Annotated in this window: 49 protein-coding genes (1 of these 49 running past the window's edge); 26 read left to right on the forward strand and 23 right to left on the reverse strand. The window is 38.9% G+C overall.

The window, feature by feature from the left end; all coding sequences use genetic code 11:
• Positions 1-438: 438 nt before the first annotated feature.
• Positions 439-4,239 carry an autotransporter assembly complex protein TamB gene (gene tamB, locus GNP81_RS18415; protein WP_155674860.1) on the reverse strand — a complete coding sequence of 1,267 codons (3,801 nt, stop codon included), beginning with the start codon at positions 4,237-4,239 and terminating at the stop codon, positions 439-441.
• A complete protein-coding gene (gene tamA, locus GNP81_RS18420) occupies positions 4,236-5,957 on the reverse strand; it encodes an autotransporter assembly complex protein TamA (protein WP_155670688.1) in 1,722 nt (573 codons plus the stop codon). The genes tamB and tamA overlap by 4 nt, the downstream gene beginning before the upstream one ends.
• Positions 5,958-6,071: 114 nt before the next feature.
• Here tamA and msrA point away from each other — a divergent pair, with 114 nt between their 5' ends.
• Entirely contained in the window at positions 6,072-6,650 is a 579-nt protein-coding gene (gene msrA, locus GNP81_RS18425) for a peptide-methionine (S)-S-oxide reductase MsrA (RefSeq protein ID WP_155674862.1), read from the forward strand.
• 53 nt (positions 6,651-6,703) lie between these two features.
• Here the strand turns inward: msrA and GNP81_RS18430 are convergent, their stop codons facing one another.
• Complete coding sequence (locus GNP81_RS18430) at positions 6,704-6,919, reverse strand: DUF1107 domain-containing protein (RefSeq protein ID WP_005417417.1); 216 nt, start codon at positions 6,917-6,919, stop codon at positions 6,704-6,706.
• A gap of 207 nt (positions 6,920-7,126) precedes the next feature.
• Between GNP81_RS18430 and GNP81_RS18435 the strand changes: the two genes are divergently transcribed.
• The 6 genes from GNP81_RS18435 (at position 7,127) to GNP81_RS18465 (ending at position 12,429) form a co-directional block, all read left to right on the forward strand.
• Positions 7,127-7,678, forward strand: a complete 552-nt coding sequence (locus tag GNP81_RS18435; RefSeq protein WP_155670692.1) for a YtfJ family protein — start codon at positions 7,127-7,129, stop codon at positions 7,676-7,678.
• Positions 7,679-8,083: 405 nt separating this feature from the next.
• Positions 8,084-8,746, forward strand: a complete 663-nt coding sequence (zrgA, locus tag GNP81_RS18445; protein ID WP_155674864.1) for a zinc uptake protein ZrgA — start codon at positions 8,084-8,086, stop codon at positions 8,744-8,746.
• Between the two features lie 36 nt (positions 8,747-8,782).
• Positions 8,783-9,469 (forward strand): ABC transporter ATP-binding protein, encoded by a 687-nt coding sequence (locus GNP81_RS18450; protein ID WP_155674866.1) that lies wholly within the window; start codon positions 8,783-8,785, stop codon positions 9,467-9,469.
• The gene (locus tag GNP81_RS18455) at positions 9,466-10,725 is read left to right on the forward strand and encodes an ABC transporter permease (RefSeq protein ID WP_155674868.1); all 1,260 of its coding nucleotides are present in this window, start codon (positions 9,466-9,468) and stop codon (positions 10,723-10,725) included. The genes GNP81_RS18450 and GNP81_RS18455 overlap by 4 nt, the downstream gene beginning before the upstream one ends.
• A gap of 11 nt (positions 10,726-10,736) precedes the next feature.
• Complete coding sequence (locus tag GNP81_RS18460) at positions 10,737-11,222, forward strand: DUF3299 domain-containing protein (protein WP_005417389.1); 486 nt, start codon at positions 10,737-10,739, stop codon at positions 11,220-11,222.
• 307 nt (positions 11,223-11,529) lie between these two features.
• A complete protein-coding gene (locus tag GNP81_RS18465; RefSeq protein WP_005417387.1) occupies positions 11,530-12,429 on the forward strand; it encodes a TIGR03899 family protein in 900 nt (299 codons plus the stop codon).
• Between the two features lie 89 nt (positions 12,430-12,518).
• On the opposite strand, the gene cysC is transcribed toward GNP81_RS18465, so the two are convergent.
• Genes cysC through cysD form a run of 4 tightly spaced genes read right to left on the reverse strand, consistent with a single transcriptional unit; the run spans position 12,519 to position 17,261 of the window.
• Positions 12,519-13,133, reverse strand: coding sequence for an adenylyl-sulfate kinase (gene cysC, locus GNP81_RS18470; protein WP_155674870.1), 615 nt, complete (start codon positions 13,131-13,133; stop codon positions 12,519-12,521).
• Between the two features lie 14 nt (positions 13,134-13,147).
• A complete protein-coding gene (locus GNP81_RS18475) occupies positions 13,148-14,875 on the reverse strand; it encodes an SLC13 family permease (protein ID WP_155674872.1) in 1,728 nt (575 codons plus the stop codon).
• Between the two features lie 11 nt (positions 14,876-14,886).
• Positions 14,887-16,323: a sulfate adenylyltransferase subunit CysN gene (gene cysN, locus GNP81_RS18480; protein ID WP_155674873.1), complete on the reverse strand. Its 1,437-nt coding sequence runs from the start codon at positions 16,321-16,323 to the stop codon at positions 14,887-14,889.
• Positions 16,324-16,352: 29 nt separating this feature from the next.
• Positions 16,353-17,261 (reverse strand): sulfate adenylyltransferase subunit CysD, encoded by a 909-nt coding sequence (cysD, locus tag GNP81_RS18485; protein ID WP_005417374.1) that lies wholly within the window; start codon positions 17,259-17,261, stop codon positions 16,353-16,355.
• A gap of 408 nt (positions 17,262-17,669) precedes the next feature.
• Between cysD and GNP81_RS18490 the strand changes: the two genes are divergently transcribed.
• The 4 genes from GNP81_RS18490 to GNP81_RS18505 all read left to right on the forward strand — a co-directional run bounded on the left by GNP81_RS18490 (position 17,670) and on the right by GNP81_RS18505 (position 21,724).
• Positions 17,670-19,652: a bifunctional 2',3'-cyclic-nucleotide 2'-phosphodiesterase/3'-nucleotidase gene (locus tag GNP81_RS18490; RefSeq protein WP_155674875.1), complete on the forward strand. Its 1,983-nt coding sequence runs from the start codon at positions 17,670-17,672 to the stop codon at positions 19,650-19,652.
• Between the two features lie 116 nt (positions 19,653-19,768).
• Positions 19,769-20,338, forward strand: coding sequence for a Crp/Fnr family transcriptional regulator (locus tag GNP81_RS18495; RefSeq protein WP_155674877.1), 570 nt, complete (start codon positions 19,769-19,771; stop codon positions 20,336-20,338).
• Positions 20,339-20,403: 65 nt separating this feature from the next.
• Positions 20,404-20,856, forward strand: a complete 453-nt coding sequence (locus GNP81_RS18500) for a GNAT family N-acetyltransferase (RefSeq protein WP_155674879.1) — start codon at positions 20,404-20,406, stop codon at positions 20,854-20,856.
• Positions 20,857-20,875: 19 nt separating this feature from the next.
• Positions 20,876-21,724 carry a DMT family transporter gene (locus tag GNP81_RS18505; protein WP_186809420.1) on the forward strand — a complete coding sequence of 283 codons (849 nt, stop codon included), beginning with the start codon at positions 20,876-20,878 and terminating at the stop codon, positions 21,722-21,724.
• Positions 21,725-21,737: 13 nt separating this feature from the next.
• On the opposite strand, the gene GNP81_RS18510 is transcribed toward GNP81_RS18505, so the two are convergent.
• Entirely contained in the window at positions 21,738-22,388 is a 651-nt protein-coding gene (locus tag GNP81_RS18510; RefSeq protein ID WP_155674880.1) for a LysM-like peptidoglycan-binding domain-containing protein, read from the reverse strand.
• Positions 22,389-22,527: 139 nt separating this feature from the next.
• On the opposite strand from GNP81_RS18510, the gene GNP81_RS18515 reads away from it, so the two are divergent.
• Both GNP81_RS18515 and GNP81_RS18520 read left to right on the forward strand, forming a co-directional pair.
• Positions 22,528-23,148, forward strand: coding sequence for a BamJ family beta-barrel-assembly machinery protein (locus GNP81_RS18515; protein ID WP_005417363.1), 621 nt, complete (start codon positions 22,528-22,530; stop codon positions 23,146-23,148).
• Positions 23,149-23,271: 123 nt separating this feature from the next.
• Complete coding sequence (locus GNP81_RS18520) at positions 23,272-23,736, forward strand: DUF2780 domain-containing protein (RefSeq protein WP_005417362.1); 465 nt, start codon at positions 23,272-23,274, stop codon at positions 23,734-23,736.
• An 87-nt stretch (positions 23,737-23,823) separates the two neighbouring features.
• Here GNP81_RS18520 and GNP81_RS18525 read toward each other — a convergent pair whose 3' ends face one another.
• The 6 genes from GNP81_RS18525 to dusA form a co-directional block, all read right to left on the reverse strand.
• On the reverse strand, positions 23,824-24,585 hold the full coding sequence (locus tag GNP81_RS18525) for a phosphoadenylyl-sulfate reductase (RefSeq protein WP_146864606.1): 762 nt from the start codon (positions 24,583-24,585) through the stop codon (positions 23,824-23,826).
• Complete coding sequence (gene cysI / locus GNP81_RS18530; RefSeq protein ID WP_155674882.1) at positions 24,578-26,308, reverse strand: assimilatory sulfite reductase (NADPH) hemoprotein subunit; 1,731 nt, start codon at positions 26,306-26,308, stop codon at positions 24,578-24,580. The genes GNP81_RS18525 and cysI overlap by 8 nt, the downstream gene beginning before the upstream one ends.
• On the reverse strand, positions 26,308-28,122 hold the full coding sequence (locus GNP81_RS18535) for an assimilatory sulfite reductase (NADPH) flavoprotein subunit (RefSeq protein ID WP_155674884.1): 1,815 nt from the start codon (positions 28,120-28,122) through the stop codon (positions 26,308-26,310). The genes cysI and GNP81_RS18535 overlap by 1 nt, the downstream gene beginning before the upstream one ends.
• Positions 28,123-28,257: 135 nt before the next feature.
• The gene (locus tag GNP81_RS18540; protein ID WP_005417357.1) at positions 28,258-28,488 is read right to left on the reverse strand and encodes a hypothetical protein; all 231 of its coding nucleotides are present in this window, start codon (positions 28,486-28,488) and stop codon (positions 28,258-28,260) included.
• A 161-nt stretch (positions 28,489-28,649) separates the two neighbouring features.
• Positions 28,650-29,342, reverse strand: coding sequence for a TIGR04219 family outer membrane beta-barrel protein (locus GNP81_RS18545; RefSeq protein WP_155659979.1), 693 nt, complete (start codon positions 29,340-29,342; stop codon positions 28,650-28,652).
• A gap of 118 nt (positions 29,343-29,460) precedes the next feature.
• Entirely contained in the window at positions 29,461-30,447 is a 987-nt protein-coding gene (gene dusA / locus GNP81_RS18550) for a tRNA dihydrouridine(20/20a) synthase DusA (RefSeq protein WP_155674886.1), read from the reverse strand.
• Positions 30,448-30,626: 179 nt separating this feature from the next.
• On the opposite strand from dusA, the gene zur reads away from it, so the two are divergent.
• Positions 30,627-31,076 (forward strand): zinc uptake transcriptional repressor Zur, encoded by a 450-nt coding sequence (gene zur / locus GNP81_RS18555; RefSeq protein ID WP_011261113.1) that lies wholly within the window; start codon positions 30,627-30,629, stop codon positions 31,074-31,076.
• A gap of 27 nt (positions 31,077-31,103) precedes the next feature.
• Positions 31,104-31,565, forward strand: coding sequence for a chemotaxis protein CheX (locus GNP81_RS18560; RefSeq protein ID WP_005417353.1), 462 nt, complete (start codon positions 31,104-31,106; stop codon positions 31,563-31,565).
• A gap of 274 nt (positions 31,566-31,839) precedes the next feature.
• Here GNP81_RS18560 and pgi read toward each other — a convergent pair whose 3' ends face one another.
• The 4 genes from pgi to GNP81_RS18580 all read right to left on the reverse strand — a co-directional run bounded on the left by pgi (position 31,840) and on the right by GNP81_RS18580 (position 37,417).
• Positions 31,840-33,492, reverse strand: coding sequence for a glucose-6-phosphate isomerase (pgi, locus tag GNP81_RS18565; protein ID WP_155674888.1), 1,653 nt, complete (start codon positions 33,490-33,492; stop codon positions 31,840-31,842).
• Between the two features lie 215 nt (positions 33,493-33,707).
• Positions 33,708-34,925, reverse strand: coding sequence for a BamA/TamA family outer membrane protein (locus GNP81_RS18570; RefSeq protein WP_155674890.1), 1,218 nt, complete (start codon positions 34,923-34,925; stop codon positions 33,708-33,710).
• Positions 34,925-36,007 (reverse strand): alanine racemase, encoded by a 1,083-nt coding sequence (gene alr / locus GNP81_RS18575; protein WP_038155094.1) that lies wholly within the window; start codon positions 36,005-36,007, stop codon positions 34,925-34,927. Before alr ends, GNP81_RS18570 begins: the two co-directional genes overlap by 1 nt.
• Positions 36,008-36,019: 12 nt before the next feature.
• A complete protein-coding gene (locus tag GNP81_RS18580) occupies positions 36,020-37,417 on the reverse strand; it encodes a replicative DNA helicase (RefSeq protein ID WP_012532865.1) in 1,398 nt (465 codons plus the stop codon).
• Positions 37,418-37,670: 253 nt separating this feature from the next.
• On the opposite strand from GNP81_RS18580, the gene GNP81_RS18585 reads away from it, so the two are divergent.
• Positions 37,671-38,357, forward strand: coding sequence for a DUF481 domain-containing protein (locus GNP81_RS18585; protein WP_155652752.1), 687 nt, complete (start codon positions 37,671-37,673; stop codon positions 38,355-38,357).
• Positions 38,358-38,368: 11 nt separating this feature from the next.
• Here the strand turns inward: GNP81_RS18585 and GNP81_RS18590 are convergent, their stop codons facing one another.
• Genes GNP81_RS18590 through GNP81_RS18600 form a run of 3 tightly spaced genes read right to left on the reverse strand, consistent with a single transcriptional unit; the run spans position 38,369 to position 43,420 of the window.
• On the reverse strand, positions 38,369-41,473 hold the full coding sequence (locus tag GNP81_RS18590) for an efflux RND transporter permease subunit (protein ID WP_155674892.1): 3,105 nt from the start codon (positions 41,471-41,473) through the stop codon (positions 38,369-38,371).
• The gene (locus tag GNP81_RS18595) at positions 41,470-42,789 is read right to left on the reverse strand and encodes an efflux RND transporter periplasmic adaptor subunit (protein WP_155674894.1); all 1,320 of its coding nucleotides are present in this window, start codon (positions 42,787-42,789) and stop codon (positions 41,470-41,472) included. The genes GNP81_RS18590 and GNP81_RS18595 overlap by 4 nt, the downstream gene beginning before the upstream one ends.
• Positions 42,776-43,420, reverse strand: a complete 645-nt coding sequence (locus GNP81_RS18600; RefSeq protein ID WP_155674896.1) for a TetR/AcrR family transcriptional regulator — start codon at positions 43,418-43,420, stop codon at positions 42,776-42,778. Before GNP81_RS18600 ends, GNP81_RS18595 begins: the two co-directional genes overlap by 14 nt.
• A gap of 483 nt (positions 43,421-43,903) precedes the next feature.
• Here GNP81_RS18600 and leuA point away from each other — a divergent pair, with 483 nt between their 5' ends.
• The 5 genes from leuA (at position 43,904) to GNP81_RS18625 (ending at position 49,591) form a co-directional block, all read left to right on the forward strand.
• On the forward strand, positions 43,904-45,451 hold the full coding sequence (gene leuA, locus GNP81_RS18605) for a 2-isopropylmalate synthase (protein ID WP_155674898.1): 1,548 nt from the start codon (positions 43,904-43,906) through the stop codon (positions 45,449-45,451).
• 81 nt (positions 45,452-45,532) lie between these two features.
• Positions 45,533-46,624 carry a 3-isopropylmalate dehydrogenase gene (leuB, locus tag GNP81_RS18610; protein WP_005417339.1) on the forward strand — a complete coding sequence of 364 codons (1,092 nt, stop codon included), beginning with the start codon at positions 45,533-45,535 and terminating at the stop codon, positions 46,622-46,624.
• Between the two features lie 15 nt (positions 46,625-46,639).
• Entirely contained in the window at positions 46,640-48,055 is a 1,416-nt protein-coding gene (gene leuC / locus GNP81_RS18615) for a 3-isopropylmalate dehydratase large subunit (RefSeq protein ID WP_155670806.1), read from the forward strand.
• A 12-nt stretch (positions 48,056-48,067) separates the two neighbouring features.
• Positions 48,068-48,670, forward strand: a complete 603-nt coding sequence (gene leuD, locus GNP81_RS18620; protein WP_146864645.1) for a 3-isopropylmalate dehydratase small subunit — start codon at positions 48,068-48,070, stop codon at positions 48,668-48,670.
• Between the two features lie 141 nt (positions 48,671-48,811).
• A complete protein-coding gene (locus tag GNP81_RS18625; RefSeq protein WP_146864647.1) occupies positions 48,812-49,591 on the forward strand; it encodes a DUF547 domain-containing protein in 780 nt (259 codons plus the stop codon).
• A 66-nt stretch (positions 49,592-49,657) separates the two neighbouring features.
• Here the strand turns inward: GNP81_RS18625 and djlA are convergent, their stop codons facing one another.
• Positions 49,658-50,509 (reverse strand): co-chaperone DjlA, encoded by an 852-nt coding sequence (gene djlA / locus GNP81_RS18630; protein WP_146864649.1) that lies wholly within the window; start codon positions 50,507-50,509, stop codon positions 49,658-49,660.
• A 206-nt stretch (positions 50,510-50,715) separates the two neighbouring features.
• Between djlA and lptD the strand changes: the two genes are divergently transcribed.
• The 5 genes from lptD (at position 50,716) to GNP81_RS18655 (ending at position 57,142) form a co-directional block, all read left to right on the forward strand.
• On the forward strand, positions 50,716-53,076 hold the full coding sequence (lptD, locus tag GNP81_RS18635; protein ID WP_155670812.1) for an LPS assembly protein LptD: 2,361 nt from the start codon (positions 50,716-50,718) through the stop codon (positions 53,074-53,076).
• 67 nt (positions 53,077-53,143) lie between these two features.
• Positions 53,144-54,457 carry a peptidylprolyl isomerase SurA gene (gene surA, locus GNP81_RS18640; RefSeq protein WP_155674900.1) on the forward strand — a complete coding sequence of 438 codons (1,314 nt, stop codon included), beginning with the start codon at positions 53,144-53,146 and terminating at the stop codon, positions 54,455-54,457.
• The gene (gene pdxA, locus GNP81_RS18645; protein ID WP_196587441.1) at positions 54,450-55,439 is read left to right on the forward strand and encodes a 4-hydroxythreonine-4-phosphate dehydrogenase PdxA; all 990 of its coding nucleotides are present in this window, start codon (positions 54,450-54,452) and stop codon (positions 55,437-55,439) included. Before surA ends, pdxA begins: the two co-directional genes overlap by 8 nt.
• Entirely contained in the window at positions 55,436-56,254 is an 819-nt protein-coding gene (gene rsmA / locus GNP81_RS18650; protein ID WP_005417325.1) for a 16S rRNA (adenine(1518)-N(6)/adenine(1519)-N(6))-dimethyltransferase RsmA, read from the forward strand. The genes pdxA and rsmA overlap by 4 nt, the downstream gene beginning before the upstream one ends.
• A 72-nt stretch (positions 56,255-56,326) precedes the next feature.
• Entirely contained in the window at positions 56,327-57,142 is an 816-nt protein-coding gene (locus GNP81_RS18655; RefSeq protein WP_155674902.1) for a symmetrical bis(5'-nucleosyl)-tetraphosphatase, read from the forward strand.
• A gap of 236 nt (positions 57,143-57,378) precedes the next feature.
• On the opposite strand, the gene folA is transcribed toward GNP81_RS18655, so the two are convergent.
• Positions 57,379-57,671 carry the 3' portion of a type 3 dihydrofolate reductase gene (folA, locus tag GNP81_RS18660; RefSeq protein ID WP_196587442.1) on the reverse strand. Its footprint extends 187 nt past the window's final position, so 293 of the gene's 480 nt are visible here — the last part of the coding sequence; its start codon lies beyond the right edge, outside the window; the stop codon is at positions 57,379-57,381.

Genomic DNA, 57,671 nt, shown 5'->3' on the forward strand with positions numbered 1-57,671 from the left:
GATTAATACTGATTGTTACATAAAAGTAATTTTGTGTAGTCACTCAGTTCATTGATAATTTGTTGATTATCAATTCACAAGTGCCCACACAGATTAATAGGTTTCTAATTTTTAAAGAGCTTTTCTTCTACTTTCAAAGCGTTTCCGCTTCTCTGTGAAGAGGACGGTCATTTTAGCTAATTAAACTTTCGTGTCAAACACTTTTTTAAATTTAATTTTCAAACCGTTTTTCTTACCAACCCTTTGCAGCTCTTGGTTGAGCGCTCCGTGTCAGTGAGGTCGCATTATAGGGAGTTCGATTTCATTAGCAAGCATAAAATAGCTTTTTTTTTATATTTTATGCTTGTTTGATGGCATTTTATTCAAAAGAAAACTTATCTTTTTTTACCCTTACCATGGCAACAGCTTACCCACAAAGTTATCCACATTTGACCTATTTTAATCAAATTCAAACTGGTAAATTAAATCAACTGCATTATCTACTCCTGATACAGCTTCTATATAGAGATCACTGATAATTCGATATCTCAATGTAAATTCACCTAATGAGTTAAATATACCGACGCCATACTTCACTTGTAATCCCGGGGCTATATAACCACTAATCGTTACTTGCGAATCTTCTCCTGAACCAGCCGTATCTAATTGTAGATCTTGCACACCGAATGCTTGACCTATTTCACCGACAACCTTTCCGCTTTTTGCCAAGCTTAATCCAATTAAAGTAGTTGTCATGGCATTACCGCCCGACTCCCCATCAATATCTTGTCCTCTTAATAAATAAGAAAGCGCATTTGCTTGGGGCATACTTGGTGATGAAAAGATTTCAACCCTTGGTGTATCCGCTGGACCTGTAACTTTAATACCAGCAACAACATCATCTTTTGTATTCTCAGGATTTCGAACCGCCTTTATATCTACATAAGGCTGATCTGCTGGGCCGTTAAATAGAATTTTTCCTTTTCTAATTTGTAGATCTTGCCCAAATGAACGATATGTCCCTTCTTCTATATTTACTTCACCTGTAATAAATGGCCCTTTATTTTTTTGAGTAATATTAAGGTTACCGACTAACCCACCTTCTAAACCAAACGCTGATAGCAGTACATCATCACCAATATTGATATTAATATCGGTTTCAACCGTCATAGGTAATGGTGATGGTTTTTCTATTGGTTTTAAGTCATCCCCAAGAATAACTTCATCTTTAGATACCCCAATGGCACTCTCTGGCAATTCTTGAACAACAATCCTGCCCCACGGTATTCCAATAGATCCCGTAATCTTAGCTAGTGTCGGGTTAATTCGAATCTTCATATCAGGCTTAACTTTGAGTTTTACCATTGGTGGCACATTAACTTGTAATTCGTTACCAAAAATATCTAAGCCAGCATCCCACTGATTCAGGTCACTCCAATGCGCAGCACCATCAATATGCAAATCACCATCAGCAGTCGTAATTAATGAGCTTAGTTTTCCGCTATGGCCAGAAAAAACAATATCAACATTTCCCTCATTAATATCTACAGGAGATACCTCTCCTTTGACTTTTATCTCATCGACACTCAAATTACCTAACAATTTTGGGTGTTCTATTGGCCCAGAAATATTGATGTCAGAATTCACCATTCCCCTTAGCTGGCTGTATTCCCCTAGAATAGGCTCTAACATTGCTAATGAGACTTTCTCTATTTTTGAATTACCTGTTAATGTTTTTGCTTTTGTTAACTGGTCAATTTTCATGTTTCCTATTAGTTGACCATTATCAGTTAACGCTAACAACCAATCAGTAGTTAACTCATCGTCTTTCATTTCAGCATTAACAGTAAAATCGTCCCAGCCAATAATAAGGGGGCTTTCCATTTGCTGTTGAATATTACCCTTTGGAAGATGCAATTTAGCTTTAACATAAGGAGACTGACCAACAGACCACTTAGCTAATGCATCAAGATTAACTTCACCATTTATAACGGTTTCATCAGGTATGAATTTTTGTAGCTTACTAAACTCAAAATGTTTAATACTGATATCAGCATTACCGGACTTCCCTGCATGTAAATCTTTATTCAAACAAAGCGCCGTTTTTCCCTGACTCCAACAGTTTGCCTGAACAAATAGTTCTTCTTTTTTGATGTCGTATGCAAGATCTGCTTTTTTATCTAATTTCCATGGTCCGATTTCAGTAATCACATCAGCTTCACTTAACTCCCCTTTCCAGCCTTGAGTTCGATCAAGCGAGCCTTTAAATACAAGGTGAGAATCAATGACATTTGAACTTAAGTCTATTTGCAATTTGTGAGCTTGTTCTTTACCACTAAATCGAATGATCAAATCATTCAATACTTGTTTTTGGTATTTTCCATCTAATAACTTAATACTTAAATCCGCATCAATGGTCGGAGACGGTACTATATATCCTTCTATAGAAACTTTATTTAAGCTTGCCTTCTTAGGTAATTGTAATCCTATAGCATCGATATCAAGATCGATTCTAGGCTTAGTTAACTCTCCCGTTAGCGCAACATTACCAATCAATTTGCCATGAACATCTGGCACACTATCTGATAACTCTGGAAAATCGATATCAACATTTAGGTTCCACTCTTTATTTAACTCACCAGACACAGCTAATCCATTGTCACCATGATTGATTGTTAATTGGGAAATATTTAAATGCGGTTCACCTATACCACGAATATCATCAGCTTTTAATGTGCCTTGAACTAGCAAAGGGTAACTTCTAAACACACCATTAATATCTATGGTTGGTACATCAACAACCCACCCACCATCTTCAGTTAAATGTCCATCTGTAATCAATTGCCCACTGATATCCCCTTCCGCTTCTGGCCACTGTAATCCGGGCTGTATATTCTGCAAATTGATATCTGTTTTCCACGATACTAATGAAGCCCAATTGACTTCTGCACTTCCTGAAATGGAGCCACCTAACGTATCAATTAACAAATCAGATAAATCGACTTTCTCTAAAGTTCCTCTTCCTTCTAAACGTAAATCTGTTTGAGGAATTGATTTCCCCTCTATATATAGAGCACTTGCAAAGTTATATTGCTCAAGGTTTCCTTCTGTCTTTATATTAGGAATTTGAACCTTAATATCTTTATCGCCAGTTAATGGCCAGTACAGTTCACCTTTATAGACATGTACATCAAACGGAAGTTTTTTATCTAAAGGGTGAACATTTGCATCGACTTTAACCTTTAGGCCACCACTCAACATTAATGAAGCATTCAAATCAGCAACACTTCCATCAGCCTCTATAGCTAACTTATGACCTTTTAATTCCGTTTCTTTTAGTTCAAGCAGTCCGTCTAAAGTGAGTGGGTAATCCCCCTTTAAAACTATCTCATTATTAAGTAATAAGTTTACTTGTGGTATATCCAAGTAAAAATCATTAATACTCGCGTTATTTTCACCAGCAGTTGCTTTGAAGTTTAGTTTATTTACTTTTACGGGAGTCTCTTGCTGTAGGATAAAATCACGAAGTGCGAACTGTTCAACTTTTATATTTAAAGGGATAAATACTTCAGGTAAAACGATAGGTGCATCATCTTTTTTTGACGATGTTGTTTTTTCTTTATTTTTTACAGCAGTGCTTTCACTTGAAGCAAGCTCTAAGCGAATATGCTCCCAGTTCAAAGGAGTTAATGTTAACTCACTTTTATGGATATTCACTCCAGTAGAAAATGTTCTCCACTGAATATGATTTCCCAAAATATTCGCATCTATATTATTTAAGGTAATATTGGTTATTGCTATCGGAATAGGAATCGACAACAACTTGTTTTCAGCAGTATCAGTCTCTTCTTCTTCATTTAACGTTGGGAGTGTTGGAAAATCTAACGTCAGTCCATCCACAGAAATATCATCAATACAAACTGAAGGAATTAATAGACATTTAGGTGTTAGTGAAAAATGAAAGCGAGATATCTCCGTACTAAGCAATTGTTTATTATCATAGGTTATATTCGATAATGTAAATTCAGGAATGACACTTCCTTCTACACCTTCAATTGATAGTTCAGGAAGTGCTTTTTCTGCGCCCCAAACTATCAGCTTTAATCCAGAATTCGTAAAGACAACGGCGCCTACTATTAATAGGAGTAATAATAGAATTGATGGAAAAAAAAGAGCAAAGCAAAGACAATGACGACTGAAACGTCGTTCTTTCTTCAACTCTTGATTGTTATGCTCTTCGTTCATATTAATGGAACTCATACTTCTGGCCCCAAGGTAAAATGGACTTTAAATTCATCGCCTGGTTCAGCATCGAATCCCCATGCAAAATCAAGTCGAACGGGACCAACAGGAGAAGCCCATCGTATACCTAGACCTGCCCCCATTTTCCAATCAGGTACATCCAACCATGCATCACCATAATCAACAAACGTTGCAACCCACCAATTACCAACAACTCGATATTGGTATTCAAGGCTAGCTGTCGCCATATATTGGCCACCAGTTAAATAACCTTCACTGTCTTTTGGAGATACCTCTTCATAGCCATAACCACGAATACTATTATCACCACCTGCGAAAAAACGAATTGATGGAGGTAACTTATAGAAATCATCGGTATATATAGCACCAATATCCGCTCGAGCTACGCCTCTATGATTTTCACCAATACTTCGAACAATCGCACCTTGAGCTTGTAAACGTAATAACTTCACATCTGATGTTAATGCTTGATCCGTTGCTTCAATAGTAAATGCTTTTTTATCGCCCCACATGGGCATGGTGCCACCACGGGAACGGCTTTGAGAAAAAGAAATACCAGGTAACACTAGCCATGCAGTGCCATCTTGAACACCTTGAGTAAATTCTTCGTATAAAAAGCGAGTATAAATAGTTCTATGCCAACCAGAGTCATAAACCCAATGTCTTTCAAAAGCCAAATTCGACTCTAAACTGTCTGTATCATTATTATCTACGTTTTTAAGACCGTATTTGACGATGTAATAATCTTTTAAAACTTGCTCTAACGGGATTTTATAAGAAATAGTTGCTTCTTGTTCTGGTTTTGAAATTGAAAGAGCTGTATCTAAACTATGTCCTTCAGGGTTTAACCAAGGCTTTTTCCAGCGAATTTTCCCCCTCGCACCAACGTCTGTTGCATAACCAATACTTGTTTCTAATTGATTTTTAACTTGAGGCGAAAGATGGACTTTCATTGGCAGTTGATATGTTTTTCCAACAGCGTCGATATCTGGTTCAACATAAACAGAAGAGAACCACTCAGTATTTGAAAGGGATTGATTTAATTCACCGACTTGACTTGCAAGATAAGGGTCTCCAGCTTTAAACGGAATAATTGAGCGAACTCTTTTTTCTTCAATTTGACTACCATCAATCGATGTATCCCCAAAACTGTATCGTTTACCACTATCATAATGCAAACGAACCATTGCTTGATGTCGACCGGGAGCTATTTCCAAAAGATTTGTCGTAAAATCACCATCAAAATAGCCTTTTCTCAATGCCAGATTTTGTAACGTACTTTTTAAACTTTCATATCGACCATGATTAATCACTTGTCCAAGATTTAATCCTGAATTATCTACGGCCTTAATAAAATCCTCATCTGTAGCAGCTTCACCACTAATCACTATATCGCTGACATAGATAATAACAGGTGCGCCTGCTTCGATATTCATAATTAAAGTATGATCTGATTGCTCTCCTTCGATAGTGAAAGTAGTGACTGGTTGATAATAACCAAGAGCTTTTAAAGCATCGGTAACACTTTCTTGAAGACGAGCTTGGAAACGAAGAGAGACAGAATAGTCTTCTTCTGGAATACCTGAGATATATGCTTCGACATTACTCAGTAAAGGTCCTTCTAATCCCTCTATTTCTAGTTCTGTTTCTGCTAAGGCTTGAGATGAGATAGCAAGCAAACAAACTATAATGAATAAAGGTAACTTCTTTATCATACTTGTAATTATTCTATTGATTCATTAATGCATTATATGCAATGGTAATTTACTCGTTTTATAGAGTAGCACAAGATAAATGTCTTCTATCTTAACTCAGTTGAAGGATGCAACATGACAACTAAACAACCAACGTCACCACCACTTCATTTTATTTCTCAACGTAATTTAGAATTCATACCGCCAAATTTTGAACAAATATTTTTTGGTATGGGTTGCTTCTGGGGTGCTGAACGTCTTTTTTGGCAGTTAGAAGGCGTCTACTCTACTGCGGTTGGATACAGCGGAGGAACAACATCACACCCTACTTATAAAGAAGTCTGTACAGGAACAACCAATCATACTGAAGTTGTAAAAATCATTTTTGACCCAACAATAATTTCATTAGATACCTTATTACATTCTTTCTGGCAAAAACACGACCCAACAGAAGGAATGCGACAAGGTAACGATATTGGGCCACAATATCGTTCAGCTATTTATACAACATCTAAAGAGCAACTGAAAACAGCAAAACAAACTCAACAGCAATACCAAGCTGCTCTAGAAAAACAAGGTATCATGCGAGCTATTACAACGGAAATTGTACCAGTCCAAACCTTTTACTTTGCCGAAGAGTACCACCAACAATATTTAGCTAAAAACCCTGATGGTTATTGTGGTTTAAAAGGTACTGGAGTTTGTTTTATATAAACAAAAAAGGTGCTCATGACCACGAGCACCTTCTATTAACGATTACTATAATTTTAAGCAGGCATCATTGATAGCTGACGAATATGTTGATTCACTTCACTCATAACTAATAGCATTTTCTTAGTTCCTTGATTTGGCATTAAAATTTTACCGCCATCAAACTCAAAAGTTCCAATACCTTCAATATGCAAATTACCCTTAAATAACGTTTTTACAAAACGAGCGACTTGCAATGGTCGATAAGCCTTAAAATTTCTAAACATAGCCATTCCCCGATTATCCATATAAAGGTTTTATTAGTCCTGAAAACAAACGCCAATTCACACTGCTTTATTACAAATAAAACAAGTGATTAACATTATAGGAAGCAAAACTATTTTCAACAAGGAGAAAATCAAAACAGCAAGGACTGGTCGAATCGCTTTTTTCTTATCGCTACACTAAACTACGAAGGTTAATCATCAAGGATAATAAAAATGAAAAAAGTAAAACTACTTACACTTGCGGCTTGTCTGCTCCCTTCTCTTTCATTTGCTCACAACCTATCTCTTAACAAAGAAGTCCCATCAGTTTCGATTGAACAATATGGGGAGATCTTTTTTAAAGACTCAGCTGCAACCTATCAAAACTGGAATACTGAACAACTTAAAGGAAAAGTTCGAGTATTGCAGGCAATAGCAGGTCGAAGCAGTGCGAAAGCAATGAATGCCGATCTTATGAGTGCAATTACATTAGAAAAGTTCCCAGAAACAGAATATCAAACAACAACTATCATCAATCAAGATGATTCTATCTGGGGAACGGGTGGATTTGTGAAGTCTTCCGCTGAAGAAAGTAAAGAAGAGTTTTCATGGTCTTCAATGGTATTAGATGAGCATGGTAAAGTAGCAAAAGCTTGGGATTTACAGCCTGAAAGTTCAGCTATTATCGTTCAAGATAAAGAAGGAAAAATTCTTTTTATTAAAGAAGGAAAGTTATCAAAGGATGAAATTAAGCAAGTTATAGCACTAATTCACACTCAATTATAAATAATGCCTTGCTTATAAAATGTTATATTATTACATTTACTACTCATTCAATTAGGGTAGTACAATGCAATCGTATTTCTTTACTAAACAACGCTGGTTAAATTGGGGGTTTGCAATACTCCTAGCGTTGTTTGGTATTTTGGTTGCTAATCACCAAGTTGATACCAACTTACATCATCATGAAGATCACCATTGCCAGCAGTTTCAATCATTTAGCTCTGGTATTTGTATCAACGTTACATCACCACCAGTTATCCCCCAGCTAATTATTTGCTCTTTATTTTCTATAGTTGAAAACTCATCACCTTTAAACATAACAGTTCATTCGCGAGCACCTCCAACTCCGTCTATTCTCTAAACAATAACCACATTCAATTTATAATTCTTAGAAAATAGGAAATTATTATGTCTATCTGTAATAAAAAAACACTTCTTTGCTTAGCAGTTTCAGGTTCTTTATTCTCGGTAAGTTATGCTGCAAATGCTAATGACCACCATGATCATAATCATCATGATGGAGAGCATCATGAAAGTGAACATCGTCACCACGATGCTCATGTCCATGGTGTGGTTGAAACCAATATTGCTCAAGATGGCGATCACTTATTGTTTGAGATCACCGCTCCTGGCGCTGATGTTGTTGGTTTTGAACATGCTCCAAAAGATGACGCTCAAAAGCAAGTACTTGCTAATGCAGTAAAAACATTAAACAACCCAAACCTGATCTTTACACTTCCTGAAAATGCAAAATGTACATTTGAAGAAGCTCATGTATCTCATAACCTAGTTAATCATAACGATCATGATGACCATGAACACGACCATGACCATGACCATGACCATGACCATGACCACCATGATGGTGAACACCATAAAGAACATGGCAAGCATGGTGAGTTTAGTGCTCAATATGAATATCACTGTGAAGCAATTTCAAACCTAGACCAAATAGAAACTCAGTGGTTCACTCACTTCCCTCATACCCATAAAATGACAATTCAATACCTTGGTGATGCAGGTCAAAAAGCCGCTTCATTAACACCAAAGTCATCAATTATCACTCTATAGCTTAGGTATGGCGGTGGTAACACCGCCATTTTTACTATGAATATTATTGAATTATCGAACCTAACTTTTCACTGGCCAAATCAAACCGAACTAACAATAGACATTCCTTTTTTTACTCAAAAACAAGGAAATAAATTATTTATTAAGGGTCCTAGTGGAAGTGGTAAATCAACTCTATTAAGTCTCTTAACTGGCATTCTTTCTCCAACGTCTGGTTGTGTAAATATTAATGGCACAGATATCAATCAGCTCTCATCAAATCAAAGAGACCGATTTAGAGCAGATAATATTGGCTATATTTTTCAGCAGTTTAATTTACTTCCTTATTTATCCGTTATTGATAATGTAATTTTGCCTTATCAATTTTCTTCAAAAAAAACATTATCTATAAAAGAATTACGCTTAGAAGCAACACGCCTTTTAACGCAGCTTCAATTGCCAGCTTCTCATTTTAATAAACCCATTACTGATTTAAGTATTGGCCAACAACAACGAGTCGCGGCAGCAAGAGCTTTTATTGGAAAACCGAAATTAATTATTGCTGATGAACCAACCTCAGCACTGGATCATGAGACTCGTTTTGCTTTTATTGAGTTGTTAATGAATGAATGTGAAAACAGTAACGCGAGTTTACTTTTTGTTAGTCATGACCCAAGTTTAGAATCTTTATTTGATCAAAGCATTGATTTAAGAGAATTGAATAAAGCAGGAGAAATATCATGATAGGCATTACAAAGTTAGCTTGGAAAAGTTTAGCTAATCGTAAAACAACTGTACTGCTTACTGTTGCAACCATTGCTATTTCAGTAATGCTATTAGTTGGTGTAGAACGTATTCGTACTGAAGCAAAAAATAGCTTTGCTAATACGATTTCAAATACTGATTTGATTGTTGGTGCCCGCTCAGGTCAAGTAAACCTCCTACTTTATTCTGTTTTTAGAATAGGTAATGCGACAAATAATATCGATTGGAAAAGCTATCAAGAAATCATTCATCAACGAGCGGTAAAATGGGCGATTCCTATTTCACTAGGAGATTCTCACAAAGGTTTCCGCGTAATGGGAACCAATCAAGACTATTTCCGTTTTTATCAATATGGAAAAAAACAGCCTCTTGAGTTTAAAGAAGGCAAACCATTTAATGGATTATTTGATGTTGTGTTAGGTGCTGATGTTGCTAATAAACTCAATTATCATCTAGGGGATAAATTGGTTATTGCGCACGGGATCAGTGATAAGTCTTTTACCAGACACGATAATTTACCTTTTACTGTCGTAGGTATTTTAAAACCAACAGGAACACCTGTAGATAAGACCTTACATGTTTCACTAGAAGCAATATCTGCCATTCATGTCGGTTGGGAAAGTGGAGCACATTTAGGCAATACTCCCGATGCAAAAATCTTAGAAAAACAAAAATTTGAACCTGCAGAAATTACAGCTTTCATGCTTGGATTAAAATCAAAGATTCAAACCTTTGCCCTACAACGCTACATTAATGAATATTCAAAAGAACCACTTAGTGCCATTCTTCCCGGTATCGCATTACATGAATTATGGGGAATGATGTCTGTGGCAGAACAAGCACTCTTAGCTGTATCTGTTTTTGTCGTTGCCGCAGGATTAATGGGAATGCTAACAAGCCTATTAACTAGCTTGCAAGAACGTCGTAGAGAAATGGCTATCTTGCGTGCAATGGGGGCTCAACCTAAGCATATTTTTATCTTATTGATTAGTGAGGCTGTCGTAATAACTAGCTTTGGGATCATAGTAGGCTTAATAGGGCTTTACTTATCCCTCAGTATTCTACAACCTATAATCCAGCAATATTATGGCATTGCCATTGAGTTGACCCTACCAACACTTTATGAACTCAAGCTACTTGGCCTTGTTTTGTGTTCAGGCTTTGTGATTGGCGTTATTCCAGCAATACAAGCTTACCGACACTCTTTAAGTGATGGCATGACAATAAGGTTATAAGGACCCTTTTAATGAAAAAGAAAATAATTATCTGCCTATTAATGCTGATGCCTTTTAGTGCATTCAGTAATGAGGTACTAAAACTTGATTGGATTGATTTGATTCCTGAACAAGAAAGAAATCAATTTGACTCGATGGGAATGCCTAAAATTGATCATAATGGTGGTCAAATGCAGCAATCTTTAGTGGGTTCGGTTAGACAAGAATTAAACGGAAGTATGGTAAAAATACCCGGTTTTGTGATCCCTTTAGAGGGCGACGATAAAATGATCACAGAATTCCTGTTAGTACCTTACTTCGGGGCGTGTATTCATGTTCCACCACCACCACCAAACCAAATTATTTATGTGAAATTCGAAAAAGGTGCTCCAATACAGCAACTGTGGGATGTCATTTATATTGTTGGAAAGTTAAAAACAGAAACCATTGATAGCGAACTTGCTGAAACTGGTTATCTTATTGAAGGCGTTAGATTAGAAGAATATGACGACGAATAGTTAACAAATATTTTACACTGGTTTATTTTGTTTAGTTAAATATAATTAGATAAATAAACCAGTGTTACTGCATAAACACTAACCAATGTAACGCTAAGTAGAACTTTCTTAAAATTTGAATCTTTCATTTCCCCTCTCCAACGTTATTAATCAACCAATTTATTTTAACAAAAAATTATCATTTCAACACTAATTACCTGCTACTTTATTTGACTAACTCGCAAATATCGCTTTGAGATTAAAGTTTTTATTTTCAGCAACCGATAAGATAATGGGAAATCATGTTAAATCGAAGCTAGGCGAACTCATGAATACGCAGCAAACTATCATCACTAAAGATGAAACAACTAAAAAAGAACAACCAACTCATAAAAAAGAACATTATGTAGTTAGCAGCGCTAGACGACTAAAAGAAATTGCAATTCAGCAAGGTCTTGCGGCCAATCTTCAGCCTCCAAAACCAGAAGAAACACTACTTAAACGTGCGTTATATCGTGAGAAATTATTGCGTGAACAACAACAACAAAATTTAGAAAAAATCGTAAAACTCGCTCACGATTATTGCAATGATGAAACCGCAGGCGATCCAGATCCTGATTGGCTACATCGTTTCTTTGAAATGGCAAAAGATATCCACGACTCATCAATGCAAAAACTGTGGAGCCAAATATTCAAACAAGAAGTGATCAGCCCTGGTTCCACTTCAATGAAAGCCCTTAAAGTTCTAAAAGACATGACCCAACGCGAAGCTCAAACATTTCAAAGAGCAGCTTCACTCGCATGTAGCTTTGGACAAGACAACAGTAAAAAACTCCTATTGGGTTATAAGTGTGCTGGTACTTTTTTTAATTTCTATAAAACCGATGGGCCTCAGCTCATTCATTTAGGTAACTACAAACTACCTTATTCAAGTTTATTACTTCTTATTGAGTTAGGTTTACTACTTAGCACTGAACTAGAGTCAGGAGAGATTGAGTTTGAACCCGCCTTACCATTGCAATATCAAGGGAAGAACATCGCAATAAAACCAATGCAGAAAGGGTCTCGATTGGTATATTACCGATTTAGTCCTACTGGTGCAGAACTATGTAAACTGCTGGGTAATAAACCGAATGAAAATTATTACGATAACCTCATCAGTTTATTAAGTCAGAAGTTTATGGTTGAAACGGATGTTGCTGCAAAATCCATTTCAACGATGGCTTAGTTGTCTAAGTTAAAGATAAGCCTCAAAAATAATCAGAGCCCTAGATTGAATGATTCCAAAAAAATCACTACTAGGGCTATTTTTTTCTTCTAGATAATTGAACGTACTTTTAGCTCTTCTAAACACTGTTCAACTAATACTTCTATCGACTGAGTTCCTGCGGGCAAATCAATTTCGGGGTTTAACGGTTGTTGATATTCAGAATCAATTCCTGTGAAATGCTTTATCTCACCTGCTCGTGCTTTTTTATATAAGCCCTTTGGATCTCTTTTTTCACACTCGTCCAGTGAGGTATTCACAAAAACTTCTAAAAACTCACCTTCAGGCAGTAACTCTCGAACCATTTGACGCTCAGCTCTATGAGGTGAAATAAACGCACTTAATACAATAAGCCCAGCATCTGCCATCAACTTTGCAAGCTCACCAATACGTCTAATGTTTTCTTGCCTATCATGATCTGAAAAGCCCAAATCTTTACATAAACCATGACGAACATTATCACCATCAAGTAAATAGGTATGATACCCAAGCTCTGCCAATTTACTTTCTAATGCACCTGCAATGGTTGATTTCCCTGCCCCCGATAATCCAGTAAACCAAAGCACCGCCGGTTTTTGCTTTTTAAGATCGGAACGAATTTCCTTTGTTACGGTATGCTGATGCCAAACGACATTCTCATCTTTTATTACTGATTGTACTGTCATGTTTCATCCTTGAATTAAAATGGGAAAAAGTAAGGGATTAATGCTAATACCAGTACCGAATAAATAATCGACATGGGTAATCCCACTTTCACATAATCGAGCAGTGTGTAATTGCCCACACTAAAAACGAGTAGATTGGTTTGATAGCCATAAGGGGAAATAAAACTGGCACTCGCCCCAAAAAGCACCGCCATAATAAAAGGCATGGGATCAACGCCATACCCCAATGCCATGCTATAACCAATAGGAAAAGCCAGTGCTGCTGCTGCATTATTGGTAATAAGTTCAGTCAACACCAATGTAATAAGATATACCGCAATTAATGCCCCCATCACTCCCCAGCCATTAAACAGCTCAATAAACATTTCACCTAATTGAACAGATAGTCCTGATGACAACATTAACTGTGCGATAGAAAGCGCTGCACCAACAATAACAACAATATCAATTGGGAATCGTCTGCGAATTTCACCTAAATTAATAATACCTAGCGCTAGCATACCGAGTAGATAAGCAGAGAGTCCTTTAATAATAGGAAACACATCAAGTAAAGCAGCGGTAATCACAGCAGCAAAACCAACCAAAACTAAAGCACTCTTATCTCCATCCAGTTTTGCGGCTGAATCTAAATCACTGATAATGACGAATTCACGTTTTAGTTGTTGCTTGCTCTGTTCAAAGTCTTTGCCGGGAACCAAAATTAATGTATCCCCTGCTTGTAATTCAATTTTTCCTAATCCACCTTCAAGTCGTTCATGCCCGCGGCGAATAGCAACCACTACCGCGTCAAAGCGTTCTCTAAATTGAGCGGATTTAATGCTTTTTCCACGAATAGAGGCCGATTGGCTTACAACAACTTCAAGTAGGTTCTGTCCATTTAAATGATGCTGACCAAATAAGGTTAAACCATTAATTTCTTGTAACGTCGTAACACTTTCAATGTCTCCGCAAAACAGCAGCCTATCTCCAGCTAATAAAATCATATCTGGATCAACCGATGGTATGGTTTTTCCATTACGAATCACTTCCGCTAAAAACAGCTTACGCAATGCTCGAAGGTTATTTTCACTGATTGATTTGCCTACTAGTGGTGAGCCACCTTCTACTCTTGCTTCTAAAAAATACGGTAATTCATCTTGATGACTTTCATCGTACTGAGGCAATAAATAACTCAGTGGAATTAAAATCAATAAACCACCAAATAAAACGGCTAGACCAATCGTTGTAGGGGCAAAGAAACTTAAGCTCGGTAAACCAGTGTCTTCCACAAAACTATTAATGATAAGGTTCGTTGAAGTACCAATTAACGTTAATGTTCCACCTAAGATAGCGGCATAAGATAGAGGAATAAGTAATCGAGAAGGTGCGTGACGTTGATTACGTTTTATTGCTCCAATCAATGAAACAACAACCGCTGTATTATTGGTAAAAGAAGAAAGTAAGGCAGTAGATAGACCTAATTTGCCTACCACACTCCCTAACCTTCCTTCAGAAATATAACGCCCAACCCAACTGATAAGGCGTGTTTTTTCTAAAGCACAAGAACTTAAAATAAGCAGCACTAGCGTTAGCAAAGATGAATTAGTAAAGTTTTTTGCCAAGCTAGGTAAATCAATCATACCAAGCATAAAAGCAATAAATGCAGAACCTGCAAATATGACGCTTGGTTTTAACTTACTTGCCAATAAACTCACAATAATCAGAGTTAATAACGCCAGAACGAATCCTTGTTCCCATGCCATAGTGACAGTCCTTAGCCTAAAAGCTTAGAAATATCTTTGGTTTCCCAATGTGGGAAGTGCTTACGAATTAACGCATTTAGCTCAATTTCAAACGCACTGATATTGTCATTAATTGGCTTAGTCTCACTCAAATCAGATAGGTTTTGGATCATCCCAGCCCCTACCGTTACATTGGTTAGACGATCAATAAAAATAAACCCGCCAGTATCTGCACAATCTTGATAACGATCTAAACTCACGGTTTCCGTTAACGATACATCACATAAACCAATACCATTCAACGGCAGCTCTTGAGTATCAAACTTTTCCAGACTATTAATGTTCACTTGATGGTGAATAGCATCAATTTGACCAACGGTTTTCTTACCTGCAATTTTAATATCATATTGACGACCCGGTTCTAATCCTTTTTCCGTCATCCATACAATCTCAGCTTTAAACTGATCCGTAGCTTGCAAGTTCGACTGTGATTTAACTAACAAGTCACCACGACTAATATCAATTTCATCCTCAAGTGTTAATGTCACTGCTTGGCCTGCTTGAGCTGATGTTAAATCACCATCAAAAGTAACAATACGAGCGACTTTCGATTTTTTTCCTGATGGTAAAGCCACAATGTCATCACCAACAGAAATTCCACCAGAAGAAACCGTACCAGCAAAACCACGAAAATCTAAGTTTGGACGGTTAACGTATTGCACAGGGAATCTAAACTCACCATTGCCTTTATCTGCATCAATATCCACATTCTCAAGTACTTCTAATAATGGTTCACCTTGATACCAAGATAGTGCCTCACTTGGGTTTACTACGTTATCTCCTTCTAATGCAGATAACGGTAAAATAGAAATATCTAAATTTGGGTTATTCAGTTTCTTAGAAAAAGCTAAGTATTCCTCTTTAATCTCTTCAAAACGAGATTGAGAATATTCAACTAAATCCATTTTATTCACAGCTACTACAAAATGACGAATACCAAGAAGGTTTGCGATATAAGAATGACGACGAGTTTGATCAAGCACTCCTTTACGAGCATCAATCAAAATCACGGCGACATTACAGGTTGATGCCCCCGTAGCCATATTACGAGTGTATTGCTCATGTCCCGGTGTATCGGCAATGATGAATTTACGTTTTTGAGTTGAGAAATAACGATATGCCACATCAATCGTAATACCTTGCTCACGCTCAGCTTGCAGGCCATCAACCAATAAAGCTAAGTCTGGACGCTCACCCGTAGTACCCACTCGTTGGCTGTCAGCATGAACTGCATCTAGTTGATCTGCATAGATTTGTTTTGAATCATGGAGTAATCGGCCTATGAGGGTACTTTTACCATCATCTACTGATCCACACGTTAAAAATCGAAGTAATGATTTGTATTGATGTTCTTTTAAATAAGCTTCAATACCAAGCTCTGCCAGTTGTTGCTCTACTGCACTATTCATTTATTTAATCCTTCCTTAGATGCCTGATATTAAAAGTAACCTTGACGCTTCTTGAGCTCCATGGAGCCAGATGAATCATGATCTATCGCTCGTCCTTGACGCTCACTGGAGGTCGCAACTAACATCTCTTCAATAATTTCAGGCAATGTATTCGCTTTTGATTCCACCGCTCCTGTTAATGGATAACAACCTAGAGTTCTAAAACGAATATCTTTATGTTGGATCTCTTCACCTTCTTCCAGTTTTAAACGCTCATCATCTACCATGATCAACATGCCATCACGCTCAACCACTGGGCGTTTCTCTGATAAATACAGAGGAACAATTTCAATATTTTCTAAATAGATGTATTGCCAAATGTCCAACTCAGTCCAATTTGAAAGCGGGAATACTCGAATACTTTCCCCTTTATTTACTTGTCCGTTATACGTATTCCATAACTCAGGGCGTTGATTTTTCGGATCCCATGTATGGTTTTTATCTCTAAATGAATAAACACGTTCTTTGGCGCGTGACTTTTCTTCATCACGACGAGCGCCACCAAAAGCAGCATCAAATCCGTATTTATTTAATGCTTGTTTCAAACCTTGTGTTTTCATGATATCGGTGTGTTTTGATGAACCATGCACAAACGGATTAATGCCCATTTCTAACCCTTCAGGGTTTTTGTGTACCAATAGGTCAAAACCGTATTTTTCTGCTGTTTTATCACGAAATTCAATCATCTCTTTGAATTTCCAATCGGTATCAACATGAAGAAGTGGGAATGGGATCTTTCCTGGATAAAATGCTTTACGAGCTAAATGCAGCATCACTGATGAATCTTTACCAATCGAATACATCATTACAGGGTTATCAAATTCAGCTGCCACTTCGCGAATAATATGAATACTCTCCGCTTCTAGTTGCTGAAGGTGGGTCAATCGTTTTGCGTCCATGTGCTTTTGTCCTTTAGGCTAAATTTGGTAATGGCTCCTGCTTCTGGTGATAGTCTTAACACTTCTTTTTATCGTTGCAGGCGGCGAATTGTCATTCCAATAAAACCACTATAGACGGGTTACTTTATTACCTGAAATTCTAAAATTTCATTTTTTATTCGATTTAATGCTAACGCAAAAAAATTAATGCGTTTCATTCAGAAAAAATAAAGAAAAAACGAGAAGGGAAAATCAAAATATCGGTCGATAACATGGCTAACTAATTAATAATAAAGCTGTGATCTGATTACCATAAAGCGTACTGAAACAAGATCAACTGCACACATTGAGAGGCCAGTTACATTTATAACATAGCCAATCTGTTATCTTATTGGCGCTTTTATGATTATCACCTTTTGGAGACACACTATGAACCTCTCAGCAAAACCTGTTTCAATTGCAGTATTAGCTGGCCTAGGTCTACTTACCCTTTCAGGTTGTAGCCCAACAGTTACCGATACCGATGAAGTTATTAATCTACGAGTGGTAGAAACAACAGACATCCATACTAACCTTATGGATTATGACTACTACAAAGATAAGCCGACTCAAAAAATTGGTTTAGCTCGTACAGCAACATTGGTAAAAGAAGCTCGTGCTGAAGTAACAAACAGTGTTTTAGTTGATAATGGTGATTTATTGCAAGGTAGTCCAATGGGTGACTACATGGCAGATAAAGGCATTGAAGCTGGTGAAGTTCACCCTGCATATAAAGCGATGAATCAATTAAATTACGATGCAGGTAACATTGGTAACCACGAATTTAACTACGGTTTAGAGTTTTTAGCAGAATCAATTAATGATGCTGATTTCCCATACATCAGTGCTAACGTTTATGATGCAAAAACAAAAGAGCATTATTTCAAACCATACATCATTAAGACTCATAAACTAAAAGATACAGCGGGTGTAGAGCACGAAATCAAAGTCGGCTACATCGGATTTGTTCCACCACAAATCATGGTATGGGATAAAAAGAATCTTGAAGGTAAAGTTTTTGCTCGTGACATAAAAGAAACAGCAGAAGAATTAGTACCTCAAATGAAAGCAGAAGGTGCTGATGTTATCGTTGCAATTCCTCACTCTGGCGTATCAACAAATCCATATAAGCAAGGTGAAGAAAACTCAACCTACTACCTTTCTGAAGTAGACGGTATTGATGCTATTGCCTTTGGTCACTCACACGCGGTTTTCCCAGGAAAAGGGTTCGATAACCTACAAGGTATTGATAACGAAAACGGTACAATTAACGGCGTTGCTGCTGTTATGCCTGGCCGCTGGGGTAGCCATGTTGGTGTAATGGATTTAACTCTTGAGCAAAAAGATGGCAAATGGAGTGTAGTAAAAGGTCAATCAGAAGCTCGCCCTATTTTTGATAAAACAAATCAGAAATCACTGGCTGACGCTGATAAAGGCATCGTAAAAGCTTTAGAAGCGGATCATAAAGGCACACGTGATTTCGTTAACCAGCCAATTGGTAAAGCTGATGATGTTATGTATAGCTTCTTAGCTTTAGTTCAAGATGATCCTACCGTTCAAATCGTTAACCTTGCACAAAAAGATTATGTTGAACGTTTCATTCAAGGCGACCCTGATTTAGATGGTACTCCAGTACTTTCTGCGGCAGCGCCATTCAAAGCTGGCGGTCGTGGGAATGATCCAACAAACTTCACTGAAGTTGAATCAGGCCAATTGACGTTCCGTAATGCGGCTGATTTATACCTATACCCGAATACATTAGTTGCAATGAAAGTAACGGGTAAAGAAGTAAAAGAGTGGCTTGAATGCTCTGCTGGTCAATTTAAACAAATCGACATCAACAGTACTGCACCTCAACAGTTAATTGATTGGGATGGTTTCCGTACGTATAACTTTGATGTCATTGATGGTGTTAACTACCAAATTGACATAACTCAACCAGCAAAATATGACGGTGACTGTAATTTAATTAATGAAGGTTCTGAGCGTATCATCGGTTTAACATATCAAGGCAAACCAATTGATGCGAAGCAAGACTTCCTTATCGCAACTAACAACTACCGAGCTTACAGCAATAAGTTCCCTGGCACTGGTGCTGATTTCATCGCTTTTGATTCTCCAGATGAAAACCGTACAGTTCTTGCTAACTACATTTCTCGAGTTAGTAAAGAGGCGGGTCAAGTTCAACCATCAGCTGATAATAACTGGTCTTTCGCACCAATAAAAAATGGCGAAAAACTGGATATTCGCTTTGAAACATCACCAAGCGAAAAAGCAACTCAGTTTATTAAAGATAAAGGTCAATACCCAATGAAACGTGTTGCGACTGATGATGTTGGTTTTGCTGTATATCAACTTAACTTAGCAAAATAAAATTCATCTATTCTACAAAACAAATAGCATGGTGATTTCACCATGCTATTTTTGTATCTGTATGCTAAGTTTTCCACTATTAAAACATCATCTTCTAATAATAAAAGTACTTAACTATGAATGCTCTTTTTACCACTCAACTGGAATCATACGGGTTTACTCCCCATGAAATATCTCAAATAGTTAAGTTAGGTAAGCTAAAAAACCTTCCTGCTAAGTCTATACTTATCAAACAAAATAACGTTGCTAATGAGTTCTATTTTCTTATTGATGGGTTTTGCCATTCTTGTTATCTCACCGAACAAGGTAAGCAATTTAGTAAAGAATTTTATTGGAGAGGAGATTGGGTTGTTGGATTTGAAGAATTATTAGACCAAACGTCATCTCCCTACTCTCTTGAAACCATCACACCAACAACATTAATCACATTACCTATCGCTCAACTGAATCAATGGCGAAAAAATGCAAACCCTCTTTATATCAAATTATTAGAAACCCAACTTTTGTATAAAGAAAGGAAAGAGCGTTTTATGTTATTACACTCACCTCAAGCTCGTTACGAAGTATTCTGTCAAAATTACCCAGAGCTATTAGCCCAACTCAACGATTACCAAGTTGCGGCTTACCTTGGTATAACTCATATCAGCTTAAGTCGAATAAAAAACAGAATTAAAAAGTTAACATAAGTTAATGCCAAAAAAAGTGAACATAGGTATCTTTGAACTCTTCAGTTTTCATTGAGATAAATTCCATGATCCATTGGCAAAAAATACCATTTACCGAATTAACCACTTCTCAACTCTATGAATTACTTCGTTTAAGAGTTGATGTTTTTGTTGTAGAACAAACCTGCCCTTACCCGGAACTTGATGGTAAAGATTGCCAAGATGGAGTTCATCACTTAATTGGCACTAAAGATAATGAAATCATAGCCTGTGCTCGATTACTGCCAGCAGGTACCAGTTATATCAATGTCAGTATTGGACGAGTTGCGACGAAAGGAACGGCAAGAGGTGATGGTTTAGGGCATGAACTTCTATCGCAAGCTTTAGCCTGTTGTGAAGAATTATGGCCAGGAGAATCTATTGATATTGGCGCTCAAGAACATCTAACTCACTTTTACCAAAAACACGGATTTGAGGTAATTTCTGATATGTACCTTGAGGATGATATACCTCATGTTGATATGCGCTTAGAAAAATAATATGAGCATGAGATCAATGATGACGCCTACTCATTTAGCTATTATCTTATTGATATTGGGAAACTTACTTGCTTCTCTTTCTGATGTTGCAGTTAAAGTATTGGATGGTGGAGTTTCGCCTTTTCAATATATATTTCTGCGTCAATTGATCTCACTCGCTCTTCTGTTTCCTTTTTGGTTTCATCAACAACCAAAATCAAGATACTTAAGTAACCCTAAAGTAACTCTAATACGAGCTCATGTTCTTTTAATTGGTAGTGGTTGTATGGTGGTATCAATCACCTACTTAACTTTAGCGACAGCTAATGCCGTTTTTTATACTGCTCCATTATTAATGATCCCACTTTCAATACTATTACTTAATGAAAGACCATCGACAAAAAAAATTCTCCAAACCATTATCGGTTTTATTGGTGTTCTTATTATTCTTCGCCCTTCCCAATTCCACTGGGCAGCTATTTTTGCTTTAGGAACCGCAACAACATTGGCGTTATACAATATTTTGGTAAGAAAAATACCTAACGATCAATCCGTTATTACCACACTATTTTGGACGACATTATTATCCTTACCGGTTTCAGGCGGTTTAGCGTGGCTTTATTGGCAACCATTACATTATCATGAAGTTCTTTGGATCGCTCTAAGCGCGACTTTTATTATTAGTTATAATGGGTTAGCGACCATTGCATACAAAAAAGCCCCTGCAACTCAAATTTCTTTGGCTGAATATTCAGGGTTAATCTTTGTGGTTATATTTGGTGTGGTTTGGTTTGACGAGATACCTGACATATTAACGGCTGTGGGAATCGCGTTAATCGTCATTCCTCTTATGCCTAAAACATGGTTAAAGAACATAAGAGGAAAGTAGTCAAAGAGAAAGATTATTTACTGCGTCCAAAATTACCATCGGACATTCTAAAGTACATAATCGCTTGACCATCACGTTCTATTTGTACGATATCCAATTCGCCTTGCTGATTAAGTTTAAAGCGGAACAGTTGACCTTTTTTGATATTACTTAATGGTTTATCTGCACCTTCAATTTTCACGACTTTATTTAATTCAGTTAATGGCAGATTGTTTTTTCTAAATACTTGATAAAGCGTATCGCCTTCTTGAATTTGATAATCGTGCCATTTGGCTTCAACTGCTGTTGTTTCTTTTTCAATTGGCCTTGTTTGAGTCGGTACTTTTGCTTCTCTATTAACTGTTGTTTCTCTTTGATTACGGTTTGATGATGCCTCTTGTTCACTTAACCCTTCAAGGTTTAAGCTAACACTTTGTCTCTGCATTTCAGGCGCAGGGATCACTGTAGGCTGAATACTCTCTACCTCTTCCTCAGCCCCACTTGGTAATAAAATTAAAACAAAGGTAACGGGAACTAAAATGCGTAATGCTTTTTGATGAAATTGAGGTAATCGCTGCCAATAAGGTGCAACTTTTTCAATAAGAGGCCCACACTTTTCCTTTAAATTAGCCAATTGCTCAGAAAAATCTGGGCGTTTTACATTCATTTTTTTCTTTTTATTCATACCATCGCCTCATGCGAAACTGGTGAGCTCACGTTTTATTCTAATATCAGAGTTCAAAGAAGTACAAAAGTTTACCTTAAGCTTAGATCTCTGTATCCTTTATGCTTTCGTTTATACCATATAAAGAAAGAGAGACTGTATGTCTGAAGTAAAATTAGAAACAGTAGAACAAAGAGCAAGCTACGGCATTGGCCTTCAAATGGGTCAACAACTAGCACAATCTGGTCTTGAAGGCCTAAACGTTGCTGCTATCGCTAAAGGTATCGCTACTTCACTAACTGGCGACATGCCAGAAATCGAAGTTGACGCTATCAACGAAGCTCTTCAAGCACTTCACATGCGCGCTGAAGAAGCTCGTGCAGAAGCATCTAAAGCTGCTGCTGCTGAAGGCGAAGCTTTCCTAGCTGATAACGCACTTCGTCCAGAAGTAACTGTACTTGAGTCTGGTCTTCAATATGAAGTACTAACTGAAGGTACTGGTGAAATTCCAACTTCTGATAAAACAGTACGTGTTCACTACCACGGTATGCTAACTAACGGTGCTGTATTCGATAGCTCTGTAGAACGTGGCCAGCCTGCTGAATTCCCAGTTACTGGCGTTATCGCTGGTTGGGTTGAAGCTCTTCAACTAATGCCTGTAGGTTCTAAGTGGAAACTTTCTATTCCACAAAACCTAGCATACGGTGAGCGTGGCGCTGGTGCTGCAATCCCTCCATATGCTGCTCTAGTATTTGAAGTTGAACTACTAGATATCCTTTAATCTTTCTCAAAAAAGATTAAATATAAAATTAAAAAGCGATGCCTATGGGTATCGCTTTTTTTTGTGTCATACTCTAACTACAATGTTACAAAAACAATATTGATATGTTAAAAGGAAATGACAATGAAAAAAACGCTAATCTTATCAACGCTTGCACTTTCACTCACAGCAGCTGCACCAGCTAATGCTTTTCTTTCTAATCTTTTTGGTGGCAGTGACGATGCCAAAACAGAAGAGACAACCGCTTCTAATCCATTAGTTGGAATGTTAACTGAAAACCTTGATATCTCAGCTGATCAAGCTGCTGGCGGTGCTGGCGCTCTATTAGCGATGGCAGGTAATGGCCTATCGGATTCTGAAAGCTCTGAATTAAATAGTATGATCCCTGGTCTTGAATCTCTAACGGGAGCAATTCCTGGTGGATTAGGCAGCATGATTTCAAATATGGATAGTGTAAAAGCAGCTTTTTCAGCTCTTGGATTAGACCCGGCTTTGATCTCGCAATTTACTCCTGTAATTACTGAGTACTTAAGCTCTCAAAATGCAAGTTCTGGTTTACTAGATTCATTAACTTCTCTTTGGAAATAATGAAGTTATAAACAATCAAGATAAATAAAGGCAGTGTTATCGCTGCCTTTTAATCCAATTAAACTTATTTAATGATAGTTTTATCATTTAAATTCCAGAACCATCAAGTTCACCGTCATCTTCATGTAATCCACACTCCCGCTTCAAGCCAAAAAATCGAGTTTCCTCTTCGCTCATTCCCGGTTCCCATTTCTGAGTTGTGTGTGTATCACCAACAGATAAATACCCTTGGTCCCATAATGGATGGTAAGGTAAGTCGTACTCTTTCAAAAAGTAATGAACTTCTTTATTTGTCCAATCCAAGACCGGGAGGAATTTAAAAACACCATTTTGGATACTTAAAATAGGTAAATTTGCTCGAGAACCCGATTGCTCTCGGCGCAGCCCTGAAAACCAAACTCCAATTTCAAGTTGATCTAAAGCACGACGCATCGGCTGAACTTTATTGAGTTTATTATATTTCTCAATGCCTTCTACACCTTGCTCCCATAATTTACCATAACGAGCCTCTTGCCAATTTGGGCTCTCATCCGCAGTAAATACATGAAGATTTAAATTCAATCGGTCCGTTAATTGATCGATAAATTGATAGGTTTCAGGAAATAGATACCCGGTATCAGTCAAAATAATAGGCGTATCTGATTTTACTTCAGTAACTAATTGCAACATCACCGCAGCTTGAATACCAAAACTGGATGACAACGCAGGGTTACCTTCTAAGTTTTCTAACGCCCAAACAACACGCTCTTGGGCTGTTAGTTTCTCAAGCTCAAGATTAACCTCAGCTAAACGTAATGTTTGCTCAACCTTGGTTAACGATAACAGCTCTGATAATTGCAATTTAGGCATGAAAATCCCTCTTTGATACCTTAACTTCATCTACGATACCGGCACGGATCGTAAAATCACCAAACCCTTCATTTTCATTACGCTCAGTCGCCCAACGACCAACAAGTTGATCAATTTCAGTAAGGATTTGACGGTCAGTGATGTTTTCTTTATACATTTTAGGAACTCGAGTTCCACTGCGATTACCACCAAGATGGAAGTTATAACGCCCCGGCGCTTTACCAACGAGGCCAATTTCAGCCAACATTGCTCGGCCACAACCATTTGGACAACCAGTGACTCGGAAAATAATGTTGTCTTCTTCTGGCAGATTGTGTTTTTTCAATACACCTTCAATTTCAGTCACAAATTCAGGTAAGAAACGTTCGGCTTCCGCCATGGCTAATGGACAAGTAGGAAACGCCACACAAGCCATTGAATTTTTACGCTGTTCTGAATGAGTATCATCAATCAAACCATGCACACGAGCAATTTGCTCTATATGATCTTTTTGCTCAGAAGAGACACCAGCAACAATCAAATTTTGGTTTGCTGTCATTCTAAAATCACCTTGGTGAACCTTAGCAATTTCAGCCACACCTGTTTTTAGTGGTTTTCCCGGATAATCTAATAAACGCCCATTTTCAATAAATAATGCTAAGTGATGCTTACCATCAATCCCTTCAACCCAACCGATTCGATCACCGCGTTCCGTTAACTCATAGGGACGACTTTCTTCAAATTGAACGCCAGCTCGTTTTTCAACTTCCGCTTTAAATACATCAGAACCCACACGATCTAATGTGTATTTGGTTTTTGCATTTTTACGATTTGAACGGTTACCCCAGTCACGCTGAGTAGTCACCACTGCCGCAGCAACATCAAGGGTTTTCTCTAACGGTACAAAACCAAAATCATCCGCTTTACGTGGGTAAGTTGCCGTATCACCATGTGTCATTGCAAGACCACCACCCACAAGCACATTAAAGCCAACCAGTTTTCCATTATCTGCAATGGCAATGAAGTTCAAATCATTCGCATGCACGTCCACATCATTTTGCGGAGGAATAACAACGGTGGTTTTAAATTTACGAGGCAGATAATTACTGCCTAAAATCGGTTCTTCATCCGTGGTTTCTAGCTTTTCACCATCTAACCAAATTTCAGCGTAGGCACGTGTTTTTGGTAATAAATGCTCACTGATTTTTTTCGCCCATTCATACGCTTCTTGATGAAGTTCAGATTCAACAGGGTTAGTCGTACACAACACATTTCGGTTCACATCCCCTGCTGTCGCAATCGAATCTATACCAATACTGTTTAATGTTTGATGCATTAATTTAATATTTGGCTTTAACACACCATGAAACTGGAAGGTTTGACGTGTCGTTAAGCGCAAACTGCCATAAGAGGTATGTTCTTCAGCAAATTTATCAATCGCCAACCACTGTTTTGGTGTAATAATGCCGCCAGGCATACGAGCTCGTAGCATGACATTATGCAAGGGTTCTAATTTTTGTTTCGCACGCTCAGCACGAATATCACGATCATCTTGTTGATACATGCCATGAAAGCGGATCAGCTGAAAATTATCTTTGGTAAATCCACCAGTAATTCGATCTTGCAGATCTTCTACGATCGTGCCACGTAAATGCTTACTTTCACGCTTTAATCGCTCATTATCAGCAAGTGGACCAAGCTCTGTCCCTGATAAAATCGTTTTAACGTCAATTAATTCGCTCATTAGTACACATCCCTTTGATAACGTTTTGCCTTACGCAGCTCATTTACAAATTGCTCTGCTTCTTCTCTCGTTTTCTGTCCATGTTGCTCTACAACGCAAATCAATGCTTCGTGTACGTCTTTCGCCATACGAGTTGCGTCACCACATACATAGATATACGCCCCATCTTGCAGCCACTGCCATACTTGTGCGGCATGCTCTAAGATTCGATGTTGTACATACACTTTTTCTTGTTGGTCACGACTAAAAGCAACATCAAGCTGATTCACAATTCCCGATTTAAGGTATTTCTGCCACTCCACCTGATATAAAAAATCTTGAGTAAACGTTCTATCACCAAAGAATAACCAGTTTTTACCTTCTGCATCACGGTTATCACGCTCTTGCACAAATGAGCGGAATGGAGCAATACCCGTACCTGGGCCTATCATGATCACAGGAACATTATCATCTTGAGGAAGTTTGAAATTATTGTTGTGTTCAATAAATACTTTTACTTCATCGCCTTCTTCTAAACGATGAGATAGGAAACTAGAGGCACCACCAAATCGAGTTTCATCCCCTTGCTGATACTCCACAACCCCCACCGTCAAATGCACTTCGTCATCCACTTCAGACTGACTTGATGCAATAGAATATAGACGAGGAGTTAAGCGACGAAGCAAACCAACCAGTTGATCTGCTGTAAGTTTTTCTTTTTTCTCAGACAATACATCAATAACCTGAGTATTCCCTGAATACTGGCGAAGCTTATCTTTATCTGTTGCTAACTTTTCTAGCTTTTTACTGCCTGACAACTCAGCATATTGAGTCACTAATTGCGGATTTGCTGAGGTGATTTCATATTTTTCAACCAACGCTTTTTGAAGCGATATTGAATCACCATCCACCTCAACCGCTTCATCTCCCGTTAAACCGACTTGCTTCAAAATTGCTGAAGCGAGCTCTGGGCTATTTTCAAACCACACACCAAGAGCATCACCCGGTTGATAAGTTAATCCTGAACCATCTAAATCAATTTCGATATGACGAACATCTTTACCTGAATCTCGCCCTGTGATTTTTTGGCTGGTTAATAACGTAGCGGTATACGGATTTTGTTTTGAGTATTGAGAGGTATGAGCGGCTTGTCCAACAGGAAGCTGAACCACTTGCGCACTTTGTGCTTCAGAAGCTAATGCCTCTTTTACTTTATCAAGTGCTTGCTTTCGCCACTCCGCAGCGGGAGCTTCATAATCTACATCAAGATCAACACGTTCAATAAACGGCGTTGCCCCTTGTTTTGATAAGAAGGCATCAAAGTCTTTACCTGTTTGGCAGAAAAACTCATAGCTTGAATCCCCTAGACCAATAACACCGTAATGTAAATTATCGAGCTTAGGTGCTTTTTTCGATTGTAAAAATTCATGTAACTCAATGGCATTATCAGGTGCCTCACCTTCACCATTGGTTGAAGCGACAATAATGACATGAGTTTCTTTTGCTAAATTTTTACCTTTGTAATCACTGGCATCAAAAAGCTCAACAGCAATACCGGCCGCTGCCGCTTCTTCTTTTAATGCTTCAGCAACGCCTTTGGCATTACCGGTTTGAGAGGCAAAAATAATAGATAACTTACCAGCAGGTTGGCTTGATACCGCTGCGGCAGCTTGATTGATTGGTTGTGTTGCACCTGATGTTTGGCTTATCCCCCAGAAGTAGCCACTGACCCACGCCAATTGCTGTGGCGACAATTCAGAAGCGGCTTGCTGTAACTGACCTATTTGTTGGTCATTAAGTGGACTAGCGAGTGCGGAGAGTTCCTTTAATAACATGACGACATCCCTATTCATTGCGTCATGTTAGATTAGCGAGAATTTTCTATAACAAGAAAGAATAGATAAGTATGTTTTATAACTTTTTGGAAGAAAGAAATGGTTGCTTTGCGTTAATGGGATGACTTTTATCGTTTATTCGTTGATTCTTACCTGACTAAAACCAACAGCCAATGCGCTCTTTGAGGCCGCTTCTAAATCACGATATTTCACCTCTCCTCCTTTTAAATCCGTTAATAAAACCAGACCACCACGGACATGGCGAAACTCAACGATCCAAGAGTCTTCAACAATAACGGGTTCTATTACTGCTTCAACCAATTGATCTTCTTGATACATTAATTTTAATTCACTTAAAGTGGTCATAACGGCATCCTTCTTACGACAACAGCCATAACACAACTTATGGCAGTATCCACTTTATAAGCATGGTCAATAAACGTAATTTGAGCAAATTTAAAATAAAAAAATAGCGACTCAGTCACCTGAATCGCTACCTTAAAAATAATTCGTTAGATTTTTATCGATTAGAAATCAAACGACAAACCACCAAACCAGCCATCAACCATGACGTTTGCTTGGTCACTATCAAAGCCTTCAAAATAACCAAACTCATGATCCATTACACGATAACCAAGTTTGAATTCAACATCGACAGCATCAACAGGAAGAATGTATTTCACACCGGCTTGACCATCCATTGTACGAGTATCACTGCTACTACCAAAATCATACTGACCAAAAATATGGAAGTTTGTATTTGGAATGTGCATCGATGCATCTGCATACATGTTTAGTGCTGTTTCACTAAAGCTTTGGTCTGCTGGACCTCCAGGAATCGAACCTCCCTTATTAAATTCACCGTTTGCAAATTGAGTTAATGTTAAACCTACATCAAATTGCAGGCCATCAGTCTCTAATAATTTGTAGTAACCGGTGTAGTCAATTTGGTCGTATTCAAAACGATCCGCTTTTACTGGCGTATAACGTACTTTTACATTAGGTAAAATTGGGTACGGGTGTTCAAAAGCAATAGAGAAAGCTTGCGATGCATCCACATCATTATCTCTTACCGCTCCCTCTTTAGAGCCAACTTTTCCATCAGGGAACCACGCATCAATAGCAACTTTAGTTGTAAATTCCTTCTCTGCTGAATGTGCAGGTACTGCCATAACTAAGGCAGCAGAAGCAACAACAGTGGCGAGGGATAATTTGTTCATGCGTAGTCTCCATTTGCGACGCTATTTGGTTCATATGAAGTAATAATAAACGATTTGGTTTATTTATATACTCTTCTTTTACGTATCTAACTTAATTTATCGACAGAGTGGCTAAAATCTATACATCTAATTCAGAAGGAATTTTAGCAAGAGCCGTTTCTACCACTTCAATGCCTGCTCCTGGCTTATGCGCATTTTCGCTGATATAACGACGCCATTGTCTCGCACCCGGCATGCTTTGGAATAGACCTAACATATGACGAGTAATATGGCCTAAGTAAGCCCCATTCTCTAGCTGACGTTCAATATATGGGTACATAGACTCAACAATCTCACGACGCTTTTTAATTGGCTTGTCACTACCAAAAAGTTGTTGATCAACTTCCGCTAATAAATACGGGCTTTGGTAAGCTTCACGTCCAATCATCACACCGTCTAAATGCTCTAAATGCTCTTTTGCTTCCGCTAATGTTTTAATACCACCATTAACCGCAATAATTAATTGTGGGAAATCTTTCTTAATTTGATACGCACGTGGATAATCAAGTGGCGGGATCTCGCGGTTTTCTTTCGGGCTCAAACCACTTAACCATGCTTTACGAGCATGAATAGTAAATTGATCACAACCGCCCTTTTCATGAACTGTTGAAACAAACTTAGTTAAAAACTCATAGCTATCTTGGTCATCAATACCAATACGAGTTTTTACCGTTACAGGAATATCAACCACTGCTTTCATTTCAGCGACACATTCAGCAACTAAGTCCGGTTCTGCCATTAAACAAGCACCAAAACGGCCATTTTGTACTCGATCTGATGGGCAACCCACATTTAGGTTTACTTCATCGTAGCCACGTTCTGCTGCTAATTTTGCGCAATGAACTAAATCTTTAACGTTTGAACCACCTAGTTGTAAGGCTACTGGATGCTCTTCTTCGTTATACACAAGAAAATCACCTTTACCATGAATGATCGCACCAGTAGTTACCATCTCAGTATATAAAAGCGCATGCTCAGATAATTGACGATGGAAATAACGACAGTGACGATCTGTCCAATCAAGCATAGGGGCAACAGAAAAACGTTGTAGTGGATAAGAGCTCATAGGTTAATTCTTTCAGTGATCAAGGCCTCAATTCTAACATAATAAGAACACAAACAACCATCCCATAAACTCTATTAGGCAACTCACATAACAAATAATAATTCTCTAAATAGTGGATAAAAAATAACGAGAGTTATGTTAAACTCCTCAACTTGTTCAAAAAATAAGACATATTTTCATTGAATCGTACACAAAAACAAAAGGTTGAGCTGTTATGCCAACAACGTGGAGTAAGGTTAACCCCACAACGATTAACTGTTTTAGAACTGATTGTCACTCATCAGGGAGCGATCAGTGCTTATGACCTATTAGAACAATTAAAACAAATAGAACCCCAAGCAAAGCCACCAACCATTTATCGAGCATTAGATTTTTTGGTCACTCAAGGCTTTGTGCATAAGGTCGAATCAATAAATAGCTATATTTCTTGCTGTGTGATCGGTGAACACGCTCATTTTTCACAACTTTTCATCTGTCGAACTTGCGATGACGTTGTTGAATTCCATGATAATGATATTACTAAGCAGCTAACTAAACATGCTGAACAAATCGGTTTTTCAGTTGAGAACCATATTGTTGAAACTCATGGCACTTGCAAGACTTGTTTAAGTAACAATAAGAAAAATTAAAATAATATTTAAAGGACATCACTCACCATGCGCGCTGAATTTGTAAACCCATTCTTAGCTTCATTTATGAATGTTATTAAAACGATGGCATCAATGGACTTAAAACCTCAAAAGCCTCGTATCAAAAAAGATGAAATTGCCCGTGGTGATGTATCAGGCCTAATAGGAATGGTTGGCCCTCAAAGTAAAGGTTCAATGTCGATTACTTTTGATGAGCAACTTGCTCTACAAGTAATGCAAAACATGTTGGGTGAACGCCCAAACAGCATTAATGAAGAAGTAACTGATATGGTTGGTGAAATCACCAATATGGTTACTGGTGGAGCAAAACGCATTCTTTCTGAAAGTGGTTTTGAATTTAATATGGCAACGCCTATCGTTGTATCAGGTAAAGGCCATACCATTACTCATAAATGTGAAGGTGCGATTATTATCATGCCATTTGCTTCTGAATGGGGTAATGCATTTATTGAGATCTGTTTTGAGTAACAGGGGCTAGAAACTAGAACGCTGCGCTTCTATAAGAGCAAAAGCAAGAGCTAGGATTCAGAAAATGATAAAGGTTGATATTTAGGGATCAGCCTTTTTTATTGCCTGTAATATAGATAAATAATACCAATCCAGGTAAGTAGTTGATCAGATAATTGCGTAGGAAAAATCGATTTTAACAAGCAAGAATGATCAAATATTTATGTGGATTGGTATAAATACAAAAAGAGCCGACCGAAGTCAGCTCTTTATTATAAACGTTATAACTCAACCATTAAGCTTTAAGCGCTTTAAATGCGTTGATTAGACCGTTAGTTGAGCTATCGTGAGACGTTACTGCTTTATCATCAGCAAGCTCAGGAAGAATTTGGTTAGCCAGTTGCTTACCAAGCTCTACACCCCATTGGTCGAAGCTGAAAATATTCCAAATCACACCTTGTACAAAGATTTTGTGTTCGTACATTGCGATAAGGTTACCTAGTGTTTTCGGAGTAACTTGTTTAACAAGAATTGAGTTCGTTGGGCGATTACCTTCAAATACTTTAAATGGTACTAGCTCAGCTACTTCCGCTTCTGTTTTTCCTGCAGCAGCAAATTCAGCTTTCACAGTCTCTTCTGTTTTACCAAACGCTAACGCTTCAGTTTGTGCGAAGAAGTTAGACATCAGTTTTTGATGATGATCGCCTACTTGGTTGTGGCTAATTGCAGGAGCAATAAAATCACAAGGGATAAGTTTTGTACCTTGGTGAATTAATTGATAGAACGCATGTTGACCATTTGTACCTGGTTCACCCCAAATAATTGGACCTGTTTGGTAATCAACAGGATTACCATTACGATCAACACACTTACCATTTGATTCCATGTTGCCTTGTTGGAAGTACGCAGCAAAACGATGTAAGTATTGGTCGTATGGAAGAATAGATTCAGATTCAGCACCGTGGAAGTTGTTATACCATAGGCCGATTAGCGCTAAAATAACAGGTACGTTATTTTCAAGATCAGTTTCAGCGAAGTGTTTATCTACTTCATGAGCACCTTCTAATAACTCAATAAAGTTATCAAAACCAACCGCTAATGCGATAGAAAGACCGATAGCAGACCATAGTGAGTAACGACCACCAACCCAATCCCAGAATTCAAACATGTTGTCTGTATCAATACCAAACTCAGATACAGATTGTGCGTTTGTTGATAGTGCGGCAAAGTGTTTAGCAACGTGCGCTTGATCGCCAGCTTCAGCAAGGAACCAATCACGAGCACTGTGTGCATTCGTCATTGTTTCTTGAGTTGTGAACGTCTTAGAGGCGATTAAGAATAATGTTGTTTCTGGGTTTAGTGGCTTCAATGTTTCAACAATGTGCGTACCATCTACGTTAGAAACAAAGTGCATGTTTAGACGAGTTTTGTATGGTGCTAGCGCTTCAGATACCATGTATGGACCAAGGTCTGAACCACCGATACCGATATTTACGATATCAGTAATTTCTTTGCCTGTGTAACCTTTCCATTCACCTGAAATTAAACGTTCAGTGAAACCTTTCATTTTTTCTAAGACTGCATTCACTGCAGGCATTACGTCTTCACCATCAACCATAATTGGTGTGTTGCTACGGTTACGAAGTGCAGTATGAAGCACTGAACGACCTTCAGTTTTATTGATTTTTTCACCACTGAACATCGCTGTAATTGCTGAAGATAATTCAGTTTGCTCAGCAAGTGCAAACAACTTCTTCATCGTTTCTTCAGTAATTAAGTTTTTAGAGAAATCGACTAAAATATCTTGGCCAAACGTTGCTGAAAACTTATCAAAACGTTGTGCATCAGCAGCAAATAAATCTGATAAATTAAAATCTTGTGCTGTTTCAAAGTGCGCTGTTAAGTCTGCCCAAGCTTGAGTTTCTGTTGGGTTGATGTTTTTTAACATGGTAAAAATATCCTGTGTAATATGCTTGTAAGTTCAAAGTCGTAACTAAGAACTCCCCGTTTTTACGAATCTAAAAAATTGGTGAACTTTATTTATTATGACCAAAACTACGCTCACCCTTTTTGAGTTAGGTCACATTAAAACTTTTATTAGTGAACATTATCCCAATCCAAATGAAAGAACACTAGAGTTCACTTCATTTTTATCATAAATATCTAGAAAGGCTGATTAATCATCACTCTAAATTGACTTTCTTCATTACCCCATGCCATTTCGGTTCTAACCACAATCCCTTCAACTTGAAAGCGAATAGCTCCACCGGCGCTCCACTTCATATCACTATGAAGTGTGGATAAAGAGAATTCATCAGCAACTCGTCCGGCATCAACAAAAGCAACCCATTGCCACCAAGGTACATCATAAAGATTAAAGATAGGCCATTCTTCTAAAGGCTGCCAATCAGGCATTACACGATATTCTGCAGAATAATGCACAGCAGATCGCCCATGAAAGCGTCCACCACCAAAACTTCTTAATCGATATAATCCACCCAATCTTATTCCTGCATATTCAGGAGGTTGATGCTGTTCGTCCCAACTTGGCGTGTCTGCAATATACATATCTAAAGCCAATACTTGCTTATTTATTACATCGCCTAAATTACCTAAATCAAAAAAGGCACTTTGTTGGTATTCCCACGTCCACCACTCTTGCTGTGAACCCGTTTCAGGAGAATAGGTAAAATCCAATTCGGTACGAGAACCATGCGTAGTATTTCGAACACTATTTCGATTATCCCAATCAAAATGAACCTTCATTCCCCAGTTCGATTCTGGCTCATTCCATCCAGCAACATCAGACAATTCACGAGAATAATAAAATGGGCTTAACTCTATACTCGACACACCGCTATCAAGAGGATTAAACCCCTTAATTTTCCGTTCCGGTTGATATGCAGCTCTTGCCCCAATGCTTTCTCCATTACCGATAGGCAAGACATATTGTGCAGTTAAATGATATTGAGCCTCAACGCTGTCCGTAAACACCTCTTGTTCTGGCAAAGAATCATTACTTCCCGCTGCGCCAAGATGATAATCCATGTCTTTAAAGCTAGCATTATAGGCATTGGCACCAACTAACCATGAATGGCTAATTTGAAAATTATTTGCTGATAAATAAGTAAGATACGAACCTTTACTAGAATACAAACCAGCAGCAAACAATGTTGCTTGAGGTTGCCCAACGCCTTTCATTACACCCGCAGCGCCTATGGTAGTCCCTAAGCTCTCTGATGAGTACATAAAAGGGACAGCAGCAGTTTCTGGTAAAGACGTAGGCCAAATATCGCTTTCTGAAAAAGCCAAGTTAGAAATAAGAAAAAGCGCTAAACCAGTAGCGCTTTTAAAAGAAAATGAATTCAAGAAGACTCTCATTAAGTGTATTGCATTTGCACACGTGATGTTAATTTAGTCACTAACTCGTAGGCAATAGTTCCAATATGCTCTGCGACTTCTTCTGAAGGAAGATCTCGTCCCCATAAAATGGCTTCATCCCCCACTTTATCTTGAGCGTCCGGCCCCAAATCAACGGTCAACATATCCATAGATACTCGACCAGCAATAGGTACTTTGCGCCCATTAACTAACACTGGTGTACCATTTGGAGCTGTGCGAGGGTACCCATCACCATAACCAATCGCAATAACACCAATTTTAGTATCACGCTCACTGGTCCACATTCCACCATAGCCAACACTTTCTCCCGCTTTTACATCACGAACTGCGATCAAATGGGAGGTAAGGGTCATCGTAGGCAAATAACCTAACTCTTGTGCGGATTGTTCTGCAAATGGAGAAACGCCATACATAATAATGCCAGGGCGAACCCAATCTAAACGACTATCAGGCCAAGCTAATAACCCTGCAGACGCAGCAAGAGAACGCTCTCCCTGACACCCTTTTGTTAACGACATAAAGGTATCGATTTGCTCTGTTGTCGTTGAACTATCAAGTTCATCAGCACAACCAAAGTGACTCATATAACGCAAAGGTTTAGCGACATTCTTACAAGCATGCAGTCTATCAACATATTCTTGAAATTCTTCAGGGCGAATACCTAAACGGTGCATACCTGAATCTACTTTTAACCAAGCAACGACTGGAAATTCTAAGTCTGTGCTTTCTAATGCTTCTAACTGCTCTTTACAATGAATAGCCGTTTGAATGTTATTAGTCACCAAAATAGGCAAGTCACCTGCAGAGTAGAACCCTTCAAGTAGTAAAATAGGTTTTACAATACCGCCTGCTCGAAGCTGCAGCGCCTCTTCAATACGAGCGACACCAAATGCATCAGCTCCTTGCGCACCTTTAGCGATATTCAGCAATCCATGGCCATACCCATTTGCTTTTACAACAGCCAGTAACTTGCTACTCGGAGCTTGTTGTTTAATCTTTTGCAAATTGTGGGCAAGTGCAGACATATCAATCTGCGCTGTGGCCGCTTTCATATAACTCATGATTCAGCCTTATTATTCATCATCAAACGCAGGGCCTGCGTAATTATCAAAACGAGAAAATTGCCCTTGGAAAGTCAAGCTAACAGAACCGATAGGACCGTTACGTTGCTTACCAATAATAATTTCAGCGATACCTTTACGATTACTCTCAGGGTTATATACCTCATCACGGTAAATAAACATGATTAAATCGGCATCCTGCTCGATCGCACCCGATTCACGCAAATCCGAGTTAATCGGACGTTTATCAGCACGTTGCTCTAGGGAACGGTTAAGTTGCGACAGCGCCACAACAGGAACGTTCAACTCTTTAGCTAACGCTTTTAACGATCGTGATATTTCAGAGATCTCTAACGTACGGTTATCTTGCAAACCAGGTACACGCATTAATTGAAGATAATCGACCATGATCATACTTAGACCACCCGATTCACGCGCAACACGACGAGCACGTGAACGCAATTCTGTCGGTGTTAAGCCTGAGCTATCATCGATATACATATTTTTCTTCTGAGTCAAAATGCCCATAGTAGAAGAAATACGAGCCCAATCTTCGTCATCAAGCTGGCCGGTACGAATTTTAGTTTGGTCTACACGAGAAAGAGAAGCCAACATACGCATCATTAGCTGTTCTGCGGGCATCTCTAAAGAAAAGATAAGGACAGGTTTATCTTGGTCCATTGCTGCGTTTTCACATAAGTTCATCGCAAAGGTAGTTTTACCCATCGATGGACGAGCAGCAACGATAATTAAATCTGACCCTTGTAAACCTGCGGTTTTCTTATTGAGGTCAGTAAAACCAGTTGAAACCCCCGTTACACCATCTTGTGGGCTTTGGTATAAAATTTCGATACGTTCTAGCGTTTTCTCTAGAATTGAGTCGACATTTTGAGGGCCTTCATTTTCGGTAGTACGTTCTTCTGCAATGGCAAATACTTTACTCTCTGCCATATCAAGTAAATCTTCAGAAGTTCGTCCTTGAGGATCATAACCCGCATCTGCGATTTCATTCGCAACACCAATCAGGTTACGTACCATTGCACGCTCACGCACGATATCTGCATACGCGTTAATATTGGCTGCACTTGGTGTGTTTTTAGCTAAATCAGCTAAATAAGCAAAACCACCAACCGAGTCTAAATTTTCATGGCGCTCAAGATGCTCTGATAACGTAATCAAATCCAAAGGCAAACTGTCTTCTAGGATGGCTTTAAGTGATTCAAAAATCAATCTATGTGGGCGACTATAGAAATCACTTGCCACTACTTTTTCGGCAACCGTATCCCAACGTTCATTATCAAGTAGCAAACCACCTAACACTGATTGTTCAGCTTCTAACGAATGCGGTGGTACTTTTAACGCGTCTACTTGTGCGTCTGGTTTGCGATTTTGCTTACGATTATCAGCCATTACTACTCTTTCACCATCCTAAATTTAGCCCTACATTATAACCATTTGGCAAAGGGATGAAATAACTATCCTTCCATCTCCATCACTCCTTTCGCAAAATAAAGATTTTGACTCAAATTTAACTCACGAATGTAATAATATACTTATACTCATCTACGATTTTATCTCTCAGGATTCATGTGTGTTAAAGAAAGGTTTACTTACAGGGCTTATCGCAATCAGTGCATCTGTTCATGCAAGTGAGACTGAAGATATGGACACATCGCCCCCTTCTCCATGGGAAAGCCAAGTGGAATTTGGCTACCAGTCAAACAGTGGAAATAGTGATTCTCAAGCACTCAACAGCCGTTTTGAGGGCAGCTACACATCTGGACAGCATCGTCATACTGGTGAGATAAAATATTACCTATCAGAAAAGGATGGCGAAGCAGATAAAGATCAGCTCAGTATTAATTTACAGAGTGACTACAAGATCAGTCCTGACTACTACCTCTATGCCAACTTTAAAGGGTTAAATACCAAATATAGTGCCTATTTCAATGATTATACGTTTTCAGGTGGTTTGGGTTACCAAGTAAGTAATACTGAAAAATTATTATTAGAAGTGGAATTTGGTCCAGGTTTTCGTTATCAAGACCCGAACCTTGATGAAATTGATGATGATGATTTAATCCTACCAGAGACGGTTCAAGAACCTATTATCCGAACTAATGTTAATATGTCTTGGAACGCGCTTGATAACCTAACATTAGCAGGAGAAGTTACCGTAACAGCAGGTCACAGTAACACTCGTGTGGATTCAGAAGTCAGTGTGACAAACAACATCACAGAAGAAATCGCCCTAAAGATTGCGCAATCTCAACAGTATTTAGATCGCGTACCTCCAGGGCTAAGTAAAACTGATTCCGTATTCTCAATTAACTTACTGTTTTCATTTTAGAACCTGTCGGTTTAATGAAGTTCTTCATGTTTTTTTACTAAACCAAAGTCCGCTAAAATGGCATAAGCCGCTGGTATCATAAACAACACTAATAAGGTTGAAGTAAAAATACCAAATACGATTGAAACCACTAAAGGCTGAATAACTTGAGCTTGTAAACTGATCTCTAGTAATAATGGCAACAGCCCAGCAGCCGTCGTAATTGAGGTTAAAAATACCGCCCTAAAACGCTCACGACTTGCTTTAATTACTGACTCATAAACGGAATCACCATCATCAACATGGTGGCGTATGTACTGCACCAATAAAATCGAATCATTGACCACAATACCAGCTAAAGAAACAAACCCCATAATGCTTGGCATACTCAATGGGTGACCTAATAAAACATGCCCCCATAACACACCGATGAGCGCTAATGGTATAGCAAGCATGACTACAAACGGTTCTAAGTAACTTCTAAATTGGAAGCTAAGAATAACAAATACCCCAAACAACCCAAGCATAAATCCTGTACCTATGGATTGCCCGGTTTCGGCTGAATCTTTCGCTTCACCCTCAAAATCAAAACGCAGTCCTGGGTATTTCTTTGTTAATTCTGGTGCCAGATCTTTTTTAAACTGATTCAGTATTTCTGTTGAGCTGACTTGCGATGCGTGAACATCACCAAAAACGCTCAAGGTTCTTAACCCATTAATTCGCTGTATTCGCACATAATTTCGTTGAAAATCCAGTGTTGCGATAGAGGCTAGAGGTATTTGCTCTCCCGTAGGCAAAATGATTGGAAAATTCTCTAAGGTATGTAAATCACCCGCTTGTTGTTTATTTAAACGTACTTCAATTTCAATGTTCTCAACACCTAATTGAATTTCATCTGCAGTTTGTCCGAAGTAAGCAGCACGTAATTGATTAGCAATCAATTGCCCCGTCACACTATACGCTTCAGCTCCAGGGCGAAGTTTTACTAATACTTCTTCTTTTCCCATTCTCATGTCATCAAGGACACCATAAACGCCAGCAAAGTCATTCAAATAGGCTTGAACTTCTAACGATGCTGACTTCAATGTGTGTAAGTCATCATCCATCATACGAATTTCAATTGCTCGTCCACCCGGCCCCATGGTTGGCTGCTTAAAAACCATCGCTATCGGCTCAGCCAAATCTCCCACTTCCTCACGCCATGCATCAATAAAGTCATCAATTAACGTATTTCTTTTTTCCGCACTTAATAAATCTAAACGTATTGTGGCTAAATGAGGACCAGATTCATTGGCGTCAGCATTAGTATTAAATTGCTCGGTAATATGCTCAACTAATGGTGTGCCACCTTCCTTTTCTTCACTCCACTGTTTATTCAATTTATTCGCTGCATTAACAATCTTATCTACGACTAATTCAGTTTGAGATAATGAAGACCCAGGGGGCAAAATAATACGCGCTTCGGCAATATCACCATCGAGCTCAGGAAAACCAACAAACTTTAATGCGCCGCCAGATATCAAAGAAAAAGAAACCAATAAACTCGCAATAACGGCACCTAAAAACGCATAACGCCATTCCACTACTTTCGTTACCGCATTCACTAAAGTGGTATTTCTAAAGTGCTCAAAACGATCCAATACTTTCTTTTTAAACCCAGTAATAGGTTTATCGTTTTTTGCTCTGTGTAATGAATGACTAAGGTGGTTAGGTAAAATTAAAAACGCTTCAATTAAGCTCAATGACAATACTAAAATCAGAACTTGTGGGATAACCTTTAATACTGCCCCCATTTCTCCCTGTAAAAACATCAAACTACCAAAAATACAGACGGTGGTTAAAAACGAAGACAAGACTCCTGGGAATACTTTTTTAACGCCGTTATACACCGCATCATCAATCTCTTGCCCTCTATCTAGATGAGAGGCGATGGATTCTGCAATCACAATCGCATCATCCATCATGATCCCGATGGCCATTAATAAGGCGACAAGAGACATGATATTAATAGAGAGCCCTAAGCTTGCCATTAAGAACAATCCACCTAAAAAAGCCACGGGCAAACCAGCAGCAACCCAGAAAGAATAGCGGAAAGTAAAAAACAGCCACATAGTTAAGAAAACCAGAATGATCCCCTGCCACCCGTTTTTTACCATCATGGTCAAACGATCCCAAAGCAGTGATGAGAGATCATTGGTCATCTCTAACGTCACGCCATCTGGTGCTACAGATTGCTGATATTCAACAAACGCAGAAACACGATCTTTGATTCGCAGAGCATCGTCAGCTTTATTTTTACTGATCTTAAGTACTGCTGATGGCTTACCATCAAACAGTACTTTCTGTTCATCAAGTTCAAAACGATCCGTGATAGTGGCAATGTCTCCTAAGCGAAGTAATGCGCCATTCTCTGATGCCCCTATTACCGTTTTTGCTAATTCTTCTGGTGTGGTTTTTCTCTCATCAAAACGAATTAAAAAGTTCTTTTCTGGCGTTTCAATATTACCGCTAGGCAATTTAATGTTTTGCTGAGCTAATTGATTAGCAATATCGCTGACATTCAACCCCAACTGACGAATGGCAGTTTCATCCAACTCCACTCGATATTGATGATCAGAAAACCCACTCACCTCAACTAAAGACACATCATAATCAAGCTTTAAACTTTGCTTTAATTTCTCTGCGTAGGCTTTTAATTCTGGCCATGTTGTATCCGCAGTAATCGCCACATCCACCACAGGTTCATTCCAATCAAGCTCTTGAACAATTGGCGATTCAATCTCTGTTGGAAAGTCATTAATTGAGTCAATTTGAGTTTGTACATCCACCAACATTCGTCCGATATCGGCTTTTTCATTAAGCTTAATGACTAATCGAGCTGAGCCTTCTATCGCTTCACATTTGGTTTCTTCAATATTACCTAAACCATCAACGGCGTCTTCCATTCGAATACAAATGCTCTCTTCCACTTCTTGTGGCGAAGCCCCGGGATACACAACGCCAGCTAAAATATAAGGAGGACTAAATTCGGGAAATGTCTCTCGTTTTAATTGAGATAAAGAAACCAAACCAAGCAGCAATAAAGTGAGCATTAATAAGTTAGCTGCGGTTGGATGGCGAGCAAAGAACTTGATCATTGAACAGGCTCCTCATCATTATTTGATTTGGCCAAGCGCAATTGCATGCCATTAATCGCAGGCAGCAGATCATTTAAGATCAAACGATCATTACTCTTAATATCTCCGACAACGACAACTTGGTTATTGCGTCGATAAACAATCTCAATCGGAAGGATAATTAATTTGTTATCTTGCCCTAATAAATAGATCTTATCGCCATGCAACGCACTTTCAGGGATCACCCATTGTTCTGACGCATCACCCTCGATCCTTGCCTTCACAAACATCCCATTCACTAATGGTGGCAATGAGTTAGGTTGCAAAGATCGGTAGTTTTGACCTATTTCTAAAATGACACCAACCGTTGCTTGATTTGGATCGACAGTTTCACTAATACGAGCGACTTTCGCTTCCCATTTAGCATCAAAGCGACCACTGCTTAATTCCACATTTGCCGTTAATGGTAATGAATCAATATTTGGCATACCTTGCTCACTTAGCTGAAAAGCTTTCACACTTTGAGCTAATGTCTGCATGTCATGAATAGAGATTTGCGCTTCCATCTCCATGGTTTTAATTCCATGCGCAATAAACATGGTTTGCTGTAGATTAACCACTTGATCGGCTTCAATATCCACCTCAGAAATTCGCACATCTGTTGGTAATATAATCGAGGTTTTTTCTAAAGAACGTTGCGCTTCTTCTAATTTAGCTTGGTTTACCTTAACCATTGCTGCTGCTACTTTTCTTTCATCAGGCAATAATAAGATTTGATTTTGAATATCTTGAACCACTTTCTGCTGTGCTAAATAAGATTGATTCTGCTGGTCTAAATCCGATTGAGACGTTAATCCTTTCTTTTGCAAATTTATTTTACGGCTTAACTCTTTCTTACTGATAGAAAGTCGGTTTTTTTCTATTTTTAATGTATTTCGAATGTTTTTTTCTTCTAAATCCACTTTTGCTAATTGAGTTTGGCTCGATCCTAAATCTGCTTCTGCTTGAGCTAATTTCAACTCATAATCCAATGGATCTATTCTCAGTACTTCAGTACCGGCTAATAAGATATTTCCTTTATGTAATTCAGGATGGCGATACACCACTTTGCCTGATACTTCCGCAATGGCTTTCCATTCAAACTTCGGTCTAATTTTTCCATAACCAATGGCTTGAGGTGCGATTGATTGAGGCTCTAATACTTGGATATTGACGACTTTTGAACGGTCTTCAAGTGGCTTAGTTTCAGCGTCTGGACGTAATTTCGTGATGGTAATAAGAACAATCACACCAACTGCAACAACAGGAAAAAAGAGGTATTTCTTATTTATTTTCATTATCTGTATCTCTTTTATTTTTTAATAATCCTTCGCCTAATAAACGAATATTATGTTCTAGTAATTCCATCAAAAACGTTTCATTCAACTCAATATTATGAAGCTCTAACATTTTCTTAGGGGCAAGAAATGGAAAAATCATTAAACTCATTAACGAAAGACGAGCTTTAATTGGATCAACTCCATTTTTAAATAACGCCTTACTTTTTTGGGGATCAAATAATTTATTTTGCATTGGCTGCAATATCCCAATAATGATTTGCTGAAGTTTCGCTTGCTGTTCGCTCTCAGCATCCATGATACGAAGGATTAATTTAGGGAAGGCTGGAACTTTAATCATGGCTTTATAATACGCTCGCATAAGCCCAACCAGATCTTGTTCAGTATCATCTTTTAATAATCGTTGAAATTGCTGCGTAACAGGAGCAATAGTCTCCTTAAACATCGCCTCAAAAAGTCCTTCTTTGTTACCAAAGTAATAACGGATCATGGCAATATTTACATTAGCATTAGTGGCTATGAGCCTCGTCGATACTTTGTTATAGGGCATGGAAACAAAAAGCTCTCTCGCATGAAAAATGAGTTTTTCTCGAACTTCTGATTCACCTTTAGGCCTTCCTGACTGCTTCATTACCAATAACACCTTATTTACAGTTGACGACTTTAAAGACAGTTAATCACTTGATTAATTATAGATAACTTCACCCTTTGTTCTAACAAATTAATTCACTCACATTTAATCATTTGATTAATTAAATTCAAAAAGAATCAAAAAGCGAGCAACATGCACAAATAAACACCAAGGCAATCGTTTTTCTTCTTATTTTGTAACATTTAAGCAAAAAAACATTAATAACCACTGAAAATGGGATTTAGGGGTTGACGATACTTACTGAGTGCGATATTAATTTGTTAATTATTTTTATGGATTGTATTTCAAATGAAAACAGTATCTTCTTTTGCTCTAAACCTCCTCCTGATCGTGAACATCTCACGCGGGTAGGTTATGGACCAAAAGAAACCATAAACCAAATTTTAAAACCCGCTAACCATGGCGGGTTTTTTTATGGATATCCGTCATCAAGGCAAATGACAAACACAAGGAAGCAGGCTCATGAGCGATCAAGTCATTATCTTCGACACCACCCTACGTGATGGTGAACAAGCACTATCAGCAAGTCTAACGGTTAAAGAAAAATTGCAGATTGCTTATGCGCTTGAGCGTTTAGGAGTCGATGTCATTGAAGCCGGTTTTCCGGTGTCATCTCCGGGTGATTTTGAATCAGTAAGAACCATTGCCCAGCATATTAAAAACAGTCGAATTTGTGGTCTTTCTCGTGCTGTTGCAAAAGACATTGATGCCGCAGCTGAGGCGCTAAAAGTCGCTGAAGCGTTCCGAATTCACACTTTCATTTCAACCTCTACCGTTCATGTTCAAGATAAATTACGCCGTAGCTACGATGATGTGGTTGAAATGGGCGTAAAAGCAGTAAAACACGCACGTAAATATACGGATGATGTTGAGTTTTCTTGTGAAGATGCAGGCCGTACTCCTATCGATAATCTATGTCGTATGGTTGAAGCCGCTATTGATGCAGGTGCCAATACCATCAACATTCCTGACACTGTTGGCTATACCGTTCCGGGTGAATTTGGTGGCATTGTTCAAACCCTATTTAACCGCGTCCCTAATATAGATAAAGCTATCATTTCAGTGCACTGTCATGACGATTTAGGTATGTCGGTTGCCAACTCCATTGCTGCTGTTCAAGCAGGCGCTCGACAAGTTGAAGGGACGATTAATGGTATTGGTGAACGTGCTGGTAACTGCTCTCTAGAAGAGATCGCCATGATCCTAAAAACACGTTCTGAATATCTAGGTGTACACACCAATCTTAAACACGATGAAATTCACCGCACCAGTAAACTAGTGAGTCAGCTTTGTAATATGCCGATTCAAAGTAATAAGGCTATCGTAGGCGCAAACGCTTTTAGCCATTCATCAGGTATTCACCAAGATGGCATGCTAAAGAATAAAAACACTTACGAAATCATGACACCAGAGTCGATTGGCCTTAAAAACCAAGCACTAAACCTAACCAGTCGTTCAGGTCGTGCTGCGGTAAAAAGTCATATGGATGAAATGGGTTATAAAGAAGACGAATACAACCTAGACACCCTTTATGCTGATTTCGTAAAGCTGGCAGATCGTAAAGGACAAGTATTTGATTACGATTTAGAAGCACTAATGCATTTTGCTAACCTGCGCGATGAAGATGACTTCTATAAGTTGAACTATCTAAGTGTGCAATCAGGCAGCGTCATGGCAACCACAAGTATCAAGTTACTTTGTGGTAACGAGGAGAAATGCGAAGCCGCTGTCGGTAATGGTCCTGTAGACGCACTTTATCAATGTATCTACAAACTAACAGGCTACGATATCGTGCTAGATAAGTTTGATTTAACCGCTAAAGGCGAGGGTGAAGATGGCTTAGGTCAAGCAGATATTATTGCCAATTACAAAGGTCGTAAATATCACGGTACCGGTTTAGCGACCGATATTATCGAAGCATCAGGACAAGCACTACTTCACGTAATCAATAGTATTCACCGTGCTGATCAAATTGCTGAAATTAAACAGAAAAAAGTAGAAACCGTTTAGAACCTAAAAATGATAAATAAGCGGAGATAAACCTTTCTCTGCTTTAATTTGCCAAATTATATTGAAGATTAAAGGATTAACATGACAAACAAAACATACAAAATTGCGGTTCTACCGGGTGATGGCATTGGTCCAGAAGTAATGGAACAGGCACATAAAGTTCTGGATGCAATCGAGAAAAAACACGCAATTTCATTTTCACGTGAACAACATGATGTTGGCGGTATTGCCATTGATAACCACGGTTGTCCACTTCCTGAAAGCACAGTGAAAGGCTGTGAAGAGTCTGATGCGGTATTATTTGGTTCTGTTGGTGGTCCAAAATGGGAACACCTTCCACCTAATGACCAACCAGAGCGTGGTGCTCTACTTCCTCTTCGTAAGCACTTCCAACTGTTCTGTAATCTTCGCCCTGCACAGATCCACAAAGGATTAGAAAACTTCTCTCCTTTACGTGCTGATATTTCTGAACGTGGTTTTGATATCGTCGTTGTTCGTGAACTGACGGGTGGTATCTATTTTGGTCAACCAAAAGGCCGTGAAGGTGAAGGTCCTCAAGAGAAAGCGTACGATACTGAAATTTATCATCGTTATGAAATTGAACGCATTGCAAAAATTGCTTTTGAATCTGCTCGTCTACGTAATAAAAACGTTTACTCTATTGATAAAGCTAACGTTCTACAAAGCTCTATTTTATGGCGTGAAGTAGTAGAAGAAGTGGCTAAAGGCTACCCTGATGTAACTCTAAATCATATGTACATTGATAACGCGACCATGCAGCTAATCAAAGATCCATCTCAGTTTGATGTGATGCTATGTTCAAACATCTTTGGTGACATTATCTCTGATGAGTGCGCGATGATCACAGGCTCAATGGGTATGCTTCCTTCTGCAAGTCTGAATGAGAGCAATTTTGGTCTGTATGAACCTGCAGGTGGTTCCGCTCCTGATATCGCAGGTAAAAACATTGCTAACCCTGTTGCTCAGATCTTATCAGCAGCACTCATGCTACGCTATAGCCTAGGTGAAGAAGAAGCTGCACAAAGTATTGAAGCTGCCGTATCTAAAGCGCTATCAGCAGGAGAGCTAACGGCTGACTTAGCTGGTGATAAACCAGCACTAACTACATCAGCAATGGGCGATAAAATCGCTGAGTACATTTTGAATTCGTAATTCAAGGAAGAAGCAATGTCTAACGCAAAAACACTATACGAAAAAATTTACGATGCCCATGTTGCTGTCGCAGCGGAAGGCGAAAACCCAATTTTATACATCGACCGTCATTTGGTTCACGAAGTAACGTCACCACAAGCATTCGATGGACTGCGTGAAAAAGGACGTAAAGTTCGTCAAGTTGGTAAAACCTTTGCGACGATGGATCACAACGTTTCAACACAAACCAAAGACATTAACGCTTCAGGTGAAATGGCTCGAATCCAAATGGAGACGCTATCAAAAAACTGTGAAGAGTTTGGTGTAACCCTTTACGATCTAAACCATAAATACCAAGGTATTGTGCACGTAATGGGGCCAGAGCTTGGTATTACTTTACCAGGTATGACGATTGTTTGTGGTGACTCACACACCGCGACTCATGGTGCATTTGGTTCATTAGCATTTGGTATCGGTACGTCTGAAGTTGAACACGTACTAGCAACACAAACGCTAAAACAAGCGCGTGCGAAAACCATGAAAATCGAAGTCAAAGGCAAAGTGGCTGAAGGCATCACAGCAAAAGATATCGTACTGGCAATCATTGGTAAAACAACGGCTGCTGGTGGTACGGGCTACGTAGTTGAGTTCTGTGGCGAAGCGATTACTGACCTTACAATGGAAGGTCGTATGACGGTATGTAACATGGCCATTGAGCTAGGCGCTAAAGCAGGTCTAATCGCACCAGACCAAACCACATTTGATTATATTTCAGGTCGTAAGTTCTCACCTCAAGGTGCAGATTTAGACGACGCTATCGCATACTGGTCATCATTGAAAACCGATGATGACGCAGAATTTGATGCGGTTGTTACGCTTGATGCCTCTGAAATTAAGCCGCAAGTAACTTGGGGCACCAACCCAGGCCAAGTAATCGCAGTTGATCAACCTATCCCTGCACCTGAGAGTTTTTCTGACCCAGTAGAAAAAGCGTCAGCTGAAAAAGCATTGGCTTACATGGGGCTTGAAGCGGGTAAATCTCTATCTGATTACAATGTAGATAAAGTATTCGTTGGTTCTTGTACTAACTCACGTATCGAAGACATGCGTGCAGCTGCTGCGGTAGCAAAAGGGAAGAAAGTGGCAGCTCATGTTCAAGCCTTAATCGTTCCCGGCTCTGAACAAGTAAAAGCGCAAGCAGAAAAAGAAGGTCTGGATGTTATCTTTAAAGACGCGGGCTTTGAATGGCGTCTGCCGGGTTGCTCTATGTGTCTTGCAATGAACAATGACCGCCTAGGTCCACATGAACGTTGTGCATCAACATCGAACCGTAACTTTGAAGGTCGCCAAGGCCGTGATGGTCGAACTCACCTAGTAAGCCCTGCGATGGCAGCTGCGGCAGCGATTGCTGGTCACTTTGTTGATATCCGCACCATTACAGAACAAGCATAAAAGGAATTTACTATGTCAGGTTTTAAGCAACATACAGGTCTAGTCGTTCCTTTAGATACGGCGAACATTGATACTGATGCCATCATACCAAAGCAATTTCTACAAAAAGTAAACCGTATTGGTTTTGGTAAACACCTATTTCACGATTGGCGTTTTCTTGATGATGCTGGTGATCAACCCAATCCAGAATTTGTCATGAACGCACCTCGCTATCAAGGTGCAACCGTTCTACTTGCTCGTGAAAACTTTGGTTGTGGTTCTTCTCGTGAACACGCACCTTGGGCACTAGCGGATTACGGCATCCAAGTGATGATCGCACCAAGTTTTGCTGATATTTTTTATGGCAACTCAATCAACAACCAAATGGTACCCGTTCGCCTAACTGAATCTGAAGTTGATGAGATATTTCAATTCGTAGAAAGCAACGAAGGTGCTGAGGTTACTGTGGATTTAGAGTCTATGTTAGTGACTGCTAACAATAAACAGTATTCTTTTGAAATTGATGAGTTTCGCCGTCACTGCCTTCTAAATGGTTTAGATAATATCGGATTAACACTGCAACATGCCGATAAAATCGCAGAATATGAAGCGAAGATCCCGAGCTTTTTAAAATAGGATTCAGGATTCAGGATTCAGGATTCAGGATTCAATGGATATTAGAGGTTGATATGAACGTATCAACCTCTTTTTTGTCTATAGAATAGTGTCATCTATAATCACATATAATTAAACCAAAACAAAAGTCAGGTACCTTTTATGAAAATCTTTATATCCTCGTTACTTTTGCTTTTCTCATTCAACGTATTCGCAGCACCAAAATCTGAACTCTGGGATTATTGGAATGTGAGTAATGAAAAAAACGCCACCACAATATCTCACCAATACTGGCAACAAACATTAGATAAATACCTTATGACTAAAGGGGAATTCACGCTTTTTGACTATGCTCACGTCACAGATGCCGATGAACGAACGCTCAATAGTTATTTACGTCAAATGAGTCGTATAGACCCAAGAGAATATAAAAAAACAGAGCAATACGCTTATTGGGTTAATCTTTATAACGCCCTTACGGTAAAACTAATCTTGATGGATTACCCAATTGAATCTATTACCAAGCTAGGAGGAATATTCAGCTTTGGACCTTGGGATGAAGAAGTCGTTATTGTTGCAGGAAAAGCCCTCACGCTTAATGATATTGAGCATCGAATTTTAAGACCGATTTGGAATGATCCTAGAACTCACTATGCCGTAAATTGCGCAAGTTTAGGCTGTCCGAATCTACAATCTAAAGCCTTTACTGCCAGAAACAGTGATAAATTATTAGATAAAGCAGCAAATGAATTTATTAACAGTGATAAAGGGGTTTTAATTAAGGGAGAGAATGTTCAACTCTCCTCTATTTATGATTGGTTTGCTATTGATTTTGGTAGTCAACAGCAACTATTTGAGCACCTAAAAAAATATCGCCCAGAATTAAAACCATTCAAAGGCGATATTCGTTATGACTATAACTGGAAATTAAATCAACAATAAATCTTACTTCAAATAAGTGTACTTCCTATGGGCATGATACATGCCCATATGACTTCTTTGATGGCTCTACTTAATGCCCTTTTCTTTCTTAATTAAATCGTAAGCCGCTTGAATTTCTTGTGCCTTCTCTTTGGCCATATTCATCATTTCTGGTGGTAAACCTTTTGCAACCAGCTTATCAGGGTGATGCTCATTCATTAGTTTACGGTGAGCACGCTTAATTGCTTTAGGATCTGCATCTTCACTAATACCAAGTAAATTGTATGCATCCTTTAACTGACTAGCAGAACTCGCCTGTTGCCATTGTCCTTGTTGATGTGAGCCGCCACTTTGGTGCCCAGAGAATCCACCGCCTTGTTGAAAACGAAATGCAGCTTCTTGCATTCTTAAACGTTTTTCAAGTTGCTCAGCACTGAACCCAAGCTCTTCAGCGACAATATGCAGTACATCACGCTCACTAGGGTGAATATCACCATCAGCAATCGCCGCTGCAATTTGTAATTCTAAAAAGAACTGCAATAAATCGTAACGACCGCCAGTGATTGAGCGGATATTTCTTAATGTTTCACGTAGTGGAAAATCACTTTCTTTACCTTCACGGAAAGCTTCTTGCGCTTCTCGTTTTTGTTCATCAGAAAGATTCATTCGATCCATCATCATTGATGCTAATTGGATCTCTTCACGTGTTACTTGACCTTTTGCTTTAGCAACATGGCCCATCACAGCATACGCTGCATGGAAGAACTCAGCTTGTCTCTGAGTTTGAGATGCACCACCCGTCTGGAAAGTAAATCCACTATTAGCCATACGCTTAGCTTTATCAAACTGATGGCCAATAAAGATCCCTAATGCAGCCCCAAAAAAGCCGCCAAATAGGAAACCAAAAAAACCGCCTAATATTTTGCCGAATATTTGCATTTTATATTCCAATTAATGAATTTTTCTATTTTTACTCTGTCACACCATGAGCAAATGGAGCCTTACACTTTACAATGATTAATCAATGATCGCGACATCTTAAGGTGGTTTGGGCATAGGTTTTGCTTTATTATAAAGAAGTGACTCTGTCTAGTATCTTTGAGTATATCAGCGGATTAATATAACAAACAGGAACGTCTAACTCGATGTCTTTTACTTCTCGTAGCCTACTTGCCTCATTTACTGGATGCCTTCTTTACGGCACTCCTGCCATTGCTGATAATGGTAGTGAACCTGTATCTCCAGAAAATGGCATTGTTTTTCCTCTGCAAACTGATGCAGTTAACTCTTGTGAAGTCCCTGATAAAAAATCAAAAGAGGAAGAAGATCAACAACCTGTATTAATTCAAGCAGACAGTGTTGAAGCGAGCAACAATTCAAAAGCCGTTTATAAAGGTAATGTTCATATTATTAAAGGCCGACAAGAAATTAAAGCCGATAGCATTACTTTACATCAACAAGAAAACATCGCGATTGCTGAAGGTAATGTTGATTACTCAAGCATGGAGATGCGAACCACTTCAGATAAAGTAACCACGAATTTATCCACTGAAGATACAACCATGGTAAATACGGCATATAAAATGTCGTGTCAGCCAATTCGTGGACAAGCTGGACGTGTATTAAAGACAGGTCAAGAAATTTACGAATTAGAAGACGCCTCTTTTACAACCTGTCCTGCTGATGATAATAGCTGGCGTTTTAAAGCAAGTGGTATTGAACTAGACCAATCGGATGAATGGGCTACTTTCTATAATGCTCGTTTTGAAGTACTTGATGTACCTATCTTCTACTTACCTTATGTTACTGTACCGGTTGGCGATACACGTAAAACAGGGGTACTGATCCCTAGTATTGGTCTTGATAGTAAAAATGGCTTTGAACTTTCAGTTCCTATTTACTGGAATATTGCCCCTAATTACGATGCCACCACAACCATTAACTATATGGAAAGACGTGGTACTCAACTAGAAGCTGAATTCCGATACTTAACAGACCTTGGTAAAGGCACTGTTGATGTTGAATACCTAAATGAAGATGCTAAATTCAAAGACAAAGGCTCTCGTTGGGGTGTTAGTTGGGATCATTCTGGTATTTATCAAGAACACTGGAAATTTGATGTTGAGTATTCAAAAGTAAGTGATATCGATTACTTCCAAGATCTCAACTCAAATATTGGTACTCGTGACGAAGGTCAACTGCAACAATCTGGTGAAGTTTCTTACCGTAGCCAAGATTGGGATATGACCATGCGTGTTCGTGACTTCCAAGTATTAGTTGATGATAGCTTCCCATATCGCTTAATGCCGCAGGTTGAGTTTAACTATTATGCGCCGCAGTTTTATAAAGAACTCGACTTTACGCTGCACAGTCATGCAAGTAAGTTTACGACTGAGGACCCGAGCAAACCATCAGCAACACGAGTTCATTTAGAACCTAAACTGAGTTTACCTTTAAGTTCAACTTGGTGGTCATTAACTCCTGAAGCTAGCTTACTTTACACTTATTATTCTCAAGAATTTGATGATAAATATGCAGCTTTATCTGGTTTAGCAGAACAAACTGAAAGAAGCATTCCTGAAGTTCGTATTAATGGTGCTATTTACCTAGATAGTACTCATAAATTCTTAGGTGAGTACTTACAAACCTTAGAACCAAAAGTACAGTATCTCTACGTACCCGAAGTAGATCAAAGTGAAATCTATGGTGGTCGTGGCGAAGGTGGTTACGACAGCAGTAAATTGCAGTTGGATTACTATGGTTTATTTAGAGATCGTCAATACAGTGGTGTTGATTATATTGCCTCGGCAAACCAGTTTAGTATTGGTGCAACCTCTCGCTTCTATGATGATTCGTATAAAGAGCGAATGAATATTTCGTTTGGTCAAATTTTATATCTAAATGGTTCAGGAACCATTAACGATACTAACGATAATAAGAACTCATCTGCATGGGCAATGGAGAGTGATTTTAACTACGATGATTACCTCTTTTACCACGGTGGTATTCAATACGACTCTAACGTAAGTGAACTTCAAGTCGCTAACAGCACACTTGAGTACCGTTTTTCAAAGGGTTATATCCAAGCAAACTATCGTTATGTAAGTAAGAACTACATCGAAAGTAATGTTAGCTTTGAAGATGACTTGAGTCTCATTACGCAGCACGGTATCTATCAAGCCGGTCTTTTAAGCGAATATAATCTAGGAAGAAACTGGGCTCTTAAAGGTCAATACTTCCACGATACAAAAGAAGATCAAATGATTGAAGCATTAGTAGGTGTAACTTATCTAAGCGATTGTTGGTCATTTGGGTTAACTTATAGCGACCAGTTAATTGCACCAAGTAACGACCCTGCACTACCTATTGGTTCTTATGAGCCAAAATACGAAAGTAACTTAATGCTTTCTATTGCCATTCGTGGTTTAGGTAACAATACGGGAATCACATCCGGCTCTGCGAATAACGCCTTAGATTACGGTCGCCCGTTCTACTTAAATAATTAATTATATGGAAATACATGAAAAGCCAACACTCTAAGGCTCTTCATTCTCCTTACTCTTGGATGACACTATGAAAAACTGGAAATTCCCACTGATTAGCACACTTTTATTGCTGCTAGCCATCAATGTGCATGCAGCTCCTGTAGAGCTTGATCGTGTAGTTGCGATCGTTGATGAAGGCGTGGTGCTACAAAGTGATATTGATACGTCATTAAAAACAGTAAAAATTAATGCTCAAGAAAAAGGACAACCTCTTCCTGATGAAGCGGTCCTTCGTGAACAAGTGTTAGAAAAACTGATTGTTGATACGATTCAAAGCCAGCAAGCTGAAAAAATGGGTATTCGTATTGATGATACTCGCCTTGAAGCTGCATTAAATGACATTGCAAAAGAAAACAACATGACACTGGCGCAGTTACAACAAAAAACAGCAGCTCAAGGTCTCCCTTATGCTAATTTCCGTGAACAAATTCGTAAGGAAATCGCCGCAAGTGAAGCGCGTAATGCCCAAGTCCGTCGTCGTATTAATATCCTTCCACAAGAAGTAGAGAGTCTTGCTCAACTACTTGCAGAAGAAACTCAAGCAACGGTTCAATACAAAATCAGCCACATTCAACTACGCGCTGAAGATGGCGCAACTCAAACAGATAAAGAAGCACTAGAAAAACAAGCTGAAGATCTTACAGAGCGATTAAAGCAAGGTGCTGATTTTGCGACCATGGCTTACACCTACTCTAAAGGACCAAAAGCCTTACAAGGTGGTGATTGGGGTTGGATGCGTAAAGAAGAGATGCCGACAATCTTTGCCGACCAAATTACCGGGCAAGGTAAAAACAGTATTATCGGTCCATTCCGTTCAGGTGTTGGTTTCCATATATTAAAAATTGATGATGTAAAAGGTCTTGAAACTGTTGCTGTAACAGAAGTAAATGCACGTCATATTCTAATTAAAACCTCAGTAATCATGAGTGATGAAGGTGCACAGCGTCTATTAAATACGATCATCGATGATATTAAATCAGGCAAAGAAACCTTTGCAGACATGGCACAACGTTATAGCCAAGACCCTGGCTCTGCTGCAAATGATGGCGAACTAGGTTTCCAAACACCTGATTTATACGTACCAGAATTCAAACACCAAGTTGAAACTCTACCAGTAGGTCAAATTAGCGCACCATTTAAAACGGTTCACGGCTGGCATATTGCTGAAGTATTAGAGCGTCGCCAAGTTGATAGAACTGATGCTGCGATGAAAAACAAAGCATACCGAATTCTTCTTAACCGTAAATTTAATGAAGAAGCAGGTGCATGGTTACAAGAGATCCGTGCAAGTGCTTATGTTGAAATATTACAAGATGACGATGGTGAAAATGACAATGAATAACATTAAACGCATTGCAATCACTCCAGGTGAACCATCAGGTATTGGCCCAGATCTTGTCATTGCCATTGCACAACAAGACTGGCCTCATCAACTCGTAATTTGTGGTAGTAAGCAAGTTTTAATAGAAAGAGCAGCACAACTTGGTATTCAAATTCAAATTGAAAACTATAACGCTCAGTTACCAGCAACTAACCATAAAGCTGGCACACTTCTCGTTGAAGACATTAAACTAGGATGTGATGTTATTGCTGGTGAACTTAATGAGGCAAATGGGCACTATGTGCTTGAAACATTAAGTCGTGCCGCACAAGGTAACATGGATGGTGAATTTGATGCAGTGGTTACAGGCCCTGTACATAAAGGGGTAATTAACCGAGCTGGCGTTGCTTTTAGTGGCCATACTGAATTTTTTGCAGAGCAGTCAAATACACAACAAGTTGTAATGATGCTTGCTACAGAAGGACTGCGAGTTGCGTTAGTAACGACTCACATTCCACTAGCATATGTATCAAAAGCAATTACGGCTGATCGTTTAAAACAAGTCACTCGTATTCTGCATCAAGATTTAATAACCAAGTTTGGGATTGCTAACCCATCTATTTTTGTTTGCGGATTAAATCCTCATGCAGGCGAAGATGGCTGTCTTGGTCGCGAAGAAATTGATATCATAGCGCCAGCATTAGATGAATTACGTGAGCAAGAAGGTATGAACTTAATCGGTCCATTACCCGCTGATACGTTATTTCAAGATAAATACTTACAAGAAGCAGACGCGGTACTGGCGATGTATCACGATCAAGGTCTTCCTGTGCTAAAATTTAAAGGCTTCGGAAAATCCGTAAACATTACATTAGGTTTACCATTTATCCGTACGTCCGTAGACCATGGTACTGCATTGGAATTAGCAGGTACTGGAAAAGCAGATGCAGGAAGCTTTATTACCGCACTTACCCATGCAATAGAACTGGTAGAAAATAAATGAGTACAAGAAATGATGTCCATTTAGGCCATAAAGCAAGAAAACGCTTTGGTCAAAACTTCTTAAATGACCCTTATGTGATCGATGGAATCGTATCTGCAATCAACCCTCTACCAGGCCAAAACCTTGTAGAAATTGGTCCAGGTCTTGGTGCTATCACTGAGCCTGTTGGGCGTGAAGTAGATAAATTTACGGTTATTGAACTTGACCGTGACTTAGCTGAACGTTTACGTAACCACCCTGAATTGGGCAGTAAACTAACGATTCATGAAGGCGATGCAATGCGCTTTGACTTCACTCAGCTAATCAAAGAAAACAACAAACTGCGTATTTTTGGTAATCTACCATACAATATTTCTACGCCATTGATGTTCCACCTTTTTGAATTCCATAAAGACGTACAAGACATGCACTTTATGCTACAAAAAGAAGTGGTTAATCGTCTAGCAGCAGGCCCTGGTACAAAAGCATATGGTCGTTTAACGGTTATGGCTCAATACTTCTGTAAGGTGATGCCTGTACTAGAAGTGCCACCAACAGCATTTGTTCCGCCACCGAAAGTTGATTCTGCGGTTGTTCGTCTTGTTCCTTACGAGACTCTGCCTTACCCAGCAACAAACTTAAAATGGCTAGACCGTGTATGTCGTGAAGGTTTTAACCAACGCCGTAAGACAGTTCGTAACTGTTATAAAGCATTGCTAACTAAAGAGCAGTTAGAAGAATTAGGTATTAATCCTTCTATGCGCCCTGAAAACCTAACATTAGAGCAGTTTGTTAATATGGCGAACTGGTTAGACGCAAATCATAGTGCTGAGTAAGCATTAACTGATTTCAATTGAGGTGACCTTATGGTCACCTTTTTTATATTTATCATATTTTGAGAGAATGGCATGGCAACTTACTTTGTTGGTGATATTCAAGGTTGTTTAGATGAACTGCTTTTATTATTAGAACGCGTTGAGTTTAATCGAGAAAAAGATCAACTTTGGTTAACTGGAGATTTGGTTGCAAGAGGACCTAAATCATTAGAAACTTTACGCTTTGTAAAATCATTAGGTAACGCTGCCGTCACTATTCTGGGCAACCATGATCTCCACCTACTTGCGGTATCTCAAGGAATTTCACGCGTTAAAGAAAAAGATAAAACCGCTCCTATTTTTACCGCGCCAGACAGTGAAGAACTGCTTACTTGGTTGCGCCATCAACCATTGCTAGCTGTTCATTCTGAATATGACATCGTAATGACTCACGCAGGCATTTCACCTCAATGGGACATCGCTACCGCAATAGAATCTGCTCACGAAGTGGAATCCATACTACTATCCGATAAATGGGTTTGGTTATTAGAAAACATGTATGAAAACCACCCTGACACATGGGATGCCACATTATCTGGAATAGATCGTTACCGCTATATCATTAATGCCTTTACTCGAATGCGTTTTTGTCACTCAAATGGACGCTTGGATATGGAATGCAAACTACCTCCTCAAGATATTAATAGCGATGACCTCGTGCCTTGGTTTGAATTAAAAAATCGTCTTCCCCTTTCTCACAAAGTGATTTTTGGTCATTGGGCGGCATTGATGGGGCACGAAGGAAATAACGTAATAGCACTCGATACAGGCTGTGTATGGGGGGAATATATGACGATGTATTGTGTTGATGATGGGAAGTATTTTACGCAGAAAGCGATAGAACAGTAACGAAAAGAAAGAAGCGAGAAACGAGGACGTTACGCTCGAGGGACGAGGAAGAGCAAAGAGCGAGGTTTCAGGTTTCAGGTTTCAGGTTTCAGGTTTCAGGAAAATCAAAAGCGAGTACACCTGAACCCTGCAAGCGCAGCGTCCTGAAACCTAATTTATCACAATGCTACTTATACGCACTCTTATAGTCTCTAGTCTCTAGTCTCTAGTCTCTAGTTAGCGCAGCGTGTAGCCTCTTATCTCTCAAGAACCACAAACTCCATATCATACTGATTCTTTTCATCTTTCGAATACGTTTCAGAATGAGCTTGATTCCATCCTTCCCCCCAATCAGGGAACTGCGTATCGCCATCAATATCAGCATCGATAAACGTCAGGTACAGCTTATCCGCATCAGCAAGACACGCTTGGTAAATTGAGCCACCACCAATAATCATAAGTTCTTCAATATCACCAACGGCTTGTTTAGCCTCTTCGATAGAAGTAACACAAGTTACGCCATCAATTTGTAAATTAGCATCACGGCTTA

The sequence above is a fragment of the Aliivibrio fischeri genome (assembly GCF_009727955.1).
Classification (GTDB): domain Bacteria; phylum Pseudomonadota; class Gammaproteobacteria; order Enterobacterales; family Vibrionaceae; genus Aliivibrio; species Aliivibrio fischeri_A.

Bases quoted from the DNA above. Each gene is read 5' to 3' on its own strand.
- cysD (WP_005417374.1), bottom strand. From the start codon at position 17,261: ATGGACGCAAAACGATTGACCCACCTTCAGCAACTAGAAGCGGAGAGT.
- rsmA (WP_005417325.1), top strand. From the start codon at position 55,436: ATGAGTACAAGAAATGATGTCCATTTAGGCCATAAAGCAAGAAAACGC.
- cysC (WP_155674870.1), bottom strand. From the start codon at position 13,133: ATGACAGTACAATCAGTAATAAAAGATGAGAATGTCGTTTGGCATCAG.
- surA (WP_155674900.1), top strand. From the start codon at position 53,144: ATGAAAAACTGGAAATTCCCACTGATTAGCACACTTTTATTGCTGCTA.
- cysN (WP_155674873.1), bottom strand. From the start codon at position 16,323: ATGAATAGTGCAGTAGAGCAACAACTGGCAGAGCTTGGTATTGAAGCT.
- GNP81_RS18520 (WP_005417362.1), top strand. From the start codon at position 23,272: ATGAAAAAAACGCTAATCTTATCAACGCTTGCACTTTCACTCACAGCA.
- GNP81_RS18510 (WP_155674880.1), bottom strand. From the start codon at position 22,388: ATGAATAAAAAGAAAAAAATGAATGTAAAACGCCCAGATTTTTCTGAG.
- alr (WP_038155094.1), bottom strand. From the start codon at position 36,007: ATGAGTTATATGAAAGCGGCCACAGCGCAGATTGATATGTCTGCACTT.
- zrgA (WP_155674864.1), top strand. From the start codon at position 8,084: ATGTCTATCTGTAATAAAAAAACACTTCTTTGCTTAGCAGTTTCAGGT.
- GNP81_RS18600 (WP_155674896.1), bottom strand. From the start codon at position 43,420: ATGAAGCAGTCAGGAAGGCCTAAAGGTGAATCAGAAGTTCGAGAAAAA.
- cysI (WP_155674882.1), bottom strand. From the start codon at position 26,308: ATGAGCGAATTAATTGACGTTAAAACGATTTTATCAGGGACAGAGCTT.
- GNP81_RS18450 (WP_155674866.1), top strand. From the start codon at position 8,783: ATGAATATTATTGAATTATCGAACCTAACTTTTCACTGGCCAAATCAA.
- GNP81_RS18475 (WP_155674872.1), bottom strand. From the start codon at position 14,875: ATGGCATGGGAACAAGGATTCGTTCTGGCGTTATTAACTCTGATTATT.
- GNP81_RS18595 (WP_155674894.1), bottom strand. From the start codon at position 42,789: ATGAAAATAAATAAGAAATACCTCTTTTTTCCTGTTGTTGCAGTTGGT.
- leuA (WP_155674898.1), top strand. From the start codon at position 43,904: ATGAGCGATCAAGTCATTATCTTCGACACCACCCTACGTGATGGTGAA.
- djlA (WP_146864649.1), bottom strand. From the start codon at position 50,509: ATGCAAATATTCGGCAAAATATTAGGCGGTTTTTTTGGTTTCCTATTT.
- GNP81_RS18465 (WP_005417387.1), top strand. From the start codon at position 11,530: ATGAATACGCAGCAAACTATCATCACTAAAGATGAAACAACTAAAAAA.
- GNP81_RS18430 (WP_005417417.1), bottom strand. From the start codon at position 6,919: ATGGCTATGTTTAGAAATTTTAAGGCTTATCGACCATTGCAAGTCGCT.
- GNP81_RS18515 (WP_005417363.1), top strand. From the start codon at position 22,528: ATGTCTGAAGTAAAATTAGAAACAGTAGAACAAAGAGCAAGCTACGGC.
- GNP81_RS18435 (WP_155670692.1), top strand. From the start codon at position 7,127: ATGAAAAAAGTAAAACTACTTACACTTGCGGCTTGTCTGCTCCCTTCT.
- tamB (WP_155674860.1), bottom strand. From the start codon at position 4,239: ATGAGTTCCATTAATATGAACGAAGAGCATAACAATCAAGAGTTGAAG.
- GNP81_RS18460 (WP_005417389.1), top strand. From the start codon at position 10,737: ATGAAAAAGAAAATAATTATCTGCCTATTAATGCTGATGCCTTTTAGT.
- GNP81_RS18505 (WP_186809420.1), top strand. From the start codon at position 20,876: ATGACGCCTACTCATTTAGCTATTATCTTATTGATATTGGGAAACTTA.
- GNP81_RS18655 (WP_155674902.1), top strand. From the start codon at position 56,327: ATGGCAACTTACTTTGTTGGTGATATTCAAGGTTGTTTAGATGAACTG.
- GNP81_RS18495 (WP_155674877.1), top strand. From the start codon at position 19,769: ATGAATGCTCTTTTTACCACTCAACTGGAATCATACGGGTTTACTCCC.
- GNP81_RS18525 (WP_146864606.1), bottom strand. From the start codon at position 24,585: ATGCCTAAATTGCAATTATCAGAGCTGTTATCGTTAACCAAGGTTGAG.
- lptD (WP_155670812.1), top strand. From the start codon at position 50,716: ATGTCTTTTACTTCTCGTAGCCTACTTGCCTCATTTACTGGATGCCTT.
- GNP81_RS18535 (WP_155674884.1), bottom strand. From the start codon at position 28,122: ATGTTATTAAAGGAACTCTCCGCACTCGCTAGTCCACTTAATGACCAA.
- leuC (WP_155670806.1), top strand. From the start codon at position 46,640: ATGTCTAACGCAAAAACACTATACGAAAAAATTTACGATGCCCATGTT.
- GNP81_RS18540 (WP_005417357.1), bottom strand. From the start codon at position 28,488: ATGACCACTTTAAGTGAATTAAAATTAATGTATCAAGAAGATCAATTG.
- GNP81_RS18625 (WP_146864647.1), top strand. From the start codon at position 48,812: ATGAAAATCTTTATATCCTCGTTACTTTTGCTTTTCTCATTCAACGTA.
- GNP81_RS18570 (WP_155674890.1), bottom strand. From the start codon at position 34,925: ATGAGAGTCTTCTTGAATTCATTTTCTTTTAAAAGCGCTACTGGTTTA.
- GNP81_RS18590 (WP_155674892.1), bottom strand. From the start codon at position 41,473: ATGATCAAGTTCTTTGCTCGCCATCCAACCGCAGCTAACTTATTAATG.
- leuD (WP_146864645.1), top strand. From the start codon at position 48,068: ATGTCAGGTTTTAAGCAACATACAGGTCTAGTCGTTCCTTTAGATACG.
- GNP81_RS18545 (WP_155659979.1), bottom strand. From the start codon at position 29,342: ATGAACAAATTATCCCTCGCCACTGTTGTTGCTTCTGCTGCCTTAGTT.
- GNP81_RS18490 (WP_155674875.1), top strand. From the start codon at position 17,670: ATGAACCTCTCAGCAAAACCTGTTTCAATTGCAGTATTAGCTGGCCTA.
- GNP81_RS18580 (WP_012532865.1), bottom strand. From the start codon at position 37,417: ATGGCTGATAATCGTAAGCAAAATCGCAAACCAGACGCACAAGTAGAC.
- pdxA (WP_196587441.1), top strand. From the start codon at position 54,450: ATGAATAACATTAAACGCATTGCAATCACTCCAGGTGAACCATCAGGT.
- msrA (WP_155674862.1), top strand. From the start codon at position 6,072: ATGACAACTAAACAACCAACGTCACCACCACTTCATTTTATTTCTCAA.
- tamA (WP_155670688.1), bottom strand. From the start codon at position 5,957: ATGATAAAGAAGTTACCTTTATTCATTATAGTTTGTTTGCTTGCTATC.
- GNP81_RS18455 (WP_155674868.1), top strand. From the start codon at position 9,466: ATGATAGGCATTACAAAGTTAGCTTGGAAAAGTTTAGCTAATCGTAAA.
- GNP81_RS18585 (WP_155652752.1), top strand. From the start codon at position 37,671: ATGGACACATCGCCCCCTTCTCCATGGGAAAGCCAAGTGGAATTTGGC.
- dusA (WP_155674886.1), bottom strand. From the start codon at position 30,447: ATGAGCTCTTATCCACTACAACGTTTTTCTGTTGCCCCTATGCTTGAT.
- GNP81_RS18500 (WP_155674879.1), top strand. From the start codon at position 20,404: ATGATCCATTGGCAAAAAATACCATTTACCGAATTAACCACTTCTCAA.
- leuB (WP_005417339.1), top strand. From the start codon at position 45,533: ATGACAAACAAAACATACAAAATTGCGGTTCTACCGGGTGATGGCATT.
- pgi (WP_155674888.1), bottom strand. From the start codon at position 33,492: ATGTTAAAAAACATCAACCCAACAGAAACTCAAGCTTGGGCAGACTTA.
- GNP81_RS18560 (WP_005417353.1), top strand. From the start codon at position 31,104: ATGCGCGCTGAATTTGTAAACCCATTCTTAGCTTCATTTATGAATGTT.